The organism is Pyxidicoccus sp. M6, from assembly GCF_055568925.1.
Map to the genome: position 1 here is coordinate 8,737,501 of NZ_CM145714.1, position 57,671 is coordinate 8,795,171.

General features: G+C 69.8%; 47 protein-coding genes (1 of these 47 running past the window's edge). 10 read left to right on the forward strand and 37 right to left on the reverse strand.

Going from position 1 to position 57,671, the window contains the following annotated elements; genetic code table 11:
- Positions 1-215: the beginning of a YicC/YloC family endoribonuclease gene (locus tag ACVTJA_RS34280; RefSeq protein ID WP_465825895.1), read on the reverse strand. It extends 664 nt beyond the left edge of the window; only the first 215 of its 879 coding nucleotides appear in the window; the start codon lies at positions 213-215; its stop codon lies off the left edge, out of view.
- An 84-nt stretch (positions 216-299) separates the two neighbouring features.
- Here ACVTJA_RS34280 and ACVTJA_RS34285 point away from each other — a divergent pair, with 84 nt between their 5' ends.
- Positions 300-1,406, forward strand: a complete 1,107-nt coding sequence (locus ACVTJA_RS34285) for a glycosyltransferase family 9 protein (protein ID WP_465825897.1) — start codon at positions 300-302, stop codon at positions 1,404-1,406.
- A gap of 3 nt (positions 1,407-1,409) precedes the next feature.
- Here ACVTJA_RS34285 and ACVTJA_RS34290 read toward each other — a convergent pair whose 3' ends face one another.
- Genes ACVTJA_RS34290 through ACVTJA_RS34335 form a run of 10 tightly spaced genes read right to left on the reverse strand, consistent with a single transcriptional unit; the run spans position 1,410 to position 12,479 of the window.
- Entirely contained in the window at positions 1,410-1,607 is a 198-nt protein-coding gene (locus ACVTJA_RS34290; RefSeq protein ID WP_465825899.1) for a Trm112 family protein, read from the reverse strand.
- Positions 1,608-1,610: 3 nt separating this feature from the next.
- Positions 1,611-2,099, reverse strand: a complete 489-nt coding sequence (locus tag ACVTJA_RS34295; RefSeq protein WP_465825901.1) for an adenylyltransferase/cytidyltransferase family protein — start codon at positions 2,097-2,099, stop codon at positions 1,611-1,613.
- On the reverse strand, positions 2,096-3,109 hold the full coding sequence (locus tag ACVTJA_RS34300; protein WP_465825903.1) for a bifunctional heptose 7-phosphate kinase/heptose 1-phosphate adenyltransferase: 1,014 nt from the start codon (positions 3,107-3,109) through the stop codon (positions 2,096-2,098). The genes ACVTJA_RS34295 and ACVTJA_RS34300 overlap by 4 nt, the downstream gene beginning before the upstream one ends.
- Before the next feature lie 31 nt (positions 3,110-3,140).
- Complete coding sequence (gene lpxK / locus ACVTJA_RS34305) at positions 3,141-4,229, reverse strand: tetraacyldisaccharide 4'-kinase (RefSeq protein WP_465825905.1); 1,089 nt, start codon at positions 4,227-4,229, stop codon at positions 3,141-3,143.
- On the reverse strand, positions 4,226-5,254 hold the full coding sequence (locus ACVTJA_RS34310; protein ID WP_465825906.1) for a glycosyltransferase: 1,029 nt from the start codon (positions 5,252-5,254) through the stop codon (positions 4,226-4,228). The genes lpxK and ACVTJA_RS34310 overlap by 4 nt, the downstream gene beginning before the upstream one ends.
- 4 nt (positions 5,255-5,258) lie before the next feature.
- A complete protein-coding gene (locus ACVTJA_RS34315) occupies positions 5,259-6,260 on the reverse strand; it encodes a glycosyltransferase family 4 protein (protein WP_465825907.1) in 1,002 nt (333 codons plus the stop codon).
- The gene (locus tag ACVTJA_RS34320; RefSeq protein ID WP_465825909.1) at positions 6,257-7,540 is read right to left on the reverse strand and encodes a 3-deoxy-D-manno-octulosonic acid transferase; all 1,284 of its coding nucleotides are present in this window, start codon (positions 7,538-7,540) and stop codon (positions 6,257-6,259) included. Before ACVTJA_RS34320 ends, ACVTJA_RS34315 begins: the two co-directional genes overlap by 4 nt.
- Before the next feature lie 21 nt (positions 7,541-7,561).
- Complete coding sequence (locus ACVTJA_RS34325; protein ID WP_465825911.1) at positions 7,562-8,785, reverse strand: PHP domain-containing protein; 1,224 nt, start codon at positions 8,783-8,785, stop codon at positions 7,562-7,564.
- 23 nt (positions 8,786-8,808) lie between these two features.
- Positions 8,809-10,593: an ABC transporter ATP-binding protein gene (locus ACVTJA_RS34330; RefSeq protein WP_465825913.1), complete on the reverse strand. Its 1,785-nt coding sequence runs from the start codon at positions 10,591-10,593 to the stop codon at positions 8,809-8,811.
- 2 nt (positions 10,594-10,595) lie between these two features.
- Positions 10,596-12,479: a DUF4388 domain-containing protein gene (locus ACVTJA_RS34335; RefSeq protein ID WP_465825916.1), complete on the reverse strand. Its 1,884-nt coding sequence runs from the start codon at positions 12,477-12,479 to the stop codon at positions 10,596-10,598.
- 58 nt (positions 12,480-12,537) lie between these two features.
- Between ACVTJA_RS34335 and lpxB the strand changes: the two genes are divergently transcribed.
- The 3 genes from lpxB to ACVTJA_RS34350 are packed head-to-tail and all read left to right on the forward strand — an operon-like array spanning position 12,538 to position 15,054.
- The gene (gene lpxB / locus ACVTJA_RS34340) at positions 12,538-13,689 is read left to right on the forward strand and encodes a lipid-A-disaccharide synthase (RefSeq protein ID WP_465825918.1); all 1,152 of its coding nucleotides are present in this window, start codon (positions 12,538-12,540) and stop codon (positions 13,687-13,689) included.
- A gap of 18 nt (positions 13,690-13,707) precedes the next feature.
- Complete coding sequence (locus ACVTJA_RS34345; RefSeq protein WP_465825920.1) at positions 13,708-14,412, forward strand: polyprenol monophosphomannose synthase; 705 nt, start codon at positions 13,708-13,710, stop codon at positions 14,410-14,412.
- Positions 14,413-14,427: 15 nt separating this feature from the next.
- Positions 14,428-15,054, forward strand: a complete 627-nt coding sequence (locus ACVTJA_RS34350; protein ID WP_465825923.1) for a MarC family protein — start codon at positions 14,428-14,430, stop codon at positions 15,052-15,054.
- Here ACVTJA_RS34350 and ACVTJA_RS34355 read toward each other — a convergent pair.
- The 14 genes from ACVTJA_RS34355 to ACVTJA_RS34420 form a co-directional block, all read right to left on the reverse strand.
- Complete coding sequence (locus ACVTJA_RS34355; protein WP_465825926.1) at positions 15,047-15,517, reverse strand: hypothetical protein; 471 nt, start codon at positions 15,515-15,517, stop codon at positions 15,047-15,049. The genes ACVTJA_RS34350 and ACVTJA_RS34355 overlap by 8 nt on opposite strands.
- A gap of 26 nt (positions 15,518-15,543) precedes the next feature.
- On the reverse strand, positions 15,544-16,566 hold the full coding sequence (locus ACVTJA_RS34360; protein WP_465840579.1) for an OmpA family protein: 1,023 nt from the start codon (positions 16,564-16,566) through the stop codon (positions 15,544-15,546).
- Between the two features lie 228 nt (positions 16,567-16,794).
- The gene (locus ACVTJA_RS34365) at positions 16,795-17,601 is read right to left on the reverse strand and encodes an LpxI family protein (protein WP_465840581.1); all 807 of its coding nucleotides are present in this window, start codon (positions 17,599-17,601) and stop codon (positions 16,795-16,797) included.
- Positions 17,602-17,736: 135 nt separating this feature from the next.
- Positions 17,737-18,513, reverse strand: a complete 777-nt coding sequence (gene lpxA, locus ACVTJA_RS34370) for an acyl-ACP--UDP-N-acetylglucosamine O-acyltransferase (protein ID WP_465825929.1) — start codon at positions 18,511-18,513, stop codon at positions 17,737-17,739.
- A 26-nt stretch (positions 18,514-18,539) separates the two neighbouring features.
- Complete coding sequence (gene fabZ, locus ACVTJA_RS34375) at positions 18,540-19,001, reverse strand: 3-hydroxyacyl-ACP dehydratase FabZ (RefSeq protein ID WP_465840582.1); 462 nt, start codon at positions 18,999-19,001, stop codon at positions 18,540-18,542.
- On the reverse strand, positions 19,001-20,071 hold the full coding sequence (gene lpxD / locus ACVTJA_RS34380) for a UDP-3-O-(3-hydroxymyristoyl)glucosamine N-acyltransferase (RefSeq protein ID WP_465825931.1): 1,071 nt from the start codon (positions 20,069-20,071) through the stop codon (positions 19,001-19,003). Before lpxD ends, fabZ begins: the two co-directional genes overlap by 1 nt.
- Before the next feature lie 10 nt (positions 20,072-20,081).
- Positions 20,082-20,657: an OmpH/Skp family outer membrane protein gene (locus ACVTJA_RS34385; protein WP_465825933.1), complete on the reverse strand. Its 576-nt coding sequence runs from the start codon at positions 20,655-20,657 to the stop codon at positions 20,082-20,084.
- A gap of 107 nt (positions 20,658-20,764) precedes the next feature.
- A complete protein-coding gene (bamA, locus tag ACVTJA_RS34390) occupies positions 20,765-23,263 on the reverse strand; it encodes an outer membrane protein assembly factor BamA (RefSeq protein ID WP_465825935.1) in 2,499 nt (832 codons plus the stop codon).
- A 76-nt stretch (positions 23,264-23,339) separates the two neighbouring features.
- Positions 23,340-24,014, reverse strand: a complete 675-nt coding sequence (locus tag ACVTJA_RS34395; protein ID WP_465825938.1) for an ABC transporter ATP-binding protein — start codon at positions 24,012-24,014, stop codon at positions 23,340-23,342.
- A gap of 2 nt (positions 24,015-24,016) precedes the next feature.
- Positions 24,017-26,407, reverse strand: a complete 2,391-nt coding sequence (locus ACVTJA_RS34400) for an FtsX-like permease family protein (protein WP_465825940.1) — start codon at positions 26,405-26,407, stop codon at positions 24,017-24,019.
- A 12-nt stretch (positions 26,408-26,419) separates the two neighbouring features.
- Complete coding sequence (gene lysS, locus ACVTJA_RS34405) at positions 26,420-27,949, reverse strand: lysine--tRNA ligase (protein ID WP_465825943.1); 1,530 nt, start codon at positions 27,947-27,949, stop codon at positions 26,420-26,422.
- Positions 27,950-28,094: 145 nt separating this feature from the next.
- On the reverse strand, positions 28,095-28,478 hold the full coding sequence (locus ACVTJA_RS34410) for an anti-sigma factor family protein (RefSeq protein WP_465825945.1): 384 nt from the start codon (positions 28,476-28,478) through the stop codon (positions 28,095-28,097).
- The gene (locus tag ACVTJA_RS34415; RefSeq protein ID WP_465825948.1) at positions 28,475-29,104 is read right to left on the reverse strand and encodes an RNA polymerase sigma factor; all 630 of its coding nucleotides are present in this window, start codon (positions 29,102-29,104) and stop codon (positions 28,475-28,477) included. Before ACVTJA_RS34415 ends, ACVTJA_RS34410 begins: the two co-directional genes overlap by 4 nt.
- Positions 29,105-29,282: 178 nt before the next feature.
- Positions 29,283-32,522, reverse strand: coding sequence for a carboxypeptidase regulatory-like domain-containing protein (locus ACVTJA_RS34420; RefSeq protein WP_465825950.1), 3,240 nt, complete (start codon positions 32,520-32,522; stop codon positions 29,283-29,285).
- Positions 32,523-32,906: 384 nt separating this feature from the next.
- Between ACVTJA_RS34420 and ACVTJA_RS34425 the strand changes: the two genes are divergently transcribed.
- The 4 genes from ACVTJA_RS34425 to ACVTJA_RS34440 all read left to right on the forward strand — a co-directional run bounded on the left by ACVTJA_RS34425 (position 32,907) and on the right by ACVTJA_RS34440 (position 37,376).
- Positions 32,907-33,833 (forward strand): DUF2381 family protein, encoded by a 927-nt coding sequence (locus tag ACVTJA_RS34425; RefSeq protein ID WP_465825953.1) that lies wholly within the window; start codon positions 32,907-32,909, stop codon positions 33,831-33,833.
- Positions 33,834-33,858: 25 nt separating this feature from the next.
- A complete protein-coding gene (locus ACVTJA_RS34430; protein ID WP_465825955.1) occupies positions 33,859-35,742 on the forward strand; it encodes a serine/threonine protein kinase in 1,884 nt (627 codons plus the stop codon).
- A gap of 252 nt (positions 35,743-35,994) precedes the next feature.
- On the forward strand, positions 35,995-37,017 hold the full coding sequence (locus ACVTJA_RS34435) for a protein kinase domain-containing protein (RefSeq protein ID WP_465825959.1): 1,023 nt from the start codon (positions 35,995-35,997) through the stop codon (positions 37,015-37,017).
- A gap of 113 nt (positions 37,018-37,130) precedes the next feature.
- A complete protein-coding gene (locus tag ACVTJA_RS34440) occupies positions 37,131-37,376 on the forward strand; it encodes a hypothetical protein (protein ID WP_465825962.1) in 246 nt (81 codons plus the stop codon).
- Between the two features lie 1,119 nt (positions 37,377-38,495).
- Here ACVTJA_RS34440 and ACVTJA_RS34445 read toward each other — a convergent pair.
- The 8 genes from ACVTJA_RS34445 to ACVTJA_RS34480 all read right to left on the reverse strand — a co-directional run bounded on the left by ACVTJA_RS34445 (position 38,496) and on the right by ACVTJA_RS34480 (position 49,717).
- Positions 38,496-38,696: a hypothetical protein gene (locus ACVTJA_RS34445; protein ID WP_465840584.1), complete on the reverse strand. Its 201-nt coding sequence runs from the start codon at positions 38,694-38,696 to the stop codon at positions 38,496-38,498.
- A gap of 365 nt (positions 38,697-39,061) precedes the next feature.
- A protein-coding gene (gene prfB, locus ACVTJA_RS34450; protein ID WP_465825963.1) for a peptide chain release factor 2 occupies positions 39,062-40,184 on the reverse strand; the annotation gives its coding sequence in 2 pieces (ribosomal slippage) (positions 39,062-40,114 and positions 40,116-40,184; 1,122 coding nt in all).
- 76 nt (positions 40,185-40,260) lie between these two features.
- On the reverse strand, positions 40,261-41,586 hold the full coding sequence (locus ACVTJA_RS34455) for an Lnb N-terminal periplasmic domain-containing protein (protein WP_465825966.1): 1,326 nt from the start codon (positions 41,584-41,586) through the stop codon (positions 40,261-40,263).
- A 99-nt stretch (positions 41,587-41,685) separates the two neighbouring features.
- Positions 41,686-42,543 (reverse strand): rRNA maturation RNase YbeY, encoded by an 858-nt coding sequence (ybeY, locus tag ACVTJA_RS34460; protein WP_465825968.1) that lies wholly within the window; start codon positions 42,541-42,543, stop codon positions 41,686-41,688.
- 22 nt (positions 42,544-42,565) lie between these two features.
- Positions 42,566-45,076, reverse strand: a complete 2,511-nt coding sequence (locus tag ACVTJA_RS34465; RefSeq protein WP_465825970.1) for an HD family phosphohydrolase — start codon at positions 45,074-45,076, stop codon at positions 42,566-42,568.
- A 133-nt stretch (positions 45,077-45,209) separates the two neighbouring features.
- A complete protein-coding gene (locus tag ACVTJA_RS34470) occupies positions 45,210-46,304 on the reverse strand; it encodes a PhoH family protein (RefSeq protein WP_465825973.1) in 1,095 nt (364 codons plus the stop codon).
- A 98-nt stretch (positions 46,305-46,402) separates the two neighbouring features.
- The gene (locus tag ACVTJA_RS34475; protein ID WP_465825975.1) at positions 46,403-47,521 is read right to left on the reverse strand and encodes a DUF4388 domain-containing protein; all 1,119 of its coding nucleotides are present in this window, start codon (positions 47,519-47,521) and stop codon (positions 46,403-46,405) included.
- A 6-nt stretch (positions 47,522-47,527) separates the two neighbouring features.
- Positions 47,528-49,717 carry a hypothetical protein gene (locus tag ACVTJA_RS34480; protein ID WP_465825977.1) on the reverse strand — a complete coding sequence of 730 codons (2,190 nt, stop codon included), beginning with the start codon at positions 49,715-49,717 and terminating at the stop codon, positions 47,528-47,530.
- 117 nt (positions 49,718-49,834) lie between these two features.
- Between ACVTJA_RS34480 and mazG the strand changes: the two genes are divergently transcribed.
- Both mazG and rpsT read left to right on the forward strand, forming a co-directional pair.
- Complete coding sequence (gene mazG / locus ACVTJA_RS34485) at positions 49,835-51,064, forward strand: nucleoside triphosphate pyrophosphohydrolase (protein ID WP_465825979.1); 1,230 nt, start codon at positions 49,835-49,837, stop codon at positions 51,062-51,064.
- 137 nt (positions 51,065-51,201) lie between these two features.
- Positions 51,202-51,468 carry a 30S ribosomal protein S20 gene (rpsT, locus tag ACVTJA_RS34490; protein ID WP_206726509.1) on the forward strand — a complete coding sequence of 89 codons (267 nt, stop codon included), beginning with the start codon at positions 51,202-51,204 and terminating at the stop codon, positions 51,466-51,468.
- Positions 51,469-51,541: 73 nt separating this feature from the next.
- Here rpsT and lptE read toward each other — a convergent pair whose 3' ends face one another.
- From lptE to ACVTJA_RS34510, 4 genes are all read right to left on the reverse strand, one after another.
- Complete coding sequence (lptE, locus tag ACVTJA_RS34495; RefSeq protein WP_465825982.1) at positions 51,542-52,060, reverse strand: LPS assembly lipoprotein LptE; 519 nt, start codon at positions 52,058-52,060, stop codon at positions 51,542-51,544.
- Positions 52,061-52,091: 31 nt separating this feature from the next.
- Positions 52,092-52,709, reverse strand: coding sequence for a hypothetical protein (locus ACVTJA_RS34500; protein WP_465825984.1), 618 nt, complete (start codon positions 52,707-52,709; stop codon positions 52,092-52,094).
- 15 nt (positions 52,710-52,724) lie between these two features.
- On the reverse strand, positions 52,725-55,226 hold the full coding sequence (gene leuS, locus ACVTJA_RS34505) for a leucine--tRNA ligase (protein WP_465825987.1): 2,502 nt from the start codon (positions 55,224-55,226) through the stop codon (positions 52,725-52,727).
- Positions 55,227-55,445: 219 nt separating this feature from the next.
- Entirely contained in the window at positions 55,446-57,536 is a 2,091-nt protein-coding gene (locus tag ACVTJA_RS34510; protein ID WP_465825988.1) for a neutral/alkaline ceramidase, read from the reverse strand.
- Between the last annotated feature and the right edge of the window lie 135 nt (positions 57,537-57,671).

Consider the following 57,671-nt stretch of genomic DNA (forward strand, 5'->3'; position numbering starts at 1 on the left):
GTGGGGGACTGACGCTTCACCAGCAGCTCCACCGAGCCACGGGCCAGCCGGTCCTTCACCTGCTTCGTCACCGTTGGCTCCAGCGCCGACAGCTCACGGGGCAGGCGCGCCTTCACCTCGCAGAACTTGTGGTTGAGCGAGCGCAGCTCGACGGAGACCTCTTCGTCCCCCACACGCGCGCGGCCCGCTCCGAACCCGGTCATGCTCTTCAGCATTGGGCGGTTGCTAGGGGCTTTCGGCTCCCAGGTCAAGCCGCGCGCTTGCACGCCATCCGTTTCTGTGTAGGGTCCGCCGCCGAGATGTCCTGGCACAAGCGGCTCGAGTTGTGGGCGAAGCTGGCGCTGGCGCTCGTGGCGTCCGCCCTGTTCTGGCGCCCCGGCCGCCGTCGCCGCCCCGGAAGTTCCCTGCCCGTCCCCCGGAAGGTGCTGCTCGTGCGGCCCGACAACCGCGTGGGCGAGGCGCTCCTCACCACCCCGTTGATGCGCACCCTCAAGGCGCACGTGCACCCCGCGCCGGAGGTACACGTGCTCGTCCACGCGAAGGTGGCGCGCGTGCTGGCCGGACATCCGGACGCGGACCAGGTCATCGCGTTCGACCGGCGGCGCATCTGGATGGGGCCACTGGCGCCCGGCATCCGTGCGCTACGCCGCGCGCGCTACGACGTGGTGGTGGACTGCGCCAACTGGGAGTCCCCGTCGGTGACGAGCGCGCTCGTGTCTCGCATGGCGGGCCCCCGCGCGGTGGTCATCGGCCCGGGCGTGTGGCCGGTGTCCCTCCTGCACTCGCTGTCGGTGCCCGCGCGGCAGGACACCCGCAACGAGGCCGTGCAGCGCACGCACCTGCTCACTCCGCTGACTGGCGGTGCCGTGACGCGGGGCCTGTCCTTCCGCGAGCCGGCCGTGGGGCCCTCCATCCGCGCGTACCTGGAGGCGAACGCCGGTTCTGCCTCCGCGGTCATCAACCCGGGTGGGCGACTGGGGCCCCGGCGCATTCCGCCACAGGCCTTCGCCGCCGCGGCGCGGACACTGCTGGAGCTGGGCCGCGTTCCCATCGTCACGTGGGGCCCTGGGGAGGAGGAGCTTGCCCGCTCCGTGGTGGAGGCGGCTCCCGGTGCCCGGCTCGCTCCCGCGACGAACCTGGATGAGCTCGCCGCGCTCATGCGCGCCGCGGGGCTCACCGTGTGCAACAACACCGGGCCCATGCACCTGTCGGTGGCCGTGGGCGCGCCCACGCTGGCCTTCTTCCTCCGCATGGACATGGAGCGCTGGGGCCATGCCCATGCACCGCACCGGATGGTGGACCTCACCGCGCTCGTGGATGAGACGGGCGGTCAAGGGCTGGAGGCTCGTGCCTCGGACGAGGCGCGGGCGTTCGCTTCGGCGCTGCGCGATTCGTCGACGCGGTAGGTCCTACTCGGGCCTGGTCTCGGGCGGCGTCTTCGACATCCGCTCGGGCACCATCCTCGGGATTCCGTCCTCCACCGGCCAGGCGCAGTGGCAGCGGGGGCAGTGGACCTCGATGCGTGCCCCGGCTTCGTGCAGCGTCAGCGGGCCCTTGCACCGTGGACAACCGAGGACGGATGTCAGCACCGCGTCCAGGGGCGGCACGGGCTACTTCGTCCCCTCACGGCCGAGGCGCCTCGCGAGCTCCGTGGTGCTGTGGTCCTTCGGGTCTCCGGACACCGCCGTGCGGCCTCCGTATGCGCGGACCTCGTCGCCCTCGGGGATGCTGTCGGGTGTGTAGTCGGTGCCCTTCACGTGCACGTCCGGCTTCAGGGCGCGGATGATGTTCCGCACATTGGGCTCGTCGAAGACGATGACCCGGTCCGTGCAGGCGAGCGCGGCCACCAGCTCGGCCCGCTCGGCTTCGGGGATGTAGGGGCGGCCCGGGCCCTTGTAGGCTCGCGTGGACGCGTCCGAGTTCACCGCCACCACGAGTACGTCCGCGAGCGCCCGGGCTCCCTCCAGGTAACGCACGTGGCCCACGTGCAGCAGGTCGAAGACGCCGTTGGCCAGCGCCACCGTGCGGCCCTCGGCCCTCCAGCGCTCGCGCTCCTCCGCCACCTTCGCGAGCGGCTGCAGCTTGTCCAGGGTGCTCATCTCACGCTCCGCAGCTCTTCGAGCAGCTCGTCTCTCGACACCGTCGCCGTGCCCGGTTTCTGCACCACCAGCGCTCCGGCCACGTTCGCCAGCCGTGCCGCCTCGCCGAAGGTGGCTCCCGCGGCCAGGGCCAGCGCGAAGGTCGCAATCACCGTGTCTCCCGCGCCCGTCACGTCCACCGCCGCCTTCGCGCCGTGCACGGGGATGTGGTCCACCCCGCCCTCCGCGTCGAAGAGCGTCATTCCATGCCGGCCTCGCGTCACCAGCAGCGCCCGGCAATCGAGTCTCCGCAGGGCCGCGCGTCCTGCTTCCAGCAGGTCCTCCTCCGTGCGCACGGGGCGCCCGGAGAGTGCCTCGAGCTCCGGCTCGTTGGGCTTGCACACCGTCAGCCCCGCGAAGGAGGCCAAGGCATAGCGGCTGTCCACGCACACCGGCAGGCCGTCCGCCGCGAGGCTCCGGAGGACTTGGCGCACCTCGTCTCCCAGCACGCCCGCGCCGTAGTCGGACACCACCACCGCGTCCGCGTCTCGCGCCGCTTCCTGCACCTGCTTCGCCAGTGCCTTGCGCATGCGCGGCGGCAGCGCGCTTCGCTGGCCCCGGTCCAATCGCAGCATCTGCTGACGCGTGGTGCTCACCCCGCCGGCGAGGATGCGCGTCTTCGTCTCCGTTTCGATGCCGCGCCCGCCCACCGCGTGGAGGCGGATACCGGCCTCGTCGAAGAGACGGCGGAGCGCGTTGCCCATCTCGTCCGCTCCGAGCGCGCCCACCGCCGTCACCTGCCCGGAGAGCGCGCGGACGTTGGCCGCCACGTTGGCGCCGCCTCCGAGCTTCACCTCCGCGGACTCGTAGCGGACGATGAGCACGGGAGCTTCACGGCTCACGCGGTCTGTCTGACCGTAGATGTAGTGGTCGGCAACCAGGTCCCCGACCAGCAGCACCCGGCGGCGCGCGAAGGCGAGCGGCAGGCGAGAGGGCGAAGGCAACGAGCGAGCGGGCGAGACTGCGGCCATGGCGGCGGTTTGTCCCACAGCCCTCCGCGCCTCACAAGTCGCGCGGTGCGTCCGCCAGCCCGAGCGCCCGGCGCAGGTGGGACTCGCCTTCCAGCACCTCCACTCCGAGCCGGACCACCCATGCCTCGAAGCCAGGTGGCAGACGCACCGCGTCCTTCTCCGTCGTCACCACGCGTGCGCCCTGTCGGGCGGCTCGGGCCTGGACGTCGCGGAGCTCATCCACCGTGAAGCGGTGATGGTCCGGGAAGAGCGCTGCGTCCCGCACCTCCGTACCGAGGGAGTGCAGGGTCCTCAGGAAGCCTCCCGGCCGGGCAAGCCCCGCGAGCGCGAGCACGGGCTGCCCTGCCAGTGCATCGGTGGGGTGGAGCCTTCCCGAGGGGTCGAGCCAGGCCGTGGGCAGGTAGCGCGTGCGGACTCGCGGTGTGCTCGGAGGCAGGTCCGCGCTGGTCGTTGCCTCGGAGAATGCGGCGCGAACCCAGAGCAGCGTGGCTCGGCGCAGGGAGGAGCGCGGCTCCCGCAGTGGGCCGCGGGGAAGCATGTGGCCGTTGCCCAGCCCCACCGCCTCGTCCACCACGACGAGGTCCTCGTCTCTCGCGAGCCTCCGGTGTTGGAACCCGTCGTCGAGCAGCACCGTGTCGAGGCCGAATTCGTCTCTGGCTCGATACGCTCCGGCGACCCGGTCCGCTCCCACGAAGAGACGTGCCTGAGGACAGCGGCGTGCGAGCAGAAGTGGCTCATCGCCCGCGTCATCGACCGACGGCAGCGGCTCCGTGCCGATGAAGGTCAGGGGCTCTCGCGAGCCCCGGCCGTAGCCTCTCGTGAGGATGCCGACCTTACGCCCTGCTCGGACCAGCAGCTCCGAGAGATGGAGCACCGCCGGTGTCTTGCCCGTACCTCCCACGTTGAGGTTGCCCACGGAGATGACTCGAAGGCCTTCCACTCGCTCGGCTCGCAACAGGCCTGAGTCGTAGAGGGCTCGTCTCAGGTGTATCGCCGCCGCGTAGGTCCAGGACACCGCGGTGAGGGGGGAAAGAAGGGCGCGGCGTCCCCAGGGTTCGGGGGCCGGCGGGTAGAAGACGCGCTCGATGGCCGTGGGTGCTTCGGTCGGCGCGGTGCTCACCGGGCGTGCCTCGCTCGTTCGTAGAGCGCCAGCACGTCACTTGCGATTCGCGCGTTCGTCGGGTGCGCAATCGGGGCTCGTTCTCCAGAGAGCGCGGCGGAGACGACTGCCTCTGGCGTCGGTGTGCGGACTCGTGCATCCGCGAGGTCTGGCAATGCACCCTCCTCCACCGCCACCACTCGCACTCCGCAGGCTCGGGCCTGGGCCGCGGCCCTCGCGCTCCAGTCGTTGCCCAGGCCCAGCAACCACACCTCGTCCAGCGCCTGGAGCCAGCGCACGAAGGCGTCACCCTGCTGATAGCCCGTGAAGGTGACGGCGTCCTCCAGGCCGAGCTCCGTCACCTGCCGTCGCGTCTGCTCCAGCAACGCTCCGTCTCCCACGAGCACGAGACGCGCATCCGGACGCTGCTTCCGGTACAGGGCGAATGCATTCACTCCCAACTCGTGCCGCCTCGATGGTTGGAAGGTGGAGACCATGCCCAGTACCGGCTGGCCTGCGCTTCCCAGCTCGCGGCGCAGGGCGTGTCTGTCATTCGCCGGGTGGAATCTCGAATCCACCAGTGCGGGCAGAATCTCAGCAGTCCTTCCGCTCTCCCTCAACCTTGGGAGTAATGCGCTCGCCGGAACCGTGTAGGCGTCTGCCTTCGGCAGCGAGGCTCGTAGAGAGCGGGGCGCGTGGAGGGAACGGACCAGCACGGCGCCTCGGGGGCGGCCCCACCTCGCTAGCAGGTGGTCGTGACTGAAGTGCGAGTGCACCACGTCCACCTCCCGCTTCCGCAGTTGGCGCAGGTCGCTCCACATCTTCCACGGGGGCGACTTCACCGACAGCTCCAAGCCTCCCTCGTCCAGCAGCCCGAGCTCGCGGAAGCGCGGCACCGCGGGCTCCTCCGCCGGCACGTCCTTGCGCCTGCGGTCCACCGCCACCGTCACCTCGTGCCCGGCGTCACGCTGTGCCTGAGCCAGCAGCGCCACGTTCTCCGCGGGGCCGCTGAAGAAGGGGCTCGCGAGCAGGTGGAGGATTCGCATCCGCTCAGCGCCCCACCAACGCGTGGTAGAGGTCTCCCAGTGCCCGCGCCTCGTGCTCCACTCCACACCGGCGCCTTGCTTCCTCGGCCGCGTTGCGCCCCACCTCTCGCGCTCGCTCCGGCTCGCGCATCAGCATGGACAGCAATTCGCGCAGGGCCTTCACGTCTCCGGGCTCGAAGAAGAAGCCCGTGCGGCCGTGCTCGATGAGCGTGTCCAGGTACGGCAGCTTCGAGGCCACCACGCAGCAGCCGGAGGCCATCGCCTCCACGTGCACCAGCGAGTAGCCCTCCGCGTAGGACGGATGCACCAGGATGCTCAGTCCCCGGTACCAGGGCTCGATGACCGACTGCTCTCCGGCCAGGGACACCCGGTCCTCGATTCCGGCGCGCAGCCCGTTCACCCAGTCCAGGTCCGCTCCCTTCGCCAGGCCCACCAGCACCGCCTGCCAGTCGGGCTGCTCTGGCAACAGCGGACGCACGGCCTCCAGGAAGTCGCCCTGCCCCTTCTCCTTGCGGATGCGGCCGATGACTCCGATTCCGTAGCGCCCGCCCTGACCGAGCCGGCGCCAGGCCTCGTCCCGGTCCTCGGGCGGGTGGAAGCGCGTCAGGTCGATGCCGTGGGAAATCACCGTCGAGGGCAGCGCGATGACCTCGGCTACCTGCTTCGTCAGCGAGACGAGCGCGTCCGCGCCCCTCGCGATGAAGCGCGTGAAGCCGCTCGGCGCCATGGAGGTGTGCCTCGTGAAGACGAGCCGCACCTTGCGCCCCAGCAGCTTCAGCACCATTCCCGCGAGCAGTTCGTTGTTCCGGTGCGCGTGCCACACCACCGGCTCCGTGCGCGCACGGCGAAGCAATTCGGGCCAGGTGATTCTCGGCAGGCCGTCGCTCAGGCCGGAGCCAATGACCCGTGTCTCCGAGTCCCTCGTGAGCGCGGGCACCACGGACTCCACGTGGCGCGTCACCCCCGTGTACCGCTTGTGGAAGTGCGGATGGACGATGAGCGTCATCGCGGGTCCGGCCTCCCGTGGGGAAAGAGCGTCATCATCGCCTCGGCGTTCCTCTCGCTCGCTCCGGAGATTCTTCGCACCGTTGCCTGCGCCTGCTCGCCCAGGCTCGCGAGCTTCTCGGGCGCGGCGAGCCACTCGGCGAGCGTCGCGTGCAGCGCTTCTCCGTCCCGCACCTGCACCCCGCCCTGGCCCGTCAGCAGCTCCACGCTGTCCCGGAAGTTGTCCATGTGCGGCCCGTACAGCACCGGCTTCCCCTGCCCCGCGGGCTCCAGGATGTTCTGCCCGCCCCGCTGGGTGAATGAGCCTCCCACGAACACCACCGTCGCCAGCCGGTACGCCCTCGACAGCTCACCAATCGTGTCCAACACCACCACCTGACCGCGCTCGGGGTTGCCCTTCGAGCGCAGGCCCACCGTCAGCCCCTTCTCCTGCGCGAGCGCCACGATGCGCGCCGCACGGTCCACGTACCTCGGTGCAATCACCAGGCGCAGGTCCGGCCACCTCTCCAGCAGCCTGCGGTAGACGCCGAGCAGCACCTCCTCCTCGCCTTCGTGCGTGCTTCCGGCAATCCAGACGCGGGCTCCCGATTCGAGGCCCAGGGCGCTCCGCAGCGTCTCGTCCTCTCGCGCGGGGCCTCCCGCCAGCGAGTCGAACTTCGTGTTGCCCGTCACCTTCACCCACTCGGAACGCGCTCCGAGGCTCTTCGCTCGCTCGGCCTCTTCGTCCGTCCGCATCAGCAGCAGGTCCAGGTCGTGCAACGGATTGCCGATGAGCTTGAACAGGCGGCGGTACTTCTCGAGGTTCTTCGGGGAGAAACGCCCGTTCGTCATCACCACCCGCGCGCCTCCTCGCTTCGCCGCTCGGATGAGGTTGGGCCAGATCTCCGTGTACTCGAGCACCAGCACGTCGGGACGGATGGCCTTCACCGCCCGGCGCGTCGCGCCCCAGAGGTCGTAGGGCACGTACACCACCCCGTCGATGTCCTTCGCCAGCCGGCCCTTCGCCATCGCGTAGCCGCTGTCCGTCATCGTCGAGAGGATGAGCTGGCAGCCCGGGAAGCGCGCTCGCAGCGGGCCGAACATCGGGGACAGGGCGAGCAGGTCTCCGGCGCTCGCGCCGTGCAGCCACAGCACCGGGCCGTCACCTCGCGCGGGCAGGCTGCTCGGACCGTAGAAGCCCAACCGCTCCTTCAGCCCATGGCGCGTCTTCCGGTACACGAGGAGCACCGGGAACAGGAGCGCGAAGAGCGCATAGCTGGCGAGGATGTACAGGAGGCGCATGGGCGGCTCCCGCGCCCTCTATCAGATGCCCGGCCCTCGCGGCACCACGCGGACGGGGCTGGGAACAATCCACGGGCGCCACTCCCTCCCGAAGAAGCGCCCCGGGGCCCGGGCCCACACCTCCACCTGCACCACTCCCGGCCCCGTCAGCTCCACGGACCTTCCGTCCGGACGGAGCTTTCCGTCTCCCCACACCTGGACCCGCACCGTGCCATCCTCAGGGTTGCCGGGCATGCGCACCTCCAGCACGTCTCCTACCTTCGCTTCGCGGGACTCTGGGGTTGTGCCCTGCTGCACTTCGCCCGCCCTCGCCTCACCGTGCCCCGGGGCCGAGACGTTCAGTGCGAAACCCTCGGGCTCGCCCAGGGCACGAAAGGCACAGATGGCTCGCCCACTTCCGAGTGCCTTGGTGACTCGCGCCGAGGCCTCGGTGGCGTCCTTCGGCAGCGAGGATGGGACGAGCTCCGATGGCAGATACATCGCCATGGACTCGAAGACCGCCTGGTACGAGGGCAGCCCGTGCGCGTCGTGAGCGCAGAACGCGATTCGCGGATGCTCACGTGAGAGCTCCATGAAGCGCGCTGTCGGCCCGGGCTCCGGATTGGCGAGGAGCATCACCCCATGCCCCGGGTTGCCCAGGTACGCGCCCACCGCGGGCAGCAGACGGCTCACTGGACTGCTCACGGCCTGACGGAAGAAGGTGTCCGCCGAGTACAGCTCGAAGCCCGGGGCCTCTTTCGCACTGGCGTCATCCGTCCACGGGTTGCGCTTCTGCACCGGGTGCGCGAGCACGGCCGTGCCTCCCGCCGCCACCACCGCCTTCACCGCGTCTCCGGGCGGCATCCACTGGCGCACGCCTTCCAGCGGCCGCTCCATGCCGAACGCGGCCAGGTGCCCCGAGGAGGTGGAGATCTCCACTCCGGGCACCAGCAGCACCCCGTCCACCCAGGCCGGCGCGGGCGGCTTGAAGTCGTTGTGGTCGGTGAGGATGACGAAGTCGAGGCCGGCCTCCTTCGCGGCGCGGGCCACCTCCTGTGGGCTGCCCCTACCGTCCGAGCGTGTCGTGTGCACGTGGTACGCACCGCGCACCCACCTGGGAGTGCCTTCCTTCGGCGGAACCACCGGGTAGCTCGCGAGCGAGGCCGGCAGCGCGAAGAAGCCCGCGATGCCAATGAGCAGGAGCAGAAGGCCCAGCACGGCCCGAAGCCCCTTTGCCAGCACTGTGCGGACGCGGCTCATGACCATGCTCTCCTGCTACCGACTCCGGGTCAGGCCGCGCCCTTCTCCATGGGGCCCTGCGTCTGCATCTGCCACAGCGATGCGTAACGCCCGCCCTTCTGGAGCAGCTCCGCGTGCGTGCCGCGCTCAACCACCCGGCCCGCCTCCATCACGTGCAGCACGTCCGCGTTCACCACCGTGGACAGCCGGTGCGCAATCACCAGCGCCGTGCGCCCCGGCAACACCGCCGCCAGCGCGGCCTGCACCTCGCGCTCGCTCTCCGGGTCCAGGCTGCTCGTCGCCTCGTCCAGCACCAGGACCGGAGCCTTCGCCAGCACCGCGCGGGCAATGCAGAGCCGCTGCCGCTGGCCTCCGCTCAGCGTCACCCCGCGCTCACCGATGCGCGTGTCGTAGCCCTCCGGGAGCGCTCGGATGAAGCCATCCGCGTGCGCCACCTTCGCCGCCGCCTCCACTTCTTCCTTCGTGGCGTCCGGCTTCGCGTAGCGCAGGTTGTCCAGCACCGTGCCCTGGAAGAGCAGCGGCTCCTGCGTCACCAGCGCGAACTGCTCCCGCACGCTCGCCGCCGTGTAGCGGTCCGCGTCCACTCCATCCAGCAGCAGCTTGCCCTGCTGCGGCCGCTCGAAGCGCAGCAGCATCGACGTCACCGTGCTCTTGCCGCCGCCGCTGCCTCCCACCAGCGCCGTCACCTGCCCCGCCTTCAGCTCCAACGTCAGGCCGTCCAGCGCCTGGCGCTCGCCGTAGGAGAAGCGCACGCCCTCCAGCACGATGCTCCGCGACAGCTTCGGCGCAGGCACCGCATCCGGTGCGTCCTCCACCGGGTGCTTCAGGTCCAGCAGCGCGAAGAGGCGCTCTCCCGCCGCGCCCGCCTGCACCGCGAACTGCGTCACCCGGCCCAGCTCCTTCACCGGCTGGTACACCAGGATGACCGACGTCAGCAGCGACAGCAGCGCCTCGGGCGGCATCAGCTTCGCGCCCGCCGCGTACGCCAGCGCTCCCGCCAGCGCCGCCGCCGCCAGCACCTCCATCAATCCCGGCACCGCGCCTCGCGCCCAGGCCGCGCTCACCACCGCCTTCTCGTGCGCCTCCGCGTGCGCCGAGAAGCGGGCCAATTCCGCCTCCTGGCCATTGAAGGCCTGGATGGTCCGCAGCCCGCCCAGCCCTTCGTGGAGCTGCCCCGCGAGATTGCCGAGCTGCGTCTGTCCCTCGCGCGTGCGCTTCAGCACCTTGCGCATCAGCCGCGACGCCGGCAGCGCCGCCAGCGGCACCACGAACAACATCACCGAGCCCAGCACCGGGCTCATCGACAGCGCCACGCCCGTCAGGATGACGGCCTGCAGGCTGTCGCGGATGTACGCGCCCACCGTATACATGGCCGCCGCTTCCACGGCGTTCACGTCCGAGGAGAAGCGGCTGAGCAAATCCCCCGTGCGCAGCTTCGCGAGCTGCGACGGTGACAGCGACGTGAGCTTCAGGAACAGCTCGCGGCGCAGGTCCTTCACCACGCGCTGGGCGAAGAGGCCCATGAAGTAGAACTGGCCCAGGTACCCCACGCCCTTCGCCGCGCCCACCACCAGCATCAGCACCGGGAAGCCCCACAGCGCGGCCTCGCGCGGCAGGTCCGCCAGCCACGGCACGCGCTGCGCGCTCGCGAAGCCCTCCTGCCCTCCGGACAGCAGGAAGCGCAGCGCCGGCCCCGTCAGGTACGCGTACGCGCCCATGGCCGCCGCCACCGCCGCCGAGCCCACGAAGGCCAGAATGAGCACACCGACGTGCGGGCGCGCATAGCGCAGCAACCGCAGCAGCACAGGCAACATCGCTAACGGCCCACCTTGCGCAGCGCCGCCTTCGCGAGCTGCGAATAGGGGTTGTACTCCAGCACCTTGAGCAGCTTCTTGCGCGCCAGCGGCGCGTCACCCAGGTCCGTGTCGATGATGGCCGCGATGATGTGCAGCCGCTCCACGTACGGCCCCAACGACAGCGCCTTCTTCAGCACCTTCTGCGCCTTCTGCGCGCGCACCAGCAGGGCCCCCGGCGCCGCGATGTACGTGGCCCAGGCCAGCCAGGCGTAGTACTCGGGCTCGTTGGGGTTGGCCTCCACGGCCTCCTCGAAGGCGAGCATCGCCGTGGTGAAGTCGCGACGCTTGAGCGCGGCCTCGCCCCGCCGCAGCGCAATCTCCGCCTCCACCGCCACCGCCGTGTTGCGCCCCACGTCCAGCCGGCTGAAGAGGTACTGGAGGTACGCCTTGCGCTTCTCCTCCACGCTCAGCACCCGGTACGCGGCCGACAGCTTCTCCTGCACCGACTCCAGCAAGTCCCTCAGGTCCGAAATGTCGAACTCGGCATGCGTGTCCGGATGGAAGCGCATCGCCGTCTCGTGGTACGCGCGCTCCACCGCTTCCGTGTCCGCGGCGATGTCCAGCCCCAGGCTGCCGAAGTAGCTGCGGGTGATGATGCGCACCGCCTCTTCACGCAGGGACGCCGCCGTCTCCGCGGGCAGGGCCTTGCGCTTGCGCGGCGCAATCCGGTCCGGCAGCACCGCGTTGGACAGCACGTCCGTCCCCGTGGCCACCGGCGTCGGGGAGAACGTCACCCCGCCCGTCAGCTTGAGGAACCAGAGCAGCGACACCGCCGTGCCCAGTTCGCCGCGCCCGTGCGCGAGCAAATCCCTGAGCACGATGCGGCCGTTGACCTGCATCGCAATCTTCAGGTCATCGGTGTCCAGCGCCATGGCCTGCAGGTCGCGCCCGAACTCGGACGAGCGCACCGGGTACTCGCCCAGGTTGGCCCGCAGCGACGCCGCCATCACCTTCAGCGGGAAGCACCGCCGCGCGCCCGCCAACACCGGGGCCAGGGGCGGCACCTCCACCGCGGCCACCTCGGCGGCGAACTCGTCCCCCGCGTAGAAGGCGTAGCGCCCCTCGCGCATGCCCAGCACACGCTCCAGTCTGTCCCGGGTGTAATCGCGCAGCAGTTGCAACAGTTCTTCACCTGCTGCTTCCACGCCCTCGACCGCCAGCGCGGCGCCGATGCGCAGCCCGGAGGCCAGCGACTCCGTCACGCGCTCCGCCTGCTGCGGGGTGAGCACCTTGCGGTCCACCAGGAAGCGCGGCAGCGAGTCCACCTTCGACGAGGAGTCGTAGCTCACCGCCGCGCCGCGCAGGAAGAACACCCGCCGGCTCAAGTCCCGGTGCGCCACCACCAGCACACCGTCCCGGCGCAGCCGGTAGAGCGAGTGCAACAACCCCGGCAGCGGGTAGCCCTTCAAGTCCCCCGAGTTGACGGCGGGCTTGGACAGGGTGGCCGCCAGGCCGCTCAGCGGCACGGCCTGGGCCGCCTTCACCAGCGACTCCAGCTTGGGCACCAGCTCGCCCGGCTTGAGCGGGTCCGCGATGTACGCGTTGACCTTCAGGTCCAACACCGACGCCACGCCGCGCGCCCGTCCGAGGTGCCCCTTGTCGATGGCGACAATCGGCACCCTCGCGCCCTGGCTGTGGGCACGGATGAGGTGCACCACGTGCGCGCCCTCCACACGGGGCAGGTCCACCGACAGCACCACCACCGCCGGGTTGTCCGCCGCGAAGTGCTCCATCGCCGTCACCGGGTCATTCACCGCGCGCACGGTGTACCCGGCCTGGGAGAGCAGGCCTTTCAGGTGCTCGAGCGTGGGGGGATGGCTCTCGGCGAGCAGAAGCGTCTTCAAGGGTGCCTCACTCTACACCTTCACCCGCTCGCGCATCAGGTACGATGCGCGGCCCCTCATGACGCCCCCGCCCCGCATCCTCGTCGTGGCCGGCGAGGCCTCCGGCGACACCCACGCCGCCGAGCTCGTCGCTGCCCTCCAGGCCCGCCGCCCGGACCTCACCTTCTTCGGCATGGGCGGCTCCCGCCTGGCCGCACGGGGGGTGGAGCTGCTCTATGACGCCCGCGAGGTGTCCGTCATGGGCATCACCGAGGTGCTCCCCCGCATCCCCCGCATCCTCCAAATCCTGAAGGGGCTGGCCCAGGCCGCCGCTGAGCGCCGCCCGGACGTCGCCATCCTCGTGGACATCCCCGACTTCAACCTGCGACTGGCGGAGAAGCTCAAGGCGCTGGGCGTCCCGGTGGCCTACTACGTCTCGCCGATGATCTGGGCCTGGCGCCGGGGCCGGGTGCGCACCATCAAGCGCCTGGTGGACCGGATGCTCTGCATCCTCCCCTTCGAGGAGGCCTTCTACCAGGAGGCCGGAGTGAGCGCCCGCTACGTAGGTAGCCCCGTCGTGGAGCAGGTGCCCGCGCCCGACACCGCCGCCGCCTTCCGCGAGCGGCTGGGACTCCAGAAGGACGCCCCCACCCTCGCGCTGCTGCCCGGCAGCCGGATGAGCGAAATCCGGCGTCTGCTTCCCAACATGGTGGACGCGGCGAAGCGGCTCGCCGCCGAGCGCCCCGGGCTGCAGGTGGTGGTGCCCGTGGCGCCCACCATCCCCCGCGAGGAGGTGACGTCCCGCTTCGAGGGCAGCGGACTGTCCCCCGTGCTGGTGGACGGACGCGCCCCCGAGGTGGTGGGGGCGAGCGACGCGGCGGTGGTGGCGTCGGGGACGGCGGTGCTGGAAGCCGGACTGATGCAGCGTCCACTGGTGGTCGTCTACCGCGTGTCGCTCATCACGTACTGGGTGGGCCGGCTGATGCTGAAGGTGGCCTTCGTCTCGCTGGTGAACCTGCTGGCAGGCCGGAAGGTGGTGCCGGAGCTGCTCCAGGGGGAGATGACGCCCGAGCGCATCGCCGAGGAGGTCCGCCGGGTGTGGACGCCGGGCGCCCCCCGCGACGAGATGTTGCGGGGGTTGGCGGAAATGCGCGGCCGGCTGGGCGAGGCCGGGGCCGCCACCCGCGCTGCAGAAGCTGTATTGGAGCTGCTGCCCCCGCGCTCCGTTTAGGGTATGTCCGGCCGGGTCATGAACCCTGCCCTGGTCTGCATCCCCACCTACAACGAGCGGGAAAACATCGAGGCCATCGTCCAGGCGGTGCTGAAGGCCGACCCTCGCGTGGACATCCTCGTCGTCGACGACAACTCGCCCGACGGCACGGGGCAGCTCGCCGATGCGCTCGCCGCCAAGGACTCGCGCGTGCGGGTGCTGCACCGCGAGAAGAAGGAGGGCCTGGGCCGCGCGTACCTCGCCGCCTTCCGCTGGGCGCTGGCCGAGGGCTACACGTACATCCTGGAGATGGACGCGGACTTCAGCCACGACCCGCGCTACCTCTCCGGCTTCCTCGACGCGGCCCAGGCGGGCGCGGACCTGGTGCTCGGCTCGCGGTACGTCACGGGCGGCGGCACGGTGAACTGGGGCGTGGGCCGGCAGCTCATCAGCCGCGGCGGCAGCCTCTACGCGCGCTCGATTCTGGGCGTGGGCATCCGCGACCTCACCGGCGGCTTCAAGTGCTTCCACCGCCGCGTGCTGGAGTCCATCGACCTGGATGCGGTGAAGAGCACCGGGTACGCGTTCCAGATTGAGCTCACGTACCGCACCCTCAAGAAGGGCTTCACCGTGCGAGAGATTCCCATCGTCTTCGAGGACCGCCGCGTGGGTCACTCGAAGATGAGCAAGAAGATCTTCGCCGAGGCCCTCACCATGGTGTGGAAGCTGCGGCTGAAGGTGTAGCCCCGGAGGCGTGTCATGTCGGGGTACCTGTCGCTGTTCCTGGTGTCGCTGTCGGCGGTCTTCTTCGTGGTGGACCCCGTGGGCGTGGTGCCGCTGTTCCTGGCGATGACGGCCGGGGACTCGCAGGAGAAGGTGCGCCGCACGGCGATGCGGGCCTGTCTCGTGGCGTGCGGGATGATGCTGTTCTTCGCCCTGTTCGGCGGCGTCATCTTCAAGGTGTTCGGCGTGTCGCTGGGCGCCTTCCGCGTGGCCGGCGGAATCCTGCTGCTCATCACCGCGCTGGACATGCTCCGCGCCCGTCCGTCCGAGACGCGCACCACTCCCACCGAGGAGCAGGAGGGCGTGGTGAAGGAGGACGTGGCCATCGTCCCGCTGGCCATTCCGCTGCTGTCCGGACCGGGCGCCATCGCCACCGCGATGGTGTTGATGGCCAAGGGGGACTCGCTGGCGTCCGCGATTCCTGTGCTGGCCGCCATCGTGCTGACGTTCGTCGCGTCCTACTTCATCCTCCGCGCGTCCGGGATGATTCAGCGCGTGCTGCGCCAGTCCGGCGTGGCGATTGTCGAGCGCGTGATGGGGCTCATCCTCGCCGCGATTGCCGTCCAGTTCATCGCGGACGGCGGAAAGGAATTGCTCAGATAGGGCCGGGAGAGGCCACCCAGGCCGGGCCGTCGCGCTTCACGAGGCCCTGGGGCCTGCCCTCCATGGAGAGCTCCTGCGGCCCCGCGCGGTGCGCGTCGTACGCGTAGCCGTCCTGCACCTCCTGCAGGTACACGACGACGGCGTCGAGCACGTTGTCCTGCACCACCTTGAAGGTGGTGTTGCCGCACAGCGGTTCGTCGCCCACGAAGAAGCGCTCCAGCATGGACTGCTCCGGACGGCGCACGTAGACCACCACCGGCGTGGGCTCCTCGCGGCCCTCCGAGGCCACCTCGTTGAGGAGCTGCGAAGGCGCGGGCTCCTTCAGCACCGACTGGACGAGCTGGCACTTCTCCGCTTCGGACTCATGCGTCACCACGACGCGAGCCGCGTGGTGCGCGCAGCCCGCGCTTCCCAGCAGTCCCAGTCCCAGCGCGGCCCAGGCCATCCGGTGGAATCGGCTCATCCGTCTTCTCCTCAAGTCGTTCACCGTCACAGCTTCCGCCACCGAGGGGGATACGGCACCTGCTGGAGCACCGGATCCTCCACGGCGATGATGTACTCGGCGCGGCGGTTGGCCGCCTCCGCCGTCTCGTCCGGCGTCACCACCGCCAGCGACTGCTCTCCGAAGCCCTCGTAGAAGACCGACACCCGGAGGCCCTTCTTCCGGAAGTACGCCGCCAGGCTGCGCGCCCGCTTGAGCGACAGCTCACGGTTGTCCGCCGTGGAGCCCACCGTGTCCGTGTGGCCCAGCACGTACAGCCGCAGCGCCGCGAAGCGCCCGTACTTCGCCAGCGCCTCGGCGATGAGCGCGTGGCTCTTGTCCAACTTGCCGCGCTCCCCCGCCGGCACGTCCGCGCTACCCGAGGCGAAGCTCACCTCCTCGTGCGGGATGTCCACCTGCCACGGGAACAGGTCCAGGCCCGTGTAGAACTCCGACGTGTCGAAGGCCTTGAGCGAGAGCTTCATCACCCGGCCCTCCTCCTTCGGCCAGGTCAGCTCCAACGGCGTGCCCGCCGGCTCGCCCTTGAAGGGGACTTCTCCCTCGAAGGCCTTCTTCCCGGTGTCCATCAACACCGTCAGCTCCACCCGCGCGGCTGGACGGTTGAGCGTGAAGCGCAGCTTGCGCCCCGCGACGTCCACGTCCTCCTTGCGGACCTCCAGCTTCAGCGAGCCGTACAGCTCCGTGTCGAAGGACAGCGGCATGCTGCCGGACTCCGCATCCGGGAACCGCACCACCAGTTCTCCCTGGTAGTGGAAGCGCCCTTCCGGCTGCTCCAGCTCGATGCGGCGGGTGACTCCCGGCTTGCCGCCGCCCTTGAGGTTCACCTCCTGGCCGTCGCTGCGCTTGAGCTTCACCTCGAAGCCGGCGATGGGCTCCTCGATGTGGACGAGCAGCGTGGGTAGCTTCTCCCCCAGCGCGGCTTTGCCCTCCAGCTCGACGCGGATGGCGTCCGCCAGCGCGGGCAGCGGTAGGGACAGGGCCACACTGAGTAACAGCAAGCGGGGATTCATCACGCGGCGTCGACCTCCGGCGTCACGAGCAAGCGGGCACACAGGGGCCCGGGTGGGTGGATTCCTCCGTGGCAGGCTAGGACGAGGCTCTTCCCAGCGAAACGCTCCCGGCACGGGACGTTTGAGCCGCGACGGTATTCATCCATGCGGGAGCCACGAGGAGAAGCAGCCAGGGAGGCAGGCCCTGCCCGGCCCGTCAACTCCAGGACCCGGCTGGCGCGCTGACGCTCACGGCACGCCGACAATCGTGATGCCCGCGGACTCGGCCCCGGCGAAGAGGGCCGGCGCGTCCAGCAACACCGTGCGCCCCACCTCGAGCGCCAGCACCTTCGCGCCCACTTCCCTCATCACGTCCAGCGTGCGCGGGCCCACCGCCGGCAAGTCGAAGCGGAGGTCCTGCTGCGGCTTGCAGCGCTTCACCACCACCGCGCCGCCCTTGCCGTTCAGCTTGCCGCCGCGGCGGATGGTCTCGTCCGTGCCCTCCACCGCCTCCAGCGCGAGCACGTGGCCGTTGTGCACCACCACCGTCTGGCCCACGTCCGCCTGGCCCAGCAGCACCGCGACTTCGCGCCCCAGCGCCACGTCCTTCTCCTGCGCCGGGTGGAGCTTCGGCCCCGCGAGGTGCCCTTCCGGGCACAGCACCTCGCCGAGGAAGTCCGTGGGGGCGATGATGGTGACGCCGCGCGACTCGAAGTCCGCGGCCACCGCGCGCAAGAGCGCATCGTCCCGGAAGGTGCGCAGCCTGGAGATGATGCGCACCGCGCCCAGATCCGGCCGGGCCTCCTTCAGCGCCCGCACGCGGCCGATGCCACCCGCCATGGCCGCCTGCTTCACGCCGGCGTCACGGAAGGCCTTCTGGATGCGGTCCACCTGCCCCACCCGCACCCAGGTGAGCAGCGCCACTTCCGAGGCCAGCGCCGGGTCCGTCTCTCCCCGGTGCGCCACGGCCACCACCTCCAGGCCCCGCGCACGCGCCGCGCGCGCGAAGAGGAAGGGCAGCTGGCCGTTGCCCGCGATGAGGCCGATGCGCTCCACCGCCGACGCTCCTTCCATGCGCGGGCCCAATGACACGAGGCCCGTCGAGGGGGTTCTCTCAGGGGCAGCCACCGCCGAGGCCAGGAATCCGAGCCTCGGCGAGACTGCCGCCTGAACGGAAGCAAATGAAAGGGCCTAGCGCGTGAGGCCGCGCTTGCTCTGCATGACGAAGTCGATGAGGTGGTCCACCTCGGGGTGGCCCCCCAGCTCCGTGCGCAGCCGCGCCAGCGCTTCCTGCAGGCCCAGCTTGGAGCGGAACATGATGCGGTGCGCTTCCTTGATGCGCTCCATCTGCTCCTTGCGGAAGCCGCTGCGCTCCAGGCCCACGGTGTTGAGGCCCACCAGCTCCGCGCGGTCTCCCTGCGCCGTGGCGTAGGGCGGAATGTCCATGGTCACCATGGCGCCGCCGGAGATGAAGGCGTGCTTGCCCAGCCGGGTGAACTGATGCACCGCCGCCAGGCCGCTGATGATGACGTGGTCCTCCATCGTCACGTGGCCGGCCAGCGCGGAGCCGTTGCCGATGCGGCAGCCGTTGCCGACGACGCAGTCATGCGCCACGTGGCAGTTGGCCATGAGGAGGTTGCCATTGCCGATGCGCGTGGCGCCGCCGCCGCCCGCCGTGCCCTTGTGGAGGGAGACGAACTCGCGGACGCTGTTGTCGTCACCGAGGATGAGCTCCGTGTCCTCACCAGCGTACTTGAGGTCCTGCGGGTCCGCGCCCACGGACGAGAATTGGAAGAACCGGTTGCGCGCACCAATCGTGGTGCGCCCTTCGATGACGACGTGCGGGCCCACCCGTGAGCCCGCGCCAATCGTCACCTGAGGACCGATGACCGAATAGGGACCGACCTCGACCGTCTCGTGCAGGCGGGCACCGGGATGGACCACCGCGGTGGGATGAACCTGAGCCATGTCTTTCCTCTACGCTGAGCCCGCGGTCAGGGAGCCGCGGTCTCCTCCGCCTTGGCGTTCTTTTCCACAACGGTCGCGAGGAACTCGCCCTCGGCGACCCGCACTCCATCGACCGACGCCGTGCCCTTCGTCTTCCACACGGAACCCTTGTGGCGCACCACCTCGATGGCGAGGTGCAGGCGGTCGCCTGGCAGCACGGGCTTGCGGAACCGCGCCCCGTCCACGCCCATCAGGTAGGTAAGCATGCGCTTGGGGTCCATGCCCTCGCTCTTGTAGGCGAGGATGGCCATGGCCTGCGCCAGCGCCTCCAGGATGAGCACGCCCGGCATTACCGGCTGCCCCGGGAAGTGGCCGTTGAAAAAGGGCTCGTTGACGGTGACGTTCTTGTACGCCGTCAGCTTCTGCCCGGGCACGATTTCCACCACCCGGTCCACGAGGAGGAACGGGTAGCGGTGAGGCAGCAGGTTCTGGATGTCTTGGATGTCCATCACTCCCCCTTCTCCTTCTCGAGCGTCTCCACCCTGCGCCGCAGGGCACGCACTTCCTTGAGCAGGTCCGCCACCTGCCCCGCCGCCGCGCTGGCACGGAGCCAGTCCCGGTGGGGCACCGCCGGGCTGCCGCTCACCACCTGTCCATCTTCCACGTCGTGCGCCACGCCGGACTGGGCGCCGACCTTGGCCAGGTCGCCCACGCGGATGTGACCCACCACGCCCACCTGTCCGGCCAGCACCACGCCGGTGCCAATCTCCGCCGAGCCGGAAACGCCGGCCTGCGCGCAGATGAGCGACAGCGGGCCCACCTTCACGTTGTGGGCAATCTGAACCAGGTTGTCCAGCTTCGTGCCGCGGCCCACCACCGTCTCACCCACCGTCGCGCGGTCGATGCAGGTGCAGGCCCCGACTTCGACGTCGTCCTCGATGCGGACGATGCCCACCTGGGGAATCTTGAAGTGCTCCGGCCCCTCCGCCCCTTCCGGGTTGAAGGCGAAGCCGAAGCCGTCCGCGCCCACCACACTGGAGGCGTGGAGGATGACGCGGGAGCCGATGAGGCAGCGCTCGCGCACCGTGACGTTGGGGTACAGCAGGCAGTCGTCACCCACGCGGGCGTGCTCGCCCACGTAGGCGCCAGGGTACAGCACCGTGCGCGCGCCCACGGAGGCGCCGCGGTCCACCGAGGCGCCGGGCAGCAGCGTGGCCTCCGGGTGGACGGTGGCCTCCGGGTGTACCCACGCGCCCGGCCGCACGCCCGGGGACGGACGCGAGGGCGGGTGGAACAGGGCCAGCAGCTTCGCGTAGGCCAGGTGCGGGTTGGGCACGCGCACCAGCGACATGCCGTCGCGAGGCGGCGCATCCGTGCCCGCGCCCACCAGCACGGCGGAGGCGCGGGTGGCCTCGAACTGCCGCCGGTAGCGGAGGTTGCCGTAGAAAGACACGTCTCCCGGGCCCGCTTCCTCGAGCCCGTTGAGTCCGTGGATGAGCTGCTGGGGGTCGCCGAGGAGCTCACCGCCGACGTGGGCGGCGAGCTCCCCGAGCCTTCGGGGGGTCGAGGGGGTCTGCACGGTGAGTCGGCTACTTCTTCGGAGCGTCCTTCGTGGGCGCGTCCTTGGCCGCGGGCGCCGCCGGCTTCTTCTGGGCGTTGTACGCGCGGATGACCTCGTTGGAGATGTCGTACTGCGAGCGGGCGAAGACGATGCCCGAGTCGCGCTTCTCCAGGACGAAGCCCAGGTCGTCACGCTCGGCGATGCCGGCGATGACCTGGTCGATTTTTCCGACGATGGGCTCCATCTCCTGGCGCTCCTTGGTGGCGGCCTCGGCGCGGCTCTTCTCCCACTTCTGGGCGAGAATCATCACCTTGCGCTGGAGCTCCGCGTCCTTCTGCGCCTTGGTGTCGGGGCTCATGACGCTGGCCTGCTTGTCCAGCGTCTCCTTCTCCTTGCGGAGCGCATCCTGCTCCTTGTCGATTTCCTTCTGGCGCTCATCCAGCCACTTCTGGAGGCGGGCCTTGGCGGCCTTGCCGTCATCCACCTCCAGCAGGACGCGCTGCAGGTCCACGTAGGCGACCTTCAGGTCCGCCGCCGAGGCGGCCACCGGCAGGGCGAGCGAAAAGACGGCGGCCACGGCCGCGATGGTGGTGCGAAGCGACATGTTCAACAGCTCCTCGGGAAGGTTACAGGCTCCGACGTCGGGGCCCCGGGCTTGTTCAAATACCCCCCGCCTGGGGTGGAGCCGGGAGAAAGCGAAGCCAGGGCTTATCAGAAGAAGTTGCCGATAGTGAACTCGAAGAGGATGCGGTCATCCTCCGGCCGCCTGGTGAGCGGAATGCCCCACTCGAAGCGCAGGGGGCCGATGGGCGAGAACCAGCGGAAGCCGAAGCCGGCGGAGTGGAAGAGGCCGAGCGGCAGCTTGTCCTGCTTGTCCTGGAAGAAGCGCTCGTTGGACGCGAAGGCGTTACCGGCGTCGTAGAAGAGCACGCCGCGCAGGCCGGCCTTCTCGAAGATGGGGAACTCCAGCTCGAAGTTGAAGACGAGCTGCTTGTTGCCGCCGACGTCGAAGTCCGTGACGGTGGCGTCCGGGTTGCCGGAGCGGGGCACCTTCACCGAGGGGCTGATGCTGCGCAGGTAGTAGCCGCGGACGCTGTTGATGCCGCCCACGTAGTAGAGCTCGGAGATGGGGAGCGGCTTGTCCTTGTCGAGCTGCTGGATGAAGCCAATGGTGGCGTTCGTCTTGAAGACGAAGCCGAACGGCATGGGGAAGTACAGGCGCGAGTAGGCCGTGTACCGGTTGAAGAGGAAGGTGCCGCCGAGGAAGCTGGGGGCCGTCTCCACCGAGCCGTAGTGGATGAAGCCACGCGACGGGAAGAGGCGGTTGTCGCGCCGGTCGAACGAGAGCGACAGGCGCAGCGCGCTGGTGGTGCCGGAGAGGAACTGGTTGGCCAGCAGCACCGCGCCCAGGTTCTGCCCCGCCTCCACCGTCACCCACTCGCGCGAGTAGCCGATGGTGCCCAGCAGGTCGTCGATGAACTGGTAGCCGATGGAGACGCTGCCACCGGTGGAGTTGCGGATGAAGCCCTCGTAGTCCGCCTGGACGCGGAAGAACTCCGCGGACAGCAGGTAGTTCGTGTCCAGGAAGTACGGGTCATAGAAGGACAGCTGCACCAGGGAGCGCAGGCCCGAAATCTGCGCGGACGCGGAGACGCTCTGGCCCCAGCCCAGGAAGTTGTTCTGGGAGATCTGCGCCGTGAAGATGAAGTTCTCCACGTTGGAGAAGCCGAGGCCGACCTGGAAGGTACCGGTGGCCTTCTCCTTCACCTCCACCTGGAGGATGATGGTGTCGTCCTGGCTGCCGGGCTTCTGGGTGATTTCCACCGTCTCGAAGAAGCCCAGGGCGGTGGCGCGCTCGCGGCTGCGGCGCACGCCGGTGCCGGAGTAGAGCTCGCCCTCGTACACGCGCAGCTCGCGGCGGATGACCTTGTCGCGCGTCTTGCTGTTGCCGACGACGTCGATGCGCTCAATCGTGACCTGGGGGCCCTTCTGCACGTCGAAGGTCAGGTCCACCGTCTTGGTGTCGGCGTTGACGTTGGTGACGGGGTTGATGTTCGCGTAGGCGTAGCCGCGGTCGTAGTAGACGTCCGAGACGGAGACGATGTCCTGCGACAGCTGCGTGCGGTTGAAGCGCGTGCCGGTGCGCGAGCGCATCAGCGACGCCATCGTCTCCTTGGAGACGTCGGGGAGCAGGTCACCGGCGAAGTCGATCTTCCCGATGTCGTAGGACTCGCCCTCGGTGATGCGGATGGTGATGTAGATGAACCGCTTGTCCGCGGAGAGCTGGACGGTGGGCTTGTCCACCCGGACGTTGATGAAGCCGCGGTCGAAGTAGGCGTACTGGATGACCTGGAGGTCGCGGTCGAACGCCTCCTGGCGGTAGGTGCCCTCGCCGGTGAAGAAGGAGAAGAAGCCCCCCTCGCGGGTGATCATCGTCTCCTTGAGCACGTCCGGGGAGACCTTCTCCGCGCCGATGAAGGTGATCTGCTTCACCATCACCTTGGCGCGCTCGTTGATGACGAAGACGACGTCCACGGTGCCCGGGCTCTCCGGCACGGGCTTGAGCTGGTGGGTGACCTCGGCGAGGAAGTAGCCCTTCTCCACGTACTTCGCCTGGATCTTCGTGACGGTGGAGCGCACCGTCTCCATCTCCAGGATGGTGTTGGACTTGGTGTCGATTTCCTCCTTCAGGTCATCCTTGCTGAGCTCCTCGTTGCCCTGGAGCTGCACGAGGCGGATGACGGGCCGCTCGTCGACGCGGACCACGTAGGCCACGCCCTTGGGGAGGTGCTGGACGAGCAGCTCCACGTTCTGGAAGTAGCCCAGGGCCCAGACGGCGCGGAGGTCCTGCGCGGTGTTGGCGGGCAGGAGCGGCTGGCCCACCTTGGTGCGCAGGGCGCGGCGGATGGCCTCGGCCTCCACGCGCTTGTTGCCCTCGACGCGAATCTCCACCACCCGGTTCTCGTCGTCCGCACCGACGGTGGGGACGTCCTCGGGCAGCGGGGCCCCGGGGGCGGGCGCGGCTTCCGGAGCCGTGCCGGCATCAGCGGGCTCCTGGGTGACGGCGGAGGGAGAGGTCACCGCCGGAACAGGCGCGGGGGCGGGCACACCTCCATCCACCTGGGCCCGGGCAGGGCCGGACACGAGGGAGGACAGGGCGACCGCCAGCAGCGGGAGCAGTGACTTGCGCGACAGAACGGGGAGCCTCAAGGGGAGACCGGCCAGGAAAAGGCGGGGCAATGTACGGGATGGGGCGCGCGGCCCTCAATCCAAAAGCAACGGGACATCACGCCTCCGACACCTCCCCCCCGGCCAGCCTCAGCCGGCGGGGCATGGAGCGAGCGAGCGCCTCGTTGTGGGTGACCACCACGGCGGTGATGCCCAGGTCCCGGTTGACGTCCCGGAGGAGCTGGTGGATGCCCTCGCCGGTGGCGGGGTCCAGGTTGCCGGTCGGCTCGTCGGCGAGCAGGACGGCGGGCTTGAGCACCAGGGCGCGGGCCAGCGCCACGCGCTGGGCCTCGCCACCGGACAATTCCCCCGGACGGTGGTCCACTCGCTGGCCCAGCCCCACCCGCTCCAGCAGCTCGCGGGCGTAGGTATAGGCCCCGGAGCGGTCCTGGCGCTGGATGAGGGCCGGCATGGCCACGTTCTCCAGCGCGGTGAACTCGGGCAGCAGGTAGTGGCTCTGGAAGACGAAGCCGATGGTGCGGTTGCGGAACTCGGCGATCTCCGCATCGTTCATGGAGAACACGGAGCGGCCCTCGAAGAGGACCTCGCCGGCGGCCGGGGCGTCCAGGGTGCCCAGCACGTGGAGGAAGGTGCTCTTGCCCGCGCCAGAGGCACCGATGAGCGAGACGAGCTCGCCCTTCTGGATGTCCAGCGACACGCCGCGCAGCACATCGATGCGCTTGCCGTGCAGGAAGTAGCTCTTGAAGACGTTGCGGATGGACAACAGCGCCATGGCTACTCCGCCTTGAGGCCTTCCACCGGCTCCACGCTGCTGGCCTTGAGGGCCGGGTAGATGGAGGCGAGGTAGGTGACGAGGACCGCGATGACGACCGCGAGCGCCGTCTGGACGGGCTCGACGCGCACCGGCAGCGCGGGGATGTAATAGACCTCGGGGTCCAGCTTGATGCCGACCTTCTCGATGAAGACGCACCAGGCGAGGCCGGAGAAGAGCCCCAGGAGGCCTCCCGCGATGCCAATCTGCAGGCCCTCCGCGAGGAAGATCTTCACGATGCCGCCGTCGGAGACGCCCAGCGCCTTGAGGACGGAGATCTCCTTGCGCTTCTCCAGCACCAGCATGATGACGGTGGCGACGATGAGGCCGGCGGCCACGACGATGATGATGGACAGGATGATGCCCATCACCAGCTTCTCCAGGCGCAGCGCGGAGAAGAGGTTCTTGTTCATCTCGCCCCAGTCGCGGGCCCGGTAGGGGTAGCCGCCCAGCACCTTCACCACCTGGCCGGCGATGCGGCGCGCGTCGTCGATGTCCGCGACCTTCAATTCGATGCCGCTGGCGCCCTGGACGTCGAAGAACTTCTGCGCCTCCGAGAGCAGGATGTAGACGAACTTGGAGTCGTACTCGTACATGCCCGAGTAGAAGATGCCCGCGACGCGGAAGGCGCGGCTCTTCGGGATGGGGCCGGAGGGGCTCAGCTCGGTGCCGAGCGGGGACACGACATTCACGCGGTCCCCCACCACCACGCGCAGCGACGCGGCCAGCTCGCGGCCGACGATGATGCCCGGCAGCACCGCGGGCTTCGTGGACTTGCCGGAGCGGCGGATGATGTCGTCCTCGACGGCCGTCTCCGAGCCGCTGCCACCCGCGGGCTCCTCCTCTGGCAGGCCCCGGTTCAGAATCTTCTCGGGCGTGTAGAGGATGTCGAGCTTGCCGCCGCCGAGCAGGTAGTCCGGCAGGTCCGTCACCGTGCCCACCGTCTGCGGGTCGATGCCCTTGATGATGACGCCGTCGACGTTGCCCTCGGAGGCAATCATCACCTGGTTGATGATGAAGGGCGTCTGGCCCACCACGCCGGGCACGCGGCCGATGGACTCCATGACCTTGGGGTACTCGGGCAGCTCACCCGCGTACTTGGACACCACCGCGTGCGCGTTGGTGCCGAGAATCTTCTTCTGGAGGTCGGCCTCGAAGCCGCTCATCACCGAGAGGACGATGATGAGCGCCATGACGCCCACGCCCACGCCGCCCACGGACAGGGCCGTCATCATCATGGTGGGCGACTGCTCGCGCAGCTTCAGCCGGTTGAGGTCCGAGGCCGCGGCCAGCGGGTCCGCCATGCCGAGCGCGCGGATGCGGGTGCGCTCCACGGCGGCTTCCGCCGAGCGGATGATGAAGTAGACGAGCAGCGGCGGGATGATGCCGAACATCAGCACCGCCAGCGTGCCCAGCAGCAGCGAGGGGCGGAACACCGCCACGTGGCGGCGCGCGACGAACAGCTCGAAGCGCAGCTTCAGGTCCAGGCGGCCGCTGCCGGCGGCGATGAAGCCGGTGTTGATGCCCAGCACCAGCGCCAGCACCAGCGCGGTGAAGACGAGCCAGTACGCCAGCTCCGGGCGGCCGATGAGCCCGGCCACGTACGTCACCTCGCGCAGCCGGTAGCCGAGCGCGAGCTGCAGCGAGGGCACCCGCTCCATCAGCGTGAGGACGATGGGGATGGGCAGGCCGAGGTAGAGGACGCCGATGGTGGCCTCGGGCAGCGACAGCCGCTGCGCGCGCGAGGCGCCGATGAAGCCCGAGACGAAGGCCACCAGGCCCGCCACGGCCAGGGAGATGGCGAAGGCCCCGGTGGGCGGCAGCGCCAGGCCCCCGCCGGCATTCTGCGAGGCGCCGCCCAGCTCCGTGGACGGCACGCCGCTGGAGAGCACCGTCTGCAGGAGGATGAGCGCCACCTCCGCCAGGAGGATGCCGCCGCCGTACGCGCCCAGGGTGCTCCAGTAGAAGTCCCGGTAGCGCGCCAGGCGCGGGTACAGCGGCGCGCCCGCGGCGGGGCTGGGCCCCTCACCCGGGCCCGCGGCGCGGCGGATGCCGGTCGCGAGGAGCCCCCAGCCCGCCAGCCAGACGAGCGCGCCGCCCAGCAGCATGCCGGTGCGGAGCTCGGACGCGGACGCGCCCAGCGCCACCTGCGCCGGCACGAGGACGGCGGCGTCGAAGACCTGGAGCACCCCACCCCACCCGATGAGGGACAGCCCCAGGGCGGCGCTCACCTCCGCCCAGGCCTGGGATTCGGAGATGGCCACCCCGAGCAGGATGAAGCCCACCAGGGCCACGAGGGCCCCGGCCCAGATGAAGCTCCAGCGATGGACGGTACGCCGTTCGGCCGAGTGCACGAGGCCTCCTGGCTACTTCGCCAGTGGCTTGAGGAGAGGGAAAAGAATGACGTCGCGAATGCTCTGGGAATCGGTGAACAGCATGGCGAGCCGATCAATCCCGATGCCCTCACCGGCCGTGGGCGGCATGCCGTGCTCGAGGGCGCGGATGTAGTCCTCGTCGTAGTCCATCGTCTCCTGCTGGCCCCGCTGCTTCGCCTCCAGCTGGGCCAGGAAGCGGCCCTTCTGGTCCAGCGGGTCGTTCAGCTCGGAGAAGGCGTTCGCGATTTCCCGCCCCGCCACGTACAGCTCGAACCGGTCCGTGATTTCCGGGTTCTTGTCGTTCCGGCGGGCGAGCGGGGAGATGGCGGTGGGGAAATGGGTGATGAAGGTGGGATGGACGAGGGTGCCCTCGACGTGGTGCTCGAAGAGCGCGCCCACCAGCTCGCCGTGGTTCATGGCGTCGATGGCCCGCCGCTCGGACTCGCCGTGGGACGTCTTGAGCAGCTCGGCGCGGAGCCGGTCCGGGTCCGCCATGTCCTTGTCCGTCAGGCTGCTGCCCACCGCCTCGCGGATGGCCTCCGTCATGGAGATGCGCTTCCAGCCCTTGCCGAAGTCCAGCACGTGCTCGCCGTACTTCACCTTGGAGTCGCCGGTGACGGCCTTCGCCGCCTCGGAGATCATCTCCTCGGTGAGGTCCATCAGGTCCTCGTACGTGGCGTACGCCTGATAGAACTCGAGCATCGTGAACTCGGGGTTGTGCCGGGTGCTGATGCCCTCGTTGCGGAAGTTGCGGTTGATTTCGTAGACGCGCTCGAGGCCGCCCACCACCAGGCGCTTGAGATGCAGCTCCGGGGCGATGCGCATGTACAAGTCGATGTCGAGCGCGTTGTGGTGCGTGGTGAAGGGCCGTGCCGCCGCGCCCGAGACGAGCGAGTGCATCATCGGCGTCTCCACCTCGACGAAGTCCCTGCCGTCGAGGAAGCTCCGGATGAAGCTGACGAGCTTCGTGCGCTTGAGGAACGTGGCCTTCACGTCCGGGTTGGAGACCATGTCCAGGTAGCGCTGGCGGTAGCGGACCTCCACGTCCGTGAGGCCGTGCCACTTCTCCGGCAGCGGCCGGAGGGACTTGGTGAGCGGGGTGAACTTCGTGGCCGACAGCGTCAGCTCGCCCGTCTTGGAGCGGAAGACGGGGCCGGTGGCGGCGAGGAAGTCACCCAGGTCCGCGAGCTTGAAGACCTCGTAGGCGTCACCCAGTGCGTCCTTCTTCATGTGGACCTGGATTTCACCCGAGCGGTCCCGAAGCTTGATGAAGGCGGCCTTGCCGAACGAGCGCATGGCCACGATGCGGCCCGCGACGTCGTAGACGGTGGGGTTGGCGTCCAGCTCTTCAGTGGACTGCGGACCGTGCTTCGCGTGGATCTCCGCGGCCTGGTGCTGGGGCTTGTAGCCGTTGCCGTACGGGTTGAAGCCGGCCTCGCGCCATTTGGCGGCCTTCTCCAGCCGCTGCTCGTAGATCTCCTGCTCCTTGGACCCCGTGTCGTTGTTCTGTTCTTCAGCCATGGCGCGCCCTTCCAAGAGGCGCGGCACCGTAGCCAAGGCTCCCCCCGGACGCAACGCAACACAACGCAATAGGGCGAGGTGGCGGACGCTCGGGGAGCAACCTCCTGAAGCCGACGCTCGGGGCGCAACCCCCTGAAGCGGACGCTCAGGGTGCGGCCATGAACAGGAAGGCGGCCACGGCGGCCCCCAGGAGCAGGGGGATGAGGATTTCCACGGGGACGCGGTAGTGCGCGTGCTTCGTGTGCAGGCCGCGCAGGCCGAAGCGGCGCTGGCGGCGCAAGCGGTTCATCACCTGCGAGGCGAGCGCGGGTGGGGCCTTCTCCCGCTCCACACCCTTGAGGCGCTGCACGGTGCTCGCGTAGCCCTCCCAACCCTTGCGGCAGTCCTCGCAGCCGTCCAGGTGGGTGCGCACCGCCTGCGCCTTGGGGGCAGGCAGCTCGTCGTCGGCGAGCGCGAGGAACAGGGCCCTCGCCTCGCGGTGGTTCATCCGCGGGTCCACGTCCAGGAGTTTGCGATGAATGCTGCTCATGGCTCAAGCCGCCCCAGGAGGTCCGCCAGCTTTTCTCGTGCCCGGTGGAGCCGGCTCTTCACCGTGCCCTCGGGCAGCTCGGTAATCTCGATGATTTCGTCGTAGCTCAGGCCCTCGATGTCGCGCAGGGCCACCAGCATGCGCGCGTCCGGCTCCAGCTGGGAGATGGCCCACTGGACGCGGGCGCGCTCGCGGGCGGACTCCAGGGCCACGTCCGGCGTGGGCGGCGCCCCGGGCCCGTCCACCCAGAGGGCCTGGGCCTCGTCGTACTCCTCCGAGCGGCCCCGGCCCCGGCGCTTGAGGTACTTCAGCCGGTTGATGCAGTGGTTCTTCGTGATTCGGAACAGCCAGGTGGACAGCTTGGAGTCCTCGCGGAAGCGGCGGACGTTCTGGTGCACGCTGACGAAGATTTCCTGCACCAGGTCGTGCGCCTCCTCGCGGTCCCCCACCATGCGGACGCAGAAGTCGTAGAGCCGGTCCTGGTGCGTGCGCACCAGCTGCTCGAAGGCATCCGGGTCGCCACGGCGCAGCCGGTTGAGCAGCGCCACGTCCTGCCGGCGGGCTTCGGACGCCTCGGCGACGGCCTGCCCTTCTTGTCCGATTTCGAGCACGCCGCCCGACGTCACCGGTGTCCTCCCACGGCCGCCCCTCCGGCTGGAGGTGCCACCGTCCCTCGCAGACTATCCCGTCCCCTGCCCCGCGCGCCCTCGGACAGCGGGGCCGGGGAAAAGGTTCCCGGAGTGTGGGCGCGGGGTTGGCCCGAAGCGTCACGGCCCCAGCCCCAATGGGTGTCGGGGCAGCCTGCTACCCGCCGCTGGCCCCACGGGCGAGGACACGCCAGCGGGGAGATACCTCGCGCGTCACCACGCCCGCATCCGGGAGCTGGAGCACCTCTCGGTGGAGCCAGATTTCATCACCGTCTGCCTGCCAGTAGCGGATGAGGAAGAGCGTATACGTCCCCGCCGGCAGGTGCGGAAACGTCCAGAAACCGTCCCGGGAGTAGTCGGACGCATGCCTGAACTGCGTGACGCGGGTGAAGGCCTCATGGTCCGCCGGCGGCTCCATCGCCCCCGGCACGAGCACCCAGCTGCCGCCCACCTCCGAGTCGTCGCGGGGCGACCGCACCCTCAACGTCGCCCCCTCGCGCCGCTCCTCGAACTCCACGGAGACCGTCCCCTGCGCGGGGACCTGGATTCGCCGGGGAGGAAAGGTGGCCTGCGGCTCGGGCCGCGGGCGGACGTCCAGCGACGCGACGTACGCTCCCGCGGGCACACCGCGCAGCTCGAAGTCAGCGCATGAGAACTCCACCTGATGCCGGGAGGAGCCATCCTCGGCGTGGAGCTGCGCGACGCAATGGGTATAGGAGTCGCTGGCGCGCACCCGGCCGCGCACCCGGGCGCCGGCGTCGAGGACGATCTGGACCTGCGTCTGCCCGGGAGCGAGCGCCACGCGCTTCTGGACATGCCCGGGATGGATGACGACGAGCGTCCGCCGGACCTCCCCGGCGCGCAGGGCGAAGGTGCCATCGGCCGCGCTCTTCACGGCGCCCAGCTCCGTCGAGGCGTGGACCTGCCGGTTGTCTTCCGCGGGTCCGTCCTCGGCGTCCACCAGCGCACCCTCCACGGGCGCTCCCGTGGCCGCGTCCACGATACGGCCACGCACCGTCACGCCCGCCCGCATCACCACGACGCCCAGCTCCACGTCGCCGTCATGCTCCCGCGCGGGGACCGTGACACGGGTGGAGACAAGCTCCGGGGCCGAGAGCGTGAGCTGCAGCGCGGCCCTGTCGCGCAACGACCGGGAGAACCGCCCCTGGGCGTCCGCCACTTCGCGCCCGTTGACGTGGAACCGCGTGACGGGCGAGCCGTCCTCGCGCGTGACGCGGCCGCGCACCTCCGCGTCGCGGCGGAGCACCCACTTCACGTCTTCCGTTCCCGCCTTCACCCGGAAGCGCTCCTTCCGGCTGCGTGGGGAGCCCGGCGTGGAGGTCTCGGGGCGATAACCCGACACGATGGCGTCCACTTCATACTCACCGGGCGCCAGGTGCCGTTGCCGGAAGCGCCCGTCCGGTCCCGTGGTGGCGGTCGGCTGGAAGCCGATGATGGGCATGCCCGGCGGAGGGTGGAAGACGAGTATGACGCCGGAGAGGGGCCTCCCCTCGGTGTCCACGACCAAGCCCGTCACGGGCAGCCCTTCCGGCAGCACCAGCCGCACGTGCGAGGACGCGGTGGACGCGAGCTCGACGACGGACTCCACTCCACGGGAGCCCTGCGCCCCATCGAGACGCGCCTCCACCCTGTACCGCCCCGCCGGCATTCCCCGCAGCGAGAAGCGGCCCTCTTCATCCGTGGTGTCGACATGCGAGAGCGAGGCAGCGTCGTCCCCACCCTCCAGTTGCGCGAGGATCCGCGCGTCCGCGACGGGCAGCCCCCGTGAGTCCACCACCTCGCCGGAGAGCCGCGCCCCGACGGACAGCACCAGGCGGACGGCCCGACGGGGGACGGTGACCGCCTGCTTCGCCATCAAGAAGTCCCGGTGGTAGGCGGCCAGCAGGAAGTCGCCAGGACGGGAGACCTCCACCTGGAAGGTCCCGTCCTCCCGCGTCCTCGCCAGGCCCACCTCCCTCGGCTCCGCGCGCGAGGTGTCCAGCACGCGGAGGATGGCATCCTTCACGGGGCGGCCCTCCGGGTCGACGACGTCCCCCTCCACGAGGAACGCGCGCCGCAGCGTGAAGTCCAGGGGCCCGGCTCCCGGCCGCCACTTCTGGTCCTGGAGGATGAAGCCCTCGTGGAGGGCGCGGATGACGTGCTCCCCGTCGGCCAGCGGTCCCAACCGATAGGTGCCATCCGCCTCCGCCAGCACGGCCAGCTTCCGGCGCTCGAGCCGTGGTTCGGGGCGCTCGAGCACCCTCAGCACGGCCTCCGGGAGGGGCCTGCCCTGCTCGTCGCGCACCACGCCCCGCGCCTGCGAGGGCCGCGACAGGTCCAGCACCAGCTCCCGTGCGTCGCGTCCGGAGGGAAGCCAGAGGCCGCCCGCCGCCTCGCGCTCTCCGTGGAAGGCGAATACCTCGTAGGCCTCCGGGCGCAGGCCGTCGAAGGCGAAGCGCCCCTCGCCGTCGGTGTGCATCTCGCGCTGCAGGTGCTCGCCCGCGAGGACGACACGCGCTTCCCGGACGGGGGACTCGCCGTCCACCACGCGCCCCGCGAGACGCCGGGCCCGGTGGAGGGTGATGACCCGGGAGCGCTCGTCCGAGGTCCGGACGCGCACGAGCTCGGGGTACCAGCCCTCCTTCATGACGAGGACGTGGTACTCGCCCTGGGGCAGCGGGCCGATGCGCCAGTGGCCGTCTTCCGCCGTGAGGCCCTCGAACAGCCGGCCGTGGTCGAGGCAGAGCGTCGAGACGCTCGCACCCACCACTGGCGCCTCGTCCTCGTCGAAGACCGTGACGTCGAGCGCCGCGTCTCCGAGCCGCAGCTCCACGCCATCCGTGCCCGCGAGCACATCCGGCCGCACCGCCACGCCGGGCCCGCCCTCCGCCCAGAGATGGAAGGCCCCCTCCTCCAAGCCCTCCAGGGAGAAGCGTCCCTCGGCGTCCGTCGTGGCTCGGGCCTGTGGGGGCGTGTCCTTGCGATACATCTCCAGCCACGACTCCAAGCGCTCCGGACTTCCCTCGCAGCTGCACTCCACATCCATGTGCCCATTGCCGCCATGGCAGCCGCACGGGCTCAGGATGCGCCCGCTGAGGAGGGCGCCGGGCTTGATGGCCATCACCCACGCTCCGGGAACCGGTCCCTCCGGCCCGAGGACGCGCCCCCGGATGCCCAGTGAGCCCCGGGCCGTCGGTGCGGGCAGCGAGGACCACGCCTCCAGCAGCCGCGCGGCCGCGCGTGACTCACGATTCTGGAGCTCCCGCTGCTCGGTCCGTGGTTCGCCCCCGAGCTCCGCATCCCCGACAGGGGCGCGGGTCAGCCACCACAACATCCCCCCGAGCACGAGCAGCACCAGGGCCACGCTGAACCACCGACGCACGAGAACCTCCGTCACGGGGCCCAACCTGGGAGGGCACCTCCGTTTCACCCCTCTTACTGGATTTCGTCCCTCCGTGCAGGGGCGGCGTGAGGACTTCTCTCCGCACTCTCCACCGCCGGGGCCTGGACCGCCCCAAGGGGCGGAGCGTACGCCTGGCGCGCGACGCGGGCCGTTCCATCACCGCGGGGACGCGGGCACCGCCGGGCTCTTGATTGAAGGTGCCAGGTGGTCCCATCATCTGCTGACCTGGTGGGTAGACTGTCCTCCCCGGGAGTGTTATCGCGGGATTCCGCTGTGGCCTCCGCTCTGTGCCACGGCCATGCCTGTCCGCCAGGAAGCGCCAGGTCCAGCATCGTGTCAGCCCCTTGGAATAGATGGAGACCCTGGAGGTTGTCCCGCATGTCCCATCGTGGTGGGTTGGTCTTGATGGTGGCCGTGCTGTTGCTGGGCACGGGCGCCCCGGCGCAGTCGCAAGCCACGAAGCAGTGGAAGCGCGTGGAGCGGAGCGTCTCCCTGACCGTAGGCCCCCGGGAGTCCGCCCAGCCACTGCGGCTGGCGCCCAACGTAGTGACCACGGTCATCTTCGACACGGACATCGACCCGGCGGCGGTGGATGTCGCGAACCTGCGCGTTCTCTTCACCCTGCTGCAGGTGCAGGCGCGCCTGCTCGTGCTCAGGCCAGCGGTCGTCATGCCCGCCGAGCACGTGCCTCCGCTGGTGGTGCGCTTCGCGGATGGCGCCGCGCCCCATCAGCTCACCTTCGTGCTCACGACGGACGAGCAGGAGGTGGACTCGGTGGTGGACGTGCTGCGCAAGCCCGTTCCGTCTGAGCAGTTGGAGGCGCAGTTGGTGGCGCTGGGCAGCTACTGCGAGAGCCTGGAGGAGCGACTGGCCGCCGCGCGCAGGTCGGCCCTCCCACGCGGGCTGGCGGGGGCGCTCCTCTCCGGGGCCATCACGGAAGTAGGCGTCAAGGGAAGGGAGGACAAGAGCACGGCCGTTTCGAAAGGGCTGGGGGTGGCGTGGCTGCACATCTATCGCTCGTACTCATGGCTGGCGTTCAAGATGAAGCTGGAAAATCCAGCGAACGCGGCACCGTGGCTGCCCGGGCGGGCGCGGCTGACCCGCCTGGACGCGGAAGGCCGTCCCCTTGGAGAAGTGCTCGAAGCACCGGTCCAGATGCGCGAGGCGCGGCTGGCGCCGGAGCAGAGCGCGGAGGCGGTGGTGCAGTGGCCATTGTCGGCGGGCGACGAGGCCGCAATGTACACCCTGGAAGTGCTGGACGCGGCCGGCCGCAGGGGCGTGCGGTGGCCGGAGCTGAGGCCGTAGACGTAGGAGACCACGAGGAGGCGGCATGCAGGAGCAGGTCAGTGAGTCCTCGAGGCAGTACGCCGTGCTGTCTCCGCAGGGACTGCCGCCCGGCACCTGGGTGGGGCGCTGGCGGGTGGAGCGCCGCGTCGGCAGTGGTGGCAACGGGACGGTGTACGAGGTGCGGCGGAAACCGGGAGGCCGCAGCTACGCGCTGAAGCTGGCCCACAAGCCGGGAGATGCCCGCTTCATGCGCGAATCAGAGGCGCTCGACCGGGTCCTGCATCCCGGAGTGGTGCGCTTGATCGAAGCGGGCGCATGGCGGACCGGGCCGGTGCGCTACCCCTACCTGGTCCAGGAGTACGCGCACGGCGAGTCACTCTACGACTGGGCCCTGGCCCGCAACCCCACGGGCCGGGAGGTGGCCGGGCTGCTGGCACAGGTGGCTGAAACGCTGGCCGAGGCGCACCGCCAGGGCGTGCTCCATCGCGACATCAAGGGAGAGAATACCCGGGTGGACGCGGACCAGCGGCTCAAGGTGCTGGACTGGGGCGCCGGCTGGCACACGGACGCGATGCCTCTCACCTCGGCGGCGCGCCTGCCCCCCGGCACCCCGCCCTATCACAGTCCTCAGGCCATTCTCTTCAGCCTGCGGGCCCAGCGTGAGCGACTCTCGGGCCCCTACCAATACACGGTGGCTGACGAGCTGTACGCCGTGGGCGTCGCCTTCTATCGGCTGCTGGTGGAACAGTACGTGCCCCTGCGCCTGAATGACGACCTGGAGTCCAGCGTGGAGGAGCCCGGGCCCTGGGCCGTGCGTGCCCTCAACCCGCGTGTGCCCGCGCCGCTGGCGGCCCTGGTGCAGCGGCTGTTGGCTTTCCGGCCCGAGGACAGGCCGCGGAGCGCCCGGGGCCTGGAAACCTCGGTGCGGCGGGCCCTGAAGGAGGCGGGACCCGCGTGGGACGAGCCCCTCTTCGACTGGTACGCGGGACCGGCCCCGGACACCCGCACGACGCAAGCGGGGGCGCCGCCGGGCCCCGTCGCGCCGGGTCACGAGGTGGCGCTGCGCCTCGCGCGCACCCGGCGTCTGGACCAGGCCCGGTTGCACCGGGGAGTCCGCCATGTGCGCCGCAGGGAATTGGCCGAGGTCGTCACCCTTCCAGTCGCACGCACCGGCCTCCGGGAGCGCTGGGCACAGGGCCCCCGGGCCCGGCGGCTGGCGCTGGGCGCGGGGCTGGTGGTGGTGATGAGCGTGGCCTGGGCCCTTGCGCGCTGGAGTCCGCCACCCAAGCTCACGCCACCAGGACCCGCCTCCCGTAGCCGACAACTGGCGCCCCCCGGCGGGCCCACCGACACTGTGGCGCCCGTGGCGGCCTCTCCCTCTCTGCACCTGATGCCTCCGTGGCCGGAAGAAGCCATGTCCAGAACCGACTCACTGTGCCTGTCCTGTCTCCACCCCCTGCAACGCTACCTGCTGGCTGCTGGCGCCGCCGCCACCCTCACCGCCTGCCCCGGATCGGAGGTGCGCCCTGACTCCGCCCACTGCCCTTCCGAGGCGCTGACGGCCATGCGCCAGTTCCGCATGGCCCCGGGCGACACCCTTGGCATTGAGACCGACTTCCGCCTGCCCCGAGGCCCCGAGGAGTTGAATTACAACGTGCCCGTGCGCGATGGCCCCATCACCAGCCGGGTCTACAACCCCAAGATAAGTCGACTGCCTGAGGGAACCCTGCTCTTCGGGCAGCTGTGGACGGGCGGAGAATTTGTCATCGGCCGCTACACCCGGGCGAGGACGCCCGCCGGCCGTGAGTACCCGGTCTGCCTCATCCTCGCGGACGCGGAGGGCCAACCCAAGTCTCAAGGCTCGCGGCCCGGCTATACCCTGCTGCGGCCCACGCCCTTCGTCACGGTGGTGGACCGGTTCCCCTGAACGTCTGGTTTGAGCAATAACAATACGAGGCGCCGGCACACCCAACCTCACACATCCTTTTCTGGTTGGCTACATCTTGGGTAGTCTCCCTGAGGCTCGCGCGGCCAATCCAAGCCCGTGCAGCGCCTCAAGGAGAACGCCACAATGTCTGGACGGAAGCGTTCTAGCAGCAGCGAAGCGCCCATCCTTGCCGTGGGCGACGCGGTCTACGAACGCGTGACGGAGTTGCTCCCAGGCCCTCACGGAGAGCGGGTGTTCATCGCTCGCCGCCGTGCCCCCGGCGAGCCGCCCGTCCGTGTCATCCTCAAGCAACTGTCACTTTCATCGACAGGCGGTGCTCCAGTCTCCCTGGAGCGGGCACGCCACCGGCTCGAAGAGGAAATTCGCCTGGCGCGCCACCTCCAGCACCCGGGCATTGCCCGGGTCCACGGGCTTCATGCGCGTCCGGACGCGCTCACCGTCGAGATGGAGTACGTGGCCGGCACGTCCGTGGATGATGCCATCTCACTGGCGCTCATCCGGCAACGGCCCTACACCGAGCGCTTCCTGCTGTACGTGGCCTCGCGGGTGGCCGAGGCGCTCGCGTATGCGCATGGCCGAGTGGATGAGCACGGCATGCTGCTGGGCATTGTTCACCGCGACATCCAGCCGGAGCGCATTCGCATCACCCCAGGTGGCGACGTGAAGCTGACGGACTTTGGCGTTGCCTGCTCACTTCTCCCGGGGCGGCTGGTGACGAGCGTGACGCGCCCGCATGGACAGGCGCTCTACTCTGCCCCGGAGGTGCTCTTCGGCGAGCCGGTGGATGGGCGTGCCGACCTCTTCTCGCTGGGACTGGTGCTGCTGGAGCTGGGCACGGGTATGCACCTCTATGACCTGCCGGACATCCAGGAGCGCGAGCTGGAGGCGCGCTTGACAGCCGAGGCCGAACAGCGCGTGACACGCACGGTCATGTCCGCGCTGGAGGCGGAGCTGCCCGCAGAGGACTACGAGCGGGCCGCCCTGCACGCCGCCGTGTTCCACCCCACGGACGTCGAGCGTCTGTCCGCGCGGGTGACGCCGCCACTCCGCGCCATCCTTCTTCGGCTGCTCCGCAGGAGCCCGGAGGAACGGTATGAATCGGCGGAGGCGCTCGAGGTGGACCTGCGAAAGCGGTCCGGCGAGATGGGGTCCTACAGCGCCGCGGAAGCTGTCGCGGAGCTGGAGCTGGCACGGCGCGAGGCCGGCGAGAGACTGGTAGGGGATGCCAATGACACTCATGCCAGCACGGCATGAGGCCTCTCCTTTCATCCGCGCTGCGCGTGCTCGCTGACCCGTCCTGTTCACGGCGCGTGAAGCCTGTCATACCATGGAATGCCTCACCGTGTCGGGAAGCAGTGGAGGCGCTGATGCGATGGCGGGCCACGACGAACGGGCTCTGGCTTCTGCTCGTGGGGCTGATGTTGGGTTGTCCACTGAATCACGCCAAGGCGGGATTCAACGACCGGGCCATCCGGGCAGATGTCCGTGCACAGCTGCTCGAGGAGTGTCCGGAGAAGGTGCGTGAGCGGCACTGCGATGGCGACCGTGAGCACACAGAAGATTGCATCAAAGCATGTGCCGAAGCGCTCCAGTCCGAGGACGGCGATGAATGAAACGACGTGAAGTCGCGGGACTGGTCGCGGCCCTGCTGCTGCCCTTGCCGCTCGTCATGTTGGTGCTCGGTGTCATGCACCCGGAGCGCTGGGCACCCGGGCAGTCGGACGCACGCGTCAGCCCGGTACTGGAGTTCGAAGCCAGGATGCGCCTCCAGTCGTACCGCCGCTACTGCCGCACCGGCGCGAGCTGCGAGCCGCCCCTGGGGTGCCTGGACGACATGCGCGCCAGGACCGCCTACTGCACGGACAGCGAGTGCATGACGGACCACGACTGCCCGGAGGAGCAGCAGTGCCGCAACCTGGCCTCGCGCGGCGGCGGCCCCCTGGTTCGCCGCTGCATTCCCCTGGGAGAGCGCAAGGAAGGCGAGCGGTGCTACCCCGTTCCACCCGACCGGGATGACGCCTGCGGGCCGAACCTGTTCTGCGCGGGTGATGGGTGGTGCGCACGGCCCTGCCAGTTGGATACCCCCCAAGGCTGCCCTGAAGGCTTCAGGTGCACGAACGTGACGCCAGAGCCCGCGTGCCTCCCTACCTGCGAGATACGAGGCTGCCCTCAAGGCCAACGCTGCGTGCGCACAGAGGATGGCGCCTCAATCTGCGCGGTGACGTACGGCCCTGACTGTCAGACCGACCCCGCCTGCCCCGAGTGCCGCGTCGCCACCTTTCCCACGCCCCCTGGTACGGCGTGGATGGAGTGCCTCCAGCGATGCGGAAGGCAGGGCGACCCGCCCTGCCCCGGGGGAAGTTTCTGCAAGTACGGGGCCTGCGCGAAACTCTGCGACCGGAAGGTGCCTGGCATCTGCGGCGAGGGCTTCTTCTGCATGCGAGGCCTGGCAGGCGATCCGACGACCTGCCAGCCCCTCTGGATGAAGCCGGAGCGGAAGCGCTCGCCCTGACGCCGCGCTCCGGCTCCAACTGCCTTTCGTTCACCCGCTCAGCAGCGTCAACGTTTCTCATTGCCGCGCCCAACGCCGTGCTTCTCGGTTCGTCGTCTCGGGCGTTATGCAGCGCGGCTCCCCAAACCGGTCGATGAACCAAACATCAAAAAGACCTTCGGGCTCGATGCGCGTGACGGCCATGACAAGAAAGGACCGCGCGCCTATGTGCGGTTCAGTGTCATAGCGAGCAAGCAGTCGGAGACCTGCGGCCACCAGTTCCGCACGCCCCCCGCCGCTCAGCACCGACGATTTCCCCTTTGACCGCACGGTAGACATACCTCCCGCCGGGGTAGGGCTGAAAACGCGCGGCCTCAAGCGAAGAAGGATGGTGGTCCGTCTCCGCGAGGTAGGCCCTGAAGGCAGTGTAGATGCTTTTCAGGTTTGTCTTTGCTTCGGACTGCTGCGACCGATATTGAAGAGTCTGAAGTTGCCAACCGCCTTGCCCAGAAAGCCGCCGCGTGGCGTTTCATCGAAAAACGATTGAGGGATGACTGCATCGCGCCCTGGGTCGCGAGCGCCTGGAGCTCAACGACAGAACGAGGCACCGGGGTCCGAGTCATTGCTTGAACTCATGGCAGACTGCACAGGCGCTCGGGCCCCTGGCGGCGTCCGCTGTGGAGCCATCAGCCAACGAAGACGTAACCGAGCAAGGACTTCCACCTTGCTCGGCTACAAAGTCTCAATATCTTCGGCAACTCCCGCGGGAGACAACCCGCAAGGGCCGAAACATGCGATGCACGAGGCTCAGTCCGCGCCCGCGCCGCGGTTGGGGTTCTTCACCCCGAGGAGCTGGGCGGTGACGAACTCGTCGAGGTTGCCGTCCAGCACCGAGTCCACGTTGCCCGTCTCCACGCCGGTGCGCAGGTCCTTCACCATGCGGTACGGGGCCAGGACGTAGCTGCGGATCTGCGAGCCGAAGGAGATGTCCTTCTTCTGCGCCTCCGCCGCGTCGCGCGCGGCCTCGCGCTTCTTCATCTCCAGCTCGTACAGGCGGCCGCGCAGAATCTTGAAGGCCATGTCCTTGTTGGCCGACTGCGAGCGCTCCGTCTGGCAGGTGATGATGATGCCGGTGGGCAGGTGGCGCAGCTGCGCGGTGGATGACGTCTTGTTCACCTTCTGGCCGCCCGCGCCGCCGCCGCGGATGAACTTCAGCTCGATGTCCTTCTCCGGGATGTCGATCTGGATGGTGTCGTCCACCTCCGGATAGACGTCCACGGACGCGAAGGCCGTCTGCCGCCGCGCGTTGGCGTCGAACGGAGAGATGCGCACCAGCCGGTGCACGCCCACCTCGGCCTTGAGGTAGCCGTAGGCGAAGTCACCCTCGATGCGGAGCGAGACGTTCTTGAAGCCCGCCTCTTCGCCCGGCACCTCGTCGTTGATCTCGACCTTCCAGCCCTTGGCCTCGCAGTAGCGCGAGTACATGCGCAGCAGCATGGCCGCCCAGTCCATGGAGTCCGTGCCACCGGCGCCGGCGTTGATGTCCATGAAGCAGCTGCTGCGGTCCTGCTCGCCGGAGAGCATGCGCGCCAGCTCCAGCTTCGCGACGTCGCCCTCCAGCGACTCCAGCGAGCCCTCCGCCTCCTTCGCGGTGTCCTCGTCGTTGGCCTCGGCGGCGAGCTCCAGGAGCGTCTGCGCGTCGTCCAGGCCGCGCATCACCTTGTCGTAGGCGCCGACGCTGGCCTCCAGCGTGGACTTCTCCTTCAGCAGCGACTGGGCCTTGGTGTTGTCATCCCAGAAGTTGGGCAGCGTGGAATCCCGCTCAATCAGCGCGATGCGGGAGCGCTTGCGGTCCAGGTCAAAGATGCCCCCGGAGCGCCAGCACGCGCTCTCTAAGGCCGTTGATCTTCTCCATCGAATCGTTCGCCATGGTGTCGTCCTCGTTCAGCCGGCGCCAGGTCTGGCGCCGCGTTCGGGAAGGGGTTGAGAGAAAGAAGTGAAGAGAGTCAGGGCGCCTTGAGCGAAGCGACGGCGTCGCCCTGCCCGGCTGACGCACGCTGCGCCCCGCGCAGCCGCGCCAGGACGCGCTCCAGCCCGAAGGCACCCGCCATGCCCAGGTTGATGGGCAGGATGAGCGCGATGAGCCGCCAGTTGTCCTGGTCGAACGGCGGAAGAATCTTGAGCACCACGCCCAGCACGCCGGTCGCCGCCAGCACCAGCCAGATTTTCGACAGCCGCGCGCGCGCCTTCTTGCTGTTCCACAAGAGCGCCACGCCGAAGGGCACGGCCAACAGCGTCAGCGGGTTGGCGAGGAAGAGGTTCTCGTTCCGGTGCGTCACCGTGTGGTTCGTCACCAGCCACATGATGAGCAGCGCCGTGCCCGGGATGCCGAGCACCAGCCCCAGCACCGCGTTCTCCAGGCCGAGCAGCACGCGCGCCAGCCGGCTGCCGCGCCGCTCCCACGCCGCCAGCCCCACCGCCGCGCCGCCGAGCGCCACGCCCAGCGCCAGAATCCACGGGCCCCACGCCGGTGGCTCCGCGGGCGGGCGCTTGCGCGTGGGCGACTCGTAGTAGTTCCACGTCTTCGCGGCCAGCGAGCGCGTCTGCCCGTCAGCGCCCTTCACCTGGAGCGCCGCCACCTGCGTCTCGAGCTCGTCCGGGAGGAAGGCCTCCTCCCACTTCGTGATGGGATGGTCGATTTCATCGTTCATCATGAAGTCGAGCAGCACGCTCATGGGCGCATTCACCGCCGTGTAGCGCCGCGTGTGCTCGCGCAGCGTCATGCGGCCCGGGGCCTTGTCCATCTCCTTCAACTGCCCGCCGGTGGCGACGTCAATCATGTCGCGCAGCCGCGTCACGCAGTTGTCGTTGTAATGGTGATACAGGTACTCGCGGTTCTCCGGCAGCACGTTGTCCGCCAGCCGCCTGGCGACGACGAGCCGCTGCTCCGGGGTGAGGTTCAGCTCCTGGATGCGGACGTCGCGGTCCTCCGACTTGTAGTAGCGGAAGGTGGCGCCGACGGGCGAGTGGCCCACCCAGAACTCCAGGCGGCCCATGGCGAAGCGGGCCAGCATGGTGTCGTTGAAGGTGAACATCCCGTAGTTGTAGAGGCGCTGCTGCTCCAGCCGCTTGTCCTCCACCACCAGCGAGCCGTGGCCCCACCACGAGGGCACGTCGTCCCCCGGGCTGAACGTCACCAGCCAGATGGACAAGTCCTCACCCCGGCTCTCACCGGAGCCCCAGGGCGGAATGGAGACCTCGCGTGCGTGGGCCGGGGCCGTCCAGAGCAGGAGGCCGAGCAGGCAGGTGGCGATGAGTGACAGGCGGGGCATGGAGTCCGTCCAACACACGGGAGGCGGCCTACCTATCATGCGTGCCGCCCGACTCAACCGCAGGATGCCGGATTGTCCGGCAGGGGGCCGAGGAGGGGCCTACATCAGGCTGCGGGCCCGGCGGGCGCGAGCGTCCACCTGGAGTGAGTCCGCCACCATGCCGCGCTCGCCGAGCAGTTGCTCCTCCAGCGCGGCCATGCGCTTCGCGTCGCGCGGCTTCTCGTGGTCGTGCCCCAGCAGGTGCAGGAGGCCGTGCGCCAGATAGCGCGCCATCTCCGCCTCCAGCGTGCGGCCGTACTCCCTGGCCTGCCGCTTCGCCGTGTCCAGCGAGATGACCACGTCGCCCAGCGGGCGCGGGCCTGGCGTGCCCTTGGGCAGCTCGCCCGCGGGGAAGCTGAGCACATCCGTGGCCTTGTCCTTGTTGCGCCAGGTGCGGTTGAGGCGGCGGATGGCCCGGTCGTCCACGAGCGACAGCGACAGCTCGCAGCCGGACAGGTCGAGCTGCTTGAGGTAGTCGCGCGCCCAGCCCGACAGGAGCCGTGAGTACTCGCGGCCCTGGTTGTGTGCCACCTGCACGGTGACGTGGTACTCGGCCTCGCGCGGCGCGGGCGTCTCCATGTGCGCCAGCTCCGGGCGGAAGGCCGGGGCGCAGATGGACCAGTAGTCGCACGCGCCCTGCCCGTCGTTGCGGTACACGACGCGCTTGCCGCGCGGCACGAGCCCCACCTCGCCCGCGGCGATGCGCTCGCGGCGACCCTCCACCACCACCGTCAGCTCGCCCGTGAGGACGATGACGACCTCGTCGAACTCGGGGCGCTGCGCGGGCTCGGACCAGCCCGGGGGCGCAAGCATGTGCGCGACGGAGGCGGACTCCGTGCCCGTCGTCGCCGCTCCCACGAACTCCTCGATGCGCTTGCCGTCGTCGCGGGGAATCAGCTTCCCCTTGCGGAGTCTCACACGCTTGCTCCTCGCGCCGCGCTCAAGATGCCCCCGCGGTGCGCGCCTTGTCCTTGCTGTCCTTGTTGCCTTCCGGCGCCTTCACCCCACCCGCCACCACGAGCGGCGGCGCCTTGCCCCCGCCCACCGCGCCCGCCGGGTACGCCGGGCGCGTATGGTAGATGCCCTCCAGCGTGTGCAGGAAGGACTGCGCGATGATGTTGAGGTCCTTCAACGTCAAATCGCACTCGTCGAGCTGACCCTCGGAGAAGATGAGGTTGATGATCTTCTGCACCTGCGCCTGCAGCTTCGGCGTGGTGGGGTCCGACATGGAGCGAGTGGAGGCCTCCACCGCGTCGGCAATCATCACCAGCGCCGCCTCGCGGAACTGCGGCTTGGGGCCCGGGTAGCGGTAGATGCTCTCGTCGATGGGGGGCGCGCCTTCCTTGCCCTCCTGCTCCTTCAACGCCTTGTGGTAGAAGTAGCCCACCGTGCGCGTGCCGTGGTGCTGCGGAATGGCGTCCGCCACCAGCTTGGGCAGCCGGTACTGGCGGGCCATCTCCAACCCTTCCGTCACGTGGCGCTTGATGATGACCGCGCTCATGGCCGGGGCGAGCTGGTCATGCCGGTTCTCGCCCTTCTGATTCTCCCCGAAGTAGAGCGGGTTCCGGCCCTTTCCGATGTCGTGGTAGTACGCGCACGAGCGCGCCAGGAGCGGGTTGGCGCCAATGGCCTCCGCCGCGTTCTCCACCAGCGAGCCGATGATGATGGAGTGGTGGTAGGTGCCGGGCGCCTGGACGATGAGCTCCTTGAGCGCCGGGTGGTTGAGGTTGGCCAACTCCAGCAGCTTGATGTCCGAGGCGTAGCCGAAGGTGGACTCGATGAGCGGCGTGAGCGCCATCACCATCACCGGCACCGCCAGCGAGGTGCCCAGGAATGCGCACAGCGCGGTGATGAGCGTGTCGCCCGCCAGCCCCTTGCCTTCCACGAGGAAGAGGAACACCACCGCGATGAGGTTCGTCGCGCCCGTCAGCAGGCCCGCGCGGAAGATGCCCACGCGGTCCTTCGCCTTGACGATGCGGTCCGCCGCCACCAGCGAGCCCAGCAGCGTGTAGATGCCGAAGGCCAGCGAGTTGCTCAGCATGACGCCGGCGAGGCACGCGAACACCAGCGCGAAGAAGAGCGCCAATTCCTGCGTGAGGATGAAGCGCACCAGCATGGCGCCAGCCGCCACCGGGAAGGCGTAATAGAAGGCTTCAATGGGCAGCGCGGTGTACCGGTCCTGCACCGCGTCCGCGATGGACACCCAGATTTGCAGCAGGCCCAACAGGCCCACCAGCAGCAGGCCCAGCAGCAGCCCGTCCTTGCGCGTGGGACGGAAGCGGCGGAAGGCCGCGCGGCAGAAGAGGTACGAGGCCGCGATGAGCAGCGCCACCAGCCCGGTGCCGCCAATCTGGAGCTGGAGCAGATCCAACCGGTCCGTCTCCGCGCGCATGCCGCGCAGCATCACCAGGTGCGTCTCGTTGACGAGCTCGCCGTCGCCGATGACGCGCTGGCCCTTCTTGATGGAGATGACGGCGTCCTTCACCGCCTGCGCCGCCTGCGTGCGCCGCGCGTCCGTCTCCGCGATGTTGATGGTGAGGTTGGGCCGCACCAGCCGCTTGGCCAGCCGCAGCACCGCACGGCGCTGCACGCCGGGAGCGTCCGGCAGCAGGTTGCCGGGAACGGAGGCGAAGCGGTCCAACTCCTGGTACGCCTCGCGCACGTCCAAGACCTGCGGCGCGGTGCCGGGCAGCGTCTCCTCGCCCTTGTTCACCACGTCGCGGACGGTGAGCCCCTGGGGGGCCTCGCGGGCCAGCTCGTCGCGCGAGCCGGCCACGAACACCGGGCCCCGCTCGGAGCGATAGGCGCGCTCCAGCACCACCAGCGTGGCCTGCTCCGCCTCCGGCGAGAAGCGGGTGGCGTACAGCGCCTGGAAGTCCTCCGCCTCCAGCCCCGAGTCGCGCTGGCCGAAGAGGAGCTCCTGGAACTCCGCCTGCATGGCCTCGCGGACGCGGCGCTCGCGCTCCACCTCCTCCACGGTGGGGGGCGCGGGCTTGCGGCGGCGGGCCTGTCCGTCCTCGGGTTCCTGTCCGGCCTTGGACTCGGCCTGCTCGTCCAGGCGCTCGCGCAGGGTCCGGAAGGCGGCCTTCACCGAGGTGCGCAGACTGCCCACCACGGCGGGGTTCAAGTCGTACACGGGGCGGACGGCGCCGCGGGCGTCCTGGCGGCGCTGCTGCGTCATGGCGCCGTGGACGATTTCGTAGTCGCGCGCGGCCTTGAAGCCCGCCGGAGAGCTGGCGCGGAACGGCTTGCCGAGGTGCTCCTCGGTCAGCGCCGGAATCTGCTGGCTGTAGAGGCCCGGAGAGATGACGAAGCCGGCCCCCACCGCCACGGCGAGCAGCAGGAAGACCTGGACGGCACGCCGGCCCCACACGCCGTTGCCCAGTCCGAGGCGGTCGGCGAGCGCGTCCAGTGGACTGGGCCCGGGGGGCTGCGATTCCGGTTCGGCCATGGGGGTCCTCACCCTAGATAAGGCGTCGCGGATCCATCAAGGACGCAGCGCCAGGGATTATTCACGAGGGTGGGATTCCGTACGCCCGCCCGCCAGGGTGTGCGCGGGTGGGCGTACGTGGGCGCTCGCGGAGTCACTCGCCGCCGACGGGAGCGGTGGCGGGCTGCGCGGACGTGGTGGCGGAGGACGCCTGGAGGGCGGCCGCCTCGCGGGCGACCTGGGCCTCCAGCTTGGCCAATTCCGCGCGGTCATACGCGCGAATCACTTCCTGGACGAGCGGGTGGCGGACCACGTCCACCTCGGCGAACTCCGCGAAGTGGATGCCCTCCACCTTCTTCAGGACGGAGCGCGCGTGGTTGAGGCCGGACATCTTCCCGGTGGGCAGGTCCACCTGCGTCACGTCGCCGGTGATGACGGCCTTGCTGTTGTAGCCCAGTCGCGTGAGGAACATCTTCATCTGTTCCACGGTGGTGTTCTGGGCCTCGTCGAGGATGACGAAGGCGTCATTCAGCGTGCGGCCGCGCATGAAGGCCAGCGGAGCCACCTCCACCACGCCCTGCTCCAGCAGCGCCGCGGCGCGCTCGGCCGCCATCATGTCGTGGAGCGCGTCGTACAGCGGGCGCAGGTAGGGGTTCACCTTCTCCTGCAAGTCGCCGGGGAGGAAGCCCAGCTTCTCGCCGGCCTCCACCGCGGGACGCGCGAGGACGATGCGCTTGACCTTGCGCTCCTGCAGGAAGGCCACCGCCATGGCCATGGCCAGGTACGTCTTGCCCGTGCCGGCGGGTCCGATGCCGAAGACGATGTCGTGGGTGCGGATGGCATCCACGTACCGCTTCTGGTTGATGCTCTTGGGAGAAATCTGGCGGTTGCCGGAGCTCTTCAGGACGGGCCCGAGCATGACCTCCTGGAGGGACTCGGCTCCACCGCGGCCCAGCACCTTGATGCCCTGCTCCACGTCCTCGCGGTAGACGGGACGGCCCGCGCGGATCATCTCCTCCAGGTTCTCCAGGAGGCGCACGGCGAAGGCCACGGCGTCGGAAGGGCCGGACAGGTGGAACTCGGTCCCCCGCTGCCCGACTCGGACTCCGAGCCGCCGCTCCATCAACTTGAGGTTTTCGTTCTGATTGCCGCAGAGGGCCAGGGCGGTCGCGTTGTCACGAACGTCCACCTTGGCTGAGGCGGAGGTGGTGAGGACTTCAGGCGCTTCCAACGTGGCGGGATTTCGCAATGCGGGTCGTTCCTCGGTCAGCTCGGTCAGGACGTCATAACGGCTGACCACAACGTAACGCCGGGCCCCGGGTCGCGAAAGACGACTTTCGTCCAGGACTAGCGCAAGGGTGGCAGGAGGACGTACTGCCGGGCGGCAATCCGTCGGTAATGATACTCCTCCCGCCAGGGGTATCTCAGTTCCTCTGCTTCCAACAATCCAGCCTGCACCAAAGAATCCAGGCGTTCCGGCAGTTCTCCGCGTTCCAGGCGGAACACCTCGAGCGCCGCGGCGATGCGGACGCGTTGGGCCTCGGAAACATGACGTTGGGCCGCCGGATCCGTGAAGGACGTGGCGGAGGTACCCTCGGGGCTGGCCCAGGCGCTGCGGGACACCACCAGGGCCATCGCGGCCAGCACCACCATGGTGGCGACGATGCGCCCCACCGTGCCCACCACCCGGGCGAGCAGGCGCTCGTCTCCCGGCGCGGGGGCCCGGACGCCCTCGGGGTGGACGGCGCGGACGTACTCCCCCTTCACGAGGTTGTAGAGCGCCTTGCACGTCTCGAACTCGCCCAGGCAGCAGACATCCACCAGCTTGCGCAGGTCGCGGCCCGGTGAAATCTCCTCGTAGACGCGGCGCTCGGAGGAGCCGATGGTGCCCAGCTCCCCGTCTTCGTCACCGGGCCGGGGCTGCGGGAGCGCCTTGAGGCGTTCGAACGCCAGGTCGTCGCGGTGGATGTGCTTCCGGATGACGGGCCACTCGTCCACCATCCGGAAGCCCTCCATGAGCACCGTTTCGGCGCGCAGGGGCTGGATGGCTTCCGCGTCCGGCTCCACGGGCTCCTGGATGAACTCGTAGGTGCCGGCCTTCCACGTGAAGAGGCGGTAGATGGTCTCGGTGGCCTGCAGCTGCATCATCGCCTGGAAGCGCTCGGCGGTGAGGGCCTGGCTGGAGACGAGCACGTCCCCCAGCCGCTTGAGGGTGCGCCGCTGCGTCTCCAGCGCGGCCTCGAGCTGCATCTCGGTGATCAGCTCGGAGCGCACCAGCATGGCGCCGATGAGGTCCTTGCGCTTCCGGGTGAGGCTCTCGGCCTTGATGATGTGGCCGTCCTTGAAGCCGACGCGGACCTCCTGCTCCTTGTTGCGCAGGTGCAGCGTGCCCGTCTTCTGCTGCTGGCCGATGAGCTGGAGGATGTCTCCGATGCCGAAGTCCTTCAGCGTTCCCTGGAGGGACATGCGTTCTCACTCCCCCTGCCGCAGCCGGCGCAGGCCGCGCAGTGACAGCAGGTGGACACAGACGAGGAGCAGCACCGCCGGCACCAGCTTGAGGTACAGCGGCGTGTCACCGTATGGCGCGCGCACCAGCCCCTGGTGGAGCAGTGTGGCCGCCAGCGCGAAGAGGAAGAGGAAGGCGTAGAGGGCGCCGCGCACCGGCACGCCGGAGGCCACGTGGCCCGCGCCGGACAGCACCGCGCCCAGCGCGTACGTCACCCGGCCCACCCACGCCTGGTGGCGCTCCACCTGCCCCTGCTTGCGATTGCGGAGCTGCTGCGGCACCAGCCCCTTGCGAGAGAAGACATTCACGCACTGGCCGCACTGCTTGCTGCCCACGCCCAGCTCCGGGTCGCAGCGCACGCAGACGGCGCGGCCGCAGCGCTCGCACACCTTCGCGGCCTTGAGCTTCCCGGCCGCCAGGCCCCACACGGCCAGCAGCACCGCCAGCACCGCGGGCATGGCCCACGCCACCGGCCCCGGCGGCACGCCCGGCAGCAGCCAGCGGCTGAGCTGCGCCTCCACCCGGCGCCCCGCCTCCGTGCCGTCCGCGAGCGGCAGCCACTCCGACTCCTGCATCGCGGGCGACAGCATCAGCAGGTTCAGCAGCAGGTGGTCGCCGGGAGGCGGCTCGCGGGCAATCAGCGAGCCGTCCAGCGACTGCGCGGAGGCGATGGCGGTGGCGGCGCGGTCCAGCTCCTTGCCCACCTCCGAGTCCGGCAGCGTCTTCGCCCGGCGGCGGTACACCTGCGCCAGGTTGTAGTGCGGCGCGGCCAGCAGCGGATCCGCCTGGGTGGCCTGGAGGTAGAGCTGCGCCGCGCCCTCGTCGTCCCCGAGGCCCACCAGCGTGTTGCCGAAGCGCGTCAGCAGCCGCGCGTCGCCACCGCGCAGTCCCGAGGCCGCCTTGTAGTGCGCCTTCGCATCATCCAAGAGGCCACGGCGCGACTCGTAGTGCGCCAGGGCGTTCAGCTCCGCGAAGGTGGCCGCGTGCGACTCCTGCCGCGCGAGCACCCGCGCCATGGCGGCTTCCGCGGACAGGCCACCGCGCTCCAGGAGATAGACGTCCTCCGCGGACGTGCCCGCGAAGGCCGTCACCCGGGCGAGCTGCCCGGCCGCCAGCGGCAGCAGGCCCAGGCCCGCCACCAGCACCGCCGCCACCGTCCGCTCCGCGCGGGTGAGGTACAGCGACACCGCGCCCAGCAGCACCAGCTGCACCGTCACCCCGCCCAGTCCGAGCGCCAATGGCAGCGCCAGCAGCGCCAGCCCCAGCAGCGAGGACTGCCACCGCGACACCGCGCGCGGCAGCAGGTGGTGGAAGTCATGCAGCGCGTAGCGCACCCGGCGCAGGAACAGGAGCCCCACCAGGGCCGCGGCCGTGGCCGCCCAGGCCAGCAGCGTCAGCGCGCCCAGGTCCGCGAGCACCGGCCGGCGGTAGCGCGCGTCCAGGAACAGGCTCGTGAAGGCGGCGCGCGCCTCGCCCAGGTAGCGGGACACGTTGGCCAGATCCGCCAGCGCGTAGGTCTCGGCGAGCGCGAAGTGGGCATAGGGCAGCCCCGGGGACAGCTCCACCGCCAGCTCCGCCAGCCGCACCGCGCCGGTCATGTCCCCCGCCCGGCGCCTGACGGCGGACTCGCGCACGATGCCCACGCTGATGGGCTCCAGGTCCGAGGCCACCAGCTCCCCACGCAACTTCACCAGGGCCTTCAGCGCGGCGTCCGCGCCGGCCGCGTCATTCGTCGCTCGAGCCTGGCGCCAGCGGTCCCACACCGCCAGCACCTCCCCGTCCGACAGCTTCGGCGCGAGCACCGGCGCCAGCACCGGACGGGACGGGACGACGGCGGACGCCTCGGGCGCCGCCGGAGCCGTGGCCGGCGTCTTGGCGCTCGCGGGCACGGCCTCGGTCGCCTTGGCGCCCTTGCCGGCCTTCGCCCCCTTCGCGGGCGTGTCACCGTCCTCGGCGGGCGGCGGATCGGGCTCATCGGGGATGTCCTCGATGGGCTGATCTCTCGGGTCAAAGGACTCGTCGCGCAGGTCGGGCTCGACGGCGCTCGGATCCACCTCCTGGAGGCGGGACGGCGCTTCAATCTGCGCGGACGCCACCCCGGGAGCCAGAATCGCGAGGCCCCACAGGACGAGGGCGAGGTGCGGAAGGCGGATCATCCAGGGGGCGGATGATAGGCGACCCGGGTCAAACCACGAAAGGAACGCCGCCTTCCCTGCTCGCCTGCCAGCCATCATTCCGTTCTGGGGGCTACGTCGCGTGTTACAGGACCGCGCATGGCGGACACGACGCGAAACCCCGGGGCCGAGCTGGAGCGACTGGTGGACATCATGCGCACCCTGCGCTCCGAGCAGGGCTGCCCATGGGACCGTGAGCAGGACCTCCGCTCCCTGCGACCCTACCTCCTGGAGGAGGCGTTCGAGGTCCTGGAGGAGATGGACCGGGTTGGCTACGGCGGCGCCTCCTGGCGCTCTTTCTGCGAGGAGCTGGGGGACCTGCTCTTCCAGATTGTCTTCCACGCGCAGCTGGGCGCGGAGCTGGGCGAGTTCACGATGGCCGACGTGGCGAAGTCCATCAGCGACAAGCTCGTCCGCCGCCACCCGCACGTCTTCGGCGAGGGCCGCGTGGACGGCGCGGAGCAGGTGCTGGCCAACTGGGCGAAGCTGAAGGCCGAGGAGAAGAAGCGGAAGACGGGCAGCGAGGGCTCGGTGCTGGACGGCGTGCCCGTCGCCGCGCCCGCGCTGATGCGCGCCGAGCGCCTCACCGAGAAGGCCAGCCGCATCGGCTTCGACTGGCCGGACCTGGCCGGTGTGCGCGGCAAGCTGGCCGAGGAGCTGGACGAGCTGGACGAGGCCATCGCCTCGGGAGACCGGGACGCGATTGAGCACGAGCTGGGCGACGTCCTCTTCTCCCTGGCCAACCTCGCGCGCTTCATCAAGGCGCCCGCCGAGGACGCGCTGCGCATGGCCATCCGCCGCTTCACCACGCGCTTCCAGCACATCGAGTCCGAGCTGCGCGCCGAGGGCGTCCCCTTCGGCGAGGCCACCCTGGAGCACATGGAGCGGCACTGGCAGGCCGCGAAGGTGAAGGAGAAGTCCCTGCCGCCGCCCGCCTGGCTGCCCCGTGCCTCCGTGTCCACCCTGCGCTTCCAGGTGGCCGACCTGTCCGCCCAGCGCGCCTTCTGGGACGCGGTGGCGCCCCGGCTGGGCTGGAGCACCGGGCGCGCCGGCCCGGACGAGGTCTCCTATGGAGATGGGGCCCTGCGCGTCGTCTTCTCGGCCCCGGGCTCCTCGGGCTCCCCGGGCTCGGCGATGGCGGGGACGGCGCCGGCCGGGGGCGGGGCGCTGATCCTGACGCTGGAGGCCCCTTCCGCCCGCGCGGTGGAGCGCCTGCGGGCCGCGCTGGAGGAGGTGAGGCCCGGCACCGAGGTGGACTTCCGCGCGGGGCGGCTGACCTTCAGGGATCCGGCCGGACTGGTGTGGGAATACGCGACCTCGGCTGGTTGATTCTCACCGGCAGGTGGCTGGGATGCGCACCCGGAGTCCGGAAAACCCGACCGGATGCGCACACCCGCCTTGACCTCCGTGAAGCGTCGCAGTAAGGACGGCGCCTCTTTTAGCCTGCCATTCCGCTGGAGATTTCCTTGGCCAACACCAAGTCCGCAGAGAAGCGTCACCGTCAGTCCCTCAAGCGTCGCGCGCGCAACGTCACCGTCCGCGGTGAGGTGAAGACCGCCGTGAAGTCCGCCCGTGAGGCGCTCGCCACCAAGGGTGGCAACCCGACGGACGCGCTCAAGGCGGCCTCCAAGGCGCTGAACAAGGCCGCCTCCAAGGGCGTGCTGCACAAGCGCACCGCTTCCCGCCGCATCTCCCGCCTCGCCAAGGCCGCCTCGAAGGCCGCCAAGGCCTGAGAAGCACCGGGGCCACCTCGCGTGGCCCCTGTCGCATCCTGAGCAGGCTGCCGGGAGGAGGCTGTCCGCCTCCTCACCAGGCGCTGGCCAGCCGATCGTACCCGTCGCGCATGAGCACCTCCGCCAGGCGGTCCAGCGCGGCCTGCCGGTTGGCCTCGGCCTCCAGGACGTCGCCGGTCCCCAGCAGGTAGTCCTCCGTGCCGGCGACCAGGGTCTCCCGCTGAATCTGCCCGTCCTTCACCAGCCGCAGCCGAACATTGGCGGCGACGCGGTAGTAGTTGGTGACGATGGTGGGCGAGTTCACGATGGAAATCACCGCGCCCTCCAGGCGCGCATCGCACCCCGCCCCGGTGGCGAGCCGCCCCACCCGCGTCAACTCCTGGCGCATGAAGCGCGTGAAGAGCGTCTCCAGCGCGGGCTCCGGCGTCTCGTTGGTGAAGACGGGCACGCAGAGGGCCGTCACGCCCTCGGGCAGACCTTCGCTCTTCGAGACGAAGCGGTAGCCGCACCCTGAGCCGAGGGCCACGCAGGCCACCCACGCGCCCGCCACCCACCGGAAGCGCCGCGAAGCGGGCGCGAAGGGACGTGACATGCGCGGCACCCTACCCGGCCGGAGGTGCCCGTCAAGCGCGGGGGCCGTCATGCGGCCCGGGTGACTCCGGCGGAGGCGCCGCCACCGGCCGCGAGCCCACCACCCGGACGGGCACGCCCCGGGCACGCACCACGTTGGCCAGCGTGTCCCAGGCGGCCATGAGCCGCGCGTCCCGCTCGGAGCCCCGGCGCGCCAGCCCCAGCGGCCAGCGCACCCGCCCGGGCGCGGACGTCTCCAGCACCAGCACGTGTGAGCGGCACACCGCCGCCAGCAGCACGCCCAGCGCCGCCACGCCGAAGCACAGCACCTTCAGCGCCGCCGCATGTGCCAGGACGCCCGGCACCGCGAAGGCCACGAGGACGAGCGCCTCGCGGAAGAAGTGCGTCCGCAACTCCACGCCGCGCAGGCTGCCCAGCTCCACCTCCTGCGGTGACTGCGTGGGCGCGGCCCGGTAGGAGAGCCGCTCCCCTTCGCCGGAGAGGGAGCGCCCGCCGCCGAGGTCCGCGTCGAGGAACGGCGCCCCGGCACGCGGAGCCGTCGCCGGCAGCGGCGCGTCCGGCAGCGGAGCCCCGCAGGCAATACAGCGCGGGCCGCCCGCCGGTTGGGGGCGCCCGCACGCACCGCACATGACGAGGACTTCGACGGGCACCCGGGTGTCCCCGCTTCAGCCGACGACGAAGTTCACCAGCCGCTTGGGCACGAAGACGAACTTGCGCAGCGTCTTGCCGGCGATGGCGGCCTGCACCTTCTCGTCCGCCTCCGCCGCCTTGCGCACGTCCGCCTCGCCCGCGTCCGCCGCGACGCGAATCTCCGAGCGCAGCTTGCCGTTCACCTGCACGGCGTACGGAATCACGTCGTCCACCACCAGCGCCGGGTCGAAGTCCGGCCACGGCCGCGACACCGTGAGCTCCTTCGAGCCGTAGGCCTCCGCCACCTCGTCCGCGATGTGCGGCGCGAGCGGCGTCAGCACCACCGCGAGCAACCGGACGGCCTCGGCCATGGCGGCCTTCTCCGCGGGCGTCTCCGGCGTGCCCTGCGCGTAGAGCGCGTTGACGCACTCCATGATGCCGGCGATGGCGGTGTTGAAGGACAGGCGCTCAATCGCCTCGCCCACCCGCTTCAGGCACTTGTGCGCCGCGCGGCGCGTCTCCAGCGCCTTGCCCTCGTAGGCGCCGTCGTATGTGACGCCGGCCACCGAGTCGTGATGCGTGGCCGCCAGTATCCAGACGCGCTTGAGGAAGCGGAAGACGCCCTCCACCTGGTCATCGGACCAGTCGAAGTCGCGCTCCGGCGGGCCGGCGAAGAGCACGTACGCGCGCGCGGTGTCCGCGCCGTACTTCTGGACGATGGAGGCGGGCGCCACCACGTTGCCCCAGCGCTTGGACATCTTCCGGCCGTCCGGGCCGTTGACGATGCCCTGCGTAATCAGGCGCGTCACCGGCTCGTCCACGGGGGAGAGGCCCAGCATCTTCATGACGCGGGTCCAGAACCGGAAGTAGAGCAGGTGCATCACCGCGTGCTCGGGGCCGCCCACGTACACGTCCACCGGGAGGAAGCGCTGCGCCTCCTTCGGGTCGAACGGCGCGGCGTCGTAGTGCGGCGACAGGTAGCGCGCGAAGTACCAGCAGGAGTCGACGAAGGTGTCCATCGTCTCCGCCTCGCGCTTCGCGGGCCCGCCGCACTTCGGGCAGGTGGTGTTCACCCACGAGGGCACCTTGGCCAGGGGCGGCTCGCCCTTGCCCGTCAGCACCGCCTGCGTGTCGATTTCCGGCAGGCGCACGGGGAGCTGGTCCACCGGCACGGGGATGCCCTTGCGCTCGGGGTCGCACTTCTCGCAGTAGACGATGGGGATGGGCGTGCCCCAGTAGCGCTGGCGGCTGAAGCCCCAGTCCTTCTGGCGGTACGTCACCGTGGCCTTGCCGCGGCCCTCCTTCTCCAGCTTCGCGGCCATGGCCTGGCGCGCGGCCTCGGACGTCTGGCCCGAGTACTCACCCGAGTCCACCAGCACGCCGTATTCGGTGTACGCCGCCTCGAGCTTGCCGCTCTCGGGGAGCTTGTCGCCGGAGGCCGGCTGCACCACCACCTTGACGGGCAGGCCGTACTTGCGCGCGAAGGCGAAGTCGCGCTCGTCGTGCGCGGGCACGCTCATGACGGCGCCGGTGCCGTAGTCGCTCAGCACGAAGTTGGCGATCCAGATGGGCACGGGCTGGCCGGTGAAGGGATTCACGGCGTAGGCGCCGGTGAAGACACCCTCCTTCTCCGCGTCCTCGCCCAGGCGCTCCGTCTTGGACTGGGCGGCCATGCGCCGGGCGAAGGACTCCACGTCCGCGCGGCGCTCGGGCGTCGTCACCTGGGCCACCAGCTTGTGGTCCGGCGCGAGCACCACGTAGGTGCAGCCGTAGATGGTGTCGATGCGGGTGGTGAAGACGCGCAGCGCGGCGTCATGTCCCTGCACGCGGAAGTCGGCCTCGGCACCGTCCGAGCGGCCAATCCAGTTGCGCTGCATGGAGGTGATGCGGTCCGGCCACTCCTTCAGCGTGTCGAGCGCGTCCAGCAGATCTTGCGAGAACCGGGTGATTCGGAACGCCCACTCGGGCATTTCCTTGTCCACCACGGGCGAGTCGCAGCGCTCGCAGACGCCTTCCTTCACCTGCTCGTTGGCGATGACGGTGAGGCAGCCGGTACACCAGTTCACCTTGCTGAAGCGGCGATAGACGAGCCCAAGCTCCAGCATCTGGATGAAGAACCACTGGTTCCAGCGGTAGTACTCGGGCTTGGAGGTGTTGACCTCGCGCTCCCAGTCGTACGCGTAGCCGAGGCTTTTGATCTCCTTCTTGAAGGAGGCGATGTTCTCCTCGGTGCGCACCGCCGGGTGCACGCCGTCCTTGATGGCGGCGTTCTCCGCGGGCAGGCCGAACGCGTCCCAGCCCATGGGGTGCAGCACGTCGTACCCGCGCATCAGGTAGTAGCGCGAGTACACGTCCCCGATGAGGTAGTTGCGCACGTGCCCCATGTGCATCTTCCCGCTGGGGTACGGCAGCATCTCGAGGATGTACTTCTTGGGTGCGCCCGGGCGCTTGCCCGCCCGGAAGATGCCCGCCTCGTCCCAGCGGGTCTGCCACTTGCCTTCAATCGCCTGCGGCTCGTAACGCTCGTTCATCGCCATGTCCGTGGGTCTCTTATGGGAGGGCCGGGCCCGGGGGCAACACGTCTTTCCGCGTCATGCCCACCGGACGCGCCTGCCCGACGGTGCGGGGGCCCCTCCAGAGGCGGACGGGGCCGGAAAACACCGGCTGACCGGGGAAAACCCCTGGAGTCGGGCACTTGTGTCGCGCCCCGGTGCGGCCCAGCCCCCTCCGTCCCCCGGCGAGCGGCGGGCCGACCTTCAGTTCACCGTGAACTCGCGCGAGTAGCCCGTGTAGGCGCGGATGACTCCGTCCCAGCCGGACTTCCAGTCGCCGTCATGGCGGATGCGGTACGTGCCCGGCGTGGCGTCCGCCGGAATCCGCCACTCCACGGTGACGTGCGAGCACGCAAACGTGGGCACGCAGTTGTTGCGCTCCCACCGGTACTTCGTCTCCCAATCCCAGTCATTGGCCACCGTCACCCAGGACGTGCCTGACTTGCGCTGCACCTGGAGGAAGCTGCCCTGCCGCCGCAGGTTGTTCTTCGGGTGGCCACCCCAGAACTTCACGCTCACCGTCGCGCCCCGCGAGTATGACGCCTGCGCGTTGGTGACGACGTCGCCGAAATCCACCCAGAGCAGCTTGTCATCGAACACCACGCCCGTCTGCACCGTCGTCTGGTTGTTGCGCAAGTCGCGCGGCGTGGGGCCCGCGGGGACGGACGCGCCGTTGCGCAGCGCGGCCGCCAGCTTCTCCGCCTCCTGCTGCACCGCAGCGAGCTGCCACGGACCGAAGTGCGTGGACGCCCCTTCATAGTCCTGCTTCGCGTACTCCTCGCGCGTGACGAGGTAGCCCGCGTACGCGTTGGCCAGGCCCGCAATGACAACCGTGTCCACACCCAGCGGCGCGAGCTGGGCCTGCACCGTCGCGCGCAGTCGCCGGCCCGCCATGGTGGTCATCTCGAAGGGCACCGCCACCAGCGCCACATTGCCCAGCGTCACCACCTGGAGCGGCAGCACCTCCGGTGTCCACGGGTAGGGCTGCAGGGTGCCCATCTCCAGCACGACGGGCTTCTCTCCCTGGCACGGCGTGGTGGTGACCGCGCAGGTGATGGCATTCCACACGTCATGGATGTCTTCGCACGTGGCGCCCTCGCTGCCGAAGCCCGGGCCGTCCTCCGCGCCGGCCAGCATGGAGATGCCGATGGCCGCCTCGCAGGTGGTGCGGGCCACGCCATCCGTGTACGCGGGGGCCACCTGCACCTCGTCCAGCTTCACGTACGTGTGCCGGTAGTCCACCGCGCCCGTGAGGGATTGCGTCGCGCCGTCGTACAGCACGCGGGCGAGGTCATATTGCTTGCGACCGGACAGCTCCGTGCTCTCGAAGTCGTTGGCACCGCCCCCGTTCTCCCCGCCGTAGATGTTGGGCGTCACGTCGCCCTCGTTGCTCTGCGCGAAGGCGGCCACGAAGGTCTTGGCGGCCGTGTAGTCCGTGCCCTTGAGCTTCTCGAAGAGGTAGGACGCGTAGCCCTTGTTGTCGCCGCTGATGAGCAGGTTGTCGTTGCCCATGGACGTGCCATGGACGGCGAACCAGTTGATGAGCCCCACCTCCTGCCCCGTGCTGGACTGCAAGCGCAGCATCGTCATCCGCTTGTCGGTGTCTTGATTGAATTGCGCGCGTTCCGTGGCGGGGTTGCGCAGGTAGGCCTCGGGTGAGCGGTTGATGCTGGTGTTGAGCAAGTCCCCGGAGGCCATGCGCACCGAGCCCGCAGTGAGGTTTCCGTGCGCACGGACGATGGACTGGTAGATGCCGTCGACGATGGCGTCGAAGTTCTGCTTATCGAAGCCGAGAATCGTCAGGTTGTAGAGCGCGTAGTGAGAGAAGCCGCCCGGCCCGCTGTGCGTATGCGTGGCGCTCAGCACCACGTTGTCATCCGAGTACGTGCCGCCGTACGTGGCCCGCAGCCGCTCCAGCACCTGCTGCTTGACGCCCTGGGCGATGAAGGCCGCGTCCGCGCTCACGAAGGCCACGCGTTTGCCATTGCAGGGTGAGGCGATGACGAAGGCACGCGAGCGCAGCCGCTGGTGGATGCCCGCGGTCTTCTGCTCCAGCATCGCGTAGCCCATCATTCCCAATTCGGCTGCGGGGCCGGTGATGTCATGGATGCCCGCGCCCACCTGGAAGGACGTGTTGCCCGCGCAAGGGCCGGTGAGCGCGGGCTGCGCCACCGTGGCCTCGGTGGGCGTGGCCCTTCCTTCCGCTTCCGCCGGACCGCGGACTTCGGCACCACATGCGCTCAGCACCAGCGCGAGGACCCAGGGACACCACCGACGGGCGAGACAGGTTTGCATGCGTGACGCTCCTCCTCGGGGAGTCGGGATTGTCGCCGGCCTCCCTCGAAGTGTTGTCCGTCATGCGAAGCGGAAGGACCGCCGGACGACATCCCCGGCACCGCCCTCCCACGAGCGGAGCCCCGGTGGGCTCAC

Bases quoted from the DNA above. Each gene is read 5' to 3' on its own strand.
- ACVTJA_RS34285 (WP_465825897.1), top strand. From the start codon at position 300: ATGTCCTGGCACAAGCGGCTCGAGTTGTGGGCGAAGCTGGCGCTGGCG.
- ACVTJA_RS34295 (WP_465825901.1), bottom strand. From the start codon at position 2,099: ATGAGCACCCTGGACAAGCTGCAGCCGCTCGCGAAGGTGGCGGAGGAG.
- ACVTJA_RS34300 (WP_465825903.1), bottom strand. From the start codon at position 3,109: ATGGCCGCAGTCTCGCCCGCTCGCTCGTTGCCTTCGCCCTCTCGCCTG.
- ACVTJA_RS34310 (WP_465825906.1), bottom strand. From the start codon at position 5,254: ATGCGAATCCTCCACCTGCTCGCGAGCCCCTTCTTCAGCGGCCCCGCG.
- ACVTJA_RS34315 (WP_465825907.1), bottom strand. From the start codon at position 6,260: ATGACGCTCATCGTCCATCCGCACTTCCACAAGCGGTACACGGGGGTG.
- ACVTJA_RS34320 (WP_465825909.1), bottom strand. From the start codon at position 7,540: ATGCGCCTCCTGTACATCCTCGCCAGCTATGCGCTCTTCGCGCTCCTG.
- ACVTJA_RS34325 (WP_465825911.1), bottom strand. From the start codon at position 8,785: ATGGTCATGAGCCGCGTCCGCACAGTGCTGGCAAAGGGGCTTCGGGCC.
- ACVTJA_RS34330 (WP_465825913.1), bottom strand. From the start codon at position 10,593: ATGTTGCCTGTGCTGCTGCGGTTGCTGCGCTATGCGCGCCCGCACGTC.
- lpxB (WP_465825918.1), top strand. From the start codon at position 12,538: ATGACGCCCCCGCCCCGCATCCTCGTCGTGGCCGGCGAGGCCTCCGGC.
- ACVTJA_RS34345 (WP_465825920.1), top strand. From the start codon at position 13,708: ATGAACCCTGCCCTGGTCTGCATCCCCACCTACAACGAGCGGGAAAAC.
- ACVTJA_RS34350 (WP_465825923.1), top strand. From the start codon at position 14,428: ATGTCGGGGTACCTGTCGCTGTTCCTGGTGTCGCTGTCGGCGGTCTTC.
- ACVTJA_RS34355 (WP_465825926.1), bottom strand. From the start codon at position 15,517: ATGAGCCGATTCCACCGGATGGCCTGGGCCGCGCTGGGACTGGGACTG.
- ACVTJA_RS34360 (WP_465840579.1), bottom strand. From the start codon at position 16,566: ATGAATCCCCGCTTGCTGTTACTCAGTGTGGCCCTGTCCCTACCGCTG.
- lpxA (WP_465825929.1), bottom strand. From the start codon at position 18,513: ATGGCTCAGGTTCATCCCACCGCGGTGGTCCATCCCGGTGCCCGCCTG.
- fabZ (WP_465840582.1), bottom strand. From the start codon at position 19,001: ATGGACATCCAAGACATCCAGAACCTGCTGCCTCACCGCTACCCGTTC.
- ACVTJA_RS34385 (WP_465825933.1), bottom strand. From the start codon at position 20,657: ATGTCGCTTCGCACCACCATCGCGGCCGTGGCCGCCGTCTTTTCGCTC.
- ACVTJA_RS34395 (WP_465825938.1), bottom strand. From the start codon at position 24,014: ATGGCGCTGTTGTCCATCCGCAACGTCTTCAAGAGCTACTTCCTGCAC.
- lysS (WP_465825943.1), bottom strand. From the start codon at position 27,949: ATGGCTGAAGAACAGAACAACGACACGGGGTCCAAGGAGCAGGAGATC.
- ACVTJA_RS34410 (WP_465825945.1), bottom strand. From the start codon at position 28,478: ATGAGCAGCATTCATCGCAAACTCCTGGACGTGGACCCGCGGATGAAC.
- ACVTJA_RS34425 (WP_465825953.1), top strand. From the start codon at position 32,907: ATGTCCCATCGTGGTGGGTTGGTCTTGATGGTGGCCGTGCTGTTGCTG.
- ACVTJA_RS34430 (WP_465825955.1), top strand. From the start codon at position 33,859: ATGCAGGAGCAGGTCAGTGAGTCCTCGAGGCAGTACGCCGTGCTGTCT.
- ACVTJA_RS34440 (WP_465825962.1), top strand. From the start codon at position 37,131: ATGCGATGGCGGGCCACGACGAACGGGCTCTGGCTTCTGCTCGTGGGG.
- ACVTJA_RS34455 (WP_465825966.1), bottom strand. From the start codon at position 41,586: ATGCCCCGCCTGTCACTCATCGCCACCTGCCTGCTCGGCCTCCTGCTC.
- ACVTJA_RS34465 (WP_465825970.1), bottom strand. From the start codon at position 45,076: ATGGCCGAACCGGAATCGCAGCCCCCCGGGCCCAGTCCACTGGACGCG.
- ACVTJA_RS34475 (WP_465825975.1), bottom strand. From the start codon at position 47,521: ATGTCCCTCCAGGGAACGCTGAAGGACTTCGGCATCGGAGACATCCTC.
- ACVTJA_RS34480 (WP_465825977.1), bottom strand. From the start codon at position 49,717: ATGATCCGCCTTCCGCACCTCGCCCTCGTCCTGTGGGGCCTCGCGATT.
- mazG (WP_465825979.1), top strand. From the start codon at position 49,835: ATGGCGGACACGACGCGAAACCCCGGGGCCGAGCTGGAGCGACTGGTG.
- lptE (WP_465825982.1), bottom strand. From the start codon at position 52,060: ATGTCACGTCCCTTCGCGCCCGCTTCGCGGCGCTTCCGGTGGGTGGCG.
- leuS (WP_465825987.1), bottom strand. From the start codon at position 55,226: ATGGCGATGAACGAGCGTTACGAGCCGCAGGCGATTGAAGGCAAGTGG.
- ACVTJA_RS34510 (WP_465825988.1), bottom strand. From the start codon at position 57,536: ATGCAAACCTGTCTCGCCCGTCGGTGGTGTCCCTGGGTCCTCGCGCTG.